At 63.4% G+C, this 56,916-nt stretch carries 50 protein-coding genes, 1 tRNA gene and 1 pseudogene (2 of these 52 only partly in view); 30 read left to right on the forward strand and 22 right to left on the reverse strand.

All coding sequences use genetic code 11. The features are described from left to right. Positions 1–999: the 5' portion of a signal recognition particle-docking protein FtsY gene (gene ftsY / locus BDD18_RS13345; RefSeq protein WP_142083675.1), read on the reverse strand. 291 nt of this gene lie to the left of the window's left edge; 999 of the gene's 1,290 nt are visible here — the first part of the coding sequence; it begins with the start codon at positions 997–999; the stop codon falls past the left edge of the window. A gap of 28 nt (positions 1,000–1,027) precedes the next feature. Between ftsY and BDD18_RS13350 the strand changes: the two genes are divergently transcribed. The 6 genes from BDD18_RS13350 (at position 1,028) to BDD18_RS13375 (ending at position 6,251) form a co-directional block, all read left to right on the forward strand. After that, the gene (locus BDD18_RS13350) at positions 1,028–2,503 is read left to right on the forward strand and encodes a M16 family metallopeptidase (protein ID WP_142083676.1); all 1,476 of its coding nucleotides are present in this window, start codon (positions 1,028–1,030) and stop codon (positions 2,501–2,503) included. A 20-nt stretch (positions 2,504–2,523) separates the two neighbouring features. Continuing rightward, positions 2,524–3,885: a M16 family metallopeptidase gene (locus tag BDD18_RS13355; protein ID WP_142083678.1), complete on the forward strand. Its 1,362-nt coding sequence runs from the start codon at positions 2,524–2,526 to the stop codon at positions 3,883–3,885. After that, positions 3,882–4,577 carry a 16S rRNA (guanine(966)-N(2))-methyltransferase RsmD gene (gene rsmD / locus BDD18_RS13360; protein ID WP_142083680.1) on the forward strand — a complete coding sequence of 232 codons (696 nt, stop codon included), beginning with the start codon at positions 3,882–3,884 and terminating at the stop codon, positions 4,575–4,577. The genes BDD18_RS13355 and rsmD overlap by 4 nt, the downstream gene beginning before the upstream one ends. Positions 4,578–4,736: 159 nt before the next feature. Beyond that, positions 4,737–5,237: a pantetheine-phosphate adenylyltransferase gene (coaD, locus tag BDD18_RS13365; RefSeq protein ID WP_044398053.1), complete on the forward strand. Its 501-nt coding sequence runs from the start codon at positions 4,737–4,739 to the stop codon at positions 5,235–5,237. Between the two features lie 311 nt (positions 5,238–5,548). Next, positions 5,549–5,788, forward strand: coding sequence for a hypothetical protein (locus BDD18_RS13370; protein WP_370541244.1), 240 nt, complete (start codon positions 5,549–5,551; stop codon positions 5,786–5,788). Between the two features lie 112 nt (positions 5,789–5,900). Next, positions 5,901–6,251 (forward strand): RNA recognition motif domain-containing protein, encoded by a 351-nt coding sequence (locus BDD18_RS13375; protein WP_142083682.1) that lies wholly within the window; start codon positions 5,901–5,903, stop codon positions 6,249–6,251. Between the two features lie 58 nt (positions 6,252–6,309). Here the strand turns inward: BDD18_RS13375 and BDD18_RS13380 are convergent, their stop codons facing one another. Together BDD18_RS13380 and BDD18_RS13385 are read right to left on the reverse strand one after the other, a co-directional pair. Next, on the reverse strand, positions 6,310–7,641 hold the full coding sequence (locus BDD18_RS13380; RefSeq protein WP_125958944.1) for an IS4 family transposase: 1,332 nt from the start codon (positions 7,639–7,641) through the stop codon (positions 6,310–6,312). Between the two features lie 252 nt (positions 7,642–7,893). Then, complete coding sequence (locus BDD18_RS13385; protein ID WP_142083683.1) at positions 7,894–8,871, reverse strand: LysR family transcriptional regulator; 978 nt, start codon at positions 8,869–8,871, stop codon at positions 7,894–7,896. Positions 8,872–9,016: 145 nt separating this feature from the next. Between BDD18_RS13385 and lysA the strand changes: the two genes are divergently transcribed. Continuing rightward, positions 9,017–10,261, forward strand: a complete 1,245-nt coding sequence (gene lysA / locus BDD18_RS13390; protein ID WP_142083691.1) for a diaminopimelate decarboxylase — start codon at positions 9,017–9,019, stop codon at positions 10,259–10,261. Between the two features lie 297 nt (positions 10,262–10,558). Here lysA and BDD18_RS13395 read toward each other — a convergent pair whose 3' ends face one another. From BDD18_RS13395 to BDD18_RS13410, 4 genes are all read right to left on the reverse strand, one after another. Beyond that, entirely contained in the window at positions 10,559–11,581 is a 1,023-nt protein-coding gene (locus BDD18_RS13395) for an NAD(P)H-dependent glycerol-3-phosphate dehydrogenase (protein ID WP_142083692.1), read from the reverse strand. A 78-nt stretch (positions 11,582–11,659) separates the two neighbouring features. Further along, the gene (secB, locus tag BDD18_RS13400) at positions 11,660–12,115 is read right to left on the reverse strand and encodes a protein-export chaperone SecB (protein WP_142083694.1); all 456 of its coding nucleotides are present in this window, start codon (positions 12,113–12,115) and stop codon (positions 11,660–11,662) included. A 133-nt stretch (positions 12,116–12,248) separates the two neighbouring features. Beyond that, complete coding sequence (gene grxC, locus BDD18_RS13405; protein WP_044399449.1) at positions 12,249–12,509, reverse strand: glutaredoxin 3; 261 nt, start codon at positions 12,507–12,509, stop codon at positions 12,249–12,251. A gap of 28 nt (positions 12,510–12,537) precedes the next feature. Then, a complete protein-coding gene (locus tag BDD18_RS13410; RefSeq protein ID WP_142083696.1) occupies positions 12,538–12,945 on the reverse strand; it encodes a rhodanese-like domain-containing protein in 408 nt (135 codons plus the stop codon). 72 nt (positions 12,946–13,017) lie between these two features. Between BDD18_RS13410 and gpmA the strand changes: the two genes are divergently transcribed. The 4 genes from gpmA to BDD18_RS13430 all read left to right on the forward strand — a co-directional run bounded on the left by gpmA (position 13,018) and on the right by BDD18_RS13430 (position 16,639). Beyond that, positions 13,018–13,761, forward strand: coding sequence for a 2,3-diphosphoglycerate-dependent phosphoglycerate mutase (gpmA, locus tag BDD18_RS13415; protein ID WP_142083697.1), 744 nt, complete (start codon positions 13,018–13,020; stop codon positions 13,759–13,761). Between the two features lie 116 nt (positions 13,762–13,877). Then, positions 13,878–15,314 (forward strand): S41 family peptidase, encoded by a 1,437-nt coding sequence (locus BDD18_RS13420; protein ID WP_044399445.1) that lies wholly within the window; start codon positions 13,878–13,880, stop codon positions 15,312–15,314. An 87-nt stretch (positions 15,315–15,401) separates the two neighbouring features. Then, the gene (locus BDD18_RS13425) at positions 15,402–16,151 is read left to right on the forward strand and encodes a HesA/MoeB/ThiF family protein (protein ID WP_066699550.1); all 750 of its coding nucleotides are present in this window, start codon (positions 15,402–15,404) and stop codon (positions 16,149–16,151) included. Positions 16,152–16,264: 113 nt separating this feature from the next. After that, the gene (locus BDD18_RS13430) at positions 16,265–16,639 is read left to right on the forward strand and encodes a response regulator (RefSeq protein ID WP_066699579.1); all 375 of its coding nucleotides are present in this window, start codon (positions 16,265–16,267) and stop codon (positions 16,637–16,639) included. Between the two features lie 150 nt (positions 16,640–16,789). On the opposite strand, the gene BDD18_RS13435 is transcribed toward BDD18_RS13430, so the two are convergent. After that, positions 16,790–17,422 (reverse strand): response regulator, encoded by a 633-nt coding sequence (locus BDD18_RS13435; RefSeq protein ID WP_044399437.1) that lies wholly within the window; start codon positions 17,420–17,422, stop codon positions 16,790–16,792. Between the two features lie 171 nt (positions 17,423–17,593). Here BDD18_RS13435 and BDD18_RS13440 point away from each other — a divergent pair, with 171 nt between their 5' ends. The 6 genes and pseudogenes from BDD18_RS13440 to BDD18_RS13465 all read left to right on the forward strand — a co-directional run bounded on the left by BDD18_RS13440 (position 17,594) and on the right by BDD18_RS13465 (position 22,701). After that, positions 17,594–18,910, forward strand: coding sequence for a CHASE3 domain-containing protein (locus tag BDD18_RS13440; RefSeq protein WP_420837320.1), 1,317 nt, complete (start codon positions 17,594–17,596; stop codon positions 18,908–18,910). Between the two features lie 409 nt (positions 18,911–19,319). Next, positions 19,320–19,484 (forward strand): DUF1328 domain-containing protein, encoded by a 165-nt coding sequence (locus BDD18_RS13445; protein ID WP_044399472.1) that lies wholly within the window; start codon positions 19,320–19,322, stop codon positions 19,482–19,484. Positions 19,485–19,550: 66 nt separating this feature from the next. Beyond that, positions 19,551–19,943 carry a DUF883 family protein gene (locus tag BDD18_RS13450; RefSeq protein WP_142083701.1) on the forward strand — a complete coding sequence of 131 codons (393 nt, stop codon included), beginning with the start codon at positions 19,551–19,553 and terminating at the stop codon, positions 19,941–19,943. Between the two features lie 139 nt (positions 19,944–20,082). After that, complete coding sequence (locus tag BDD18_RS13455; protein WP_044399434.1) at positions 20,083–20,400, forward strand: BON domain-containing protein; 318 nt, start codon at positions 20,083–20,085, stop codon at positions 20,398–20,400. Positions 20,401–20,547: 147 nt separating this feature from the next. After that, entirely contained in the window at positions 20,548–21,657 is a 1,110-nt protein-coding gene (locus BDD18_RS13460; RefSeq protein ID WP_142083703.1) for a zinc-binding metallopeptidase family protein, read from the forward strand. Positions 21,658–21,988: 331 nt separating this feature from the next. Then, positions 21,989–22,701, forward strand: a pseudogene (locus BDD18_RS13465) (IS5 family transposase). A 372-nt stretch (positions 22,702–23,073) separates the two neighbouring features. On the opposite strand, the gene BDD18_RS13470 reads toward BDD18_RS13465, so the two are convergent. Then, positions 23,074–25,023, reverse strand: a complete 1,950-nt coding sequence (locus BDD18_RS13470; protein ID WP_142083707.1) for a PhoX family protein — start codon at positions 25,021–25,023, stop codon at positions 23,074–23,076. Between the two features lie 204 nt (positions 25,024–25,227). Here BDD18_RS13470 and BDD18_RS13475 point away from each other — a divergent pair, with 204 nt between their 5' ends. Further along, positions 25,228–26,559, forward strand: a complete 1,332-nt coding sequence (locus tag BDD18_RS13475) for an IS1380 family transposase (RefSeq protein WP_103737289.1) — start codon at positions 25,228–25,230, stop codon at positions 26,557–26,559. 299 nt (positions 26,560–26,858) lie between these two features. Continuing rightward, the gene (locus BDD18_RS13480) at positions 26,859–28,190 is read left to right on the forward strand and encodes an IS1380 family transposase (RefSeq protein WP_103737289.1); all 1,332 of its coding nucleotides are present in this window, start codon (positions 26,859–26,861) and stop codon (positions 28,188–28,190) included. A gap of 535 nt (positions 28,191–28,725) precedes the next feature. Here the strand turns inward: BDD18_RS13480 and BDD18_RS13485 are convergent. From BDD18_RS13485 to BDD18_RS13500, 4 genes are all read right to left on the reverse strand, one after another. After that, positions 28,726–29,550 carry a BPSS1780 family membrane protein gene (locus tag BDD18_RS13485; RefSeq protein WP_142083709.1) on the reverse strand — a complete coding sequence of 275 codons (825 nt, stop codon included), beginning with the start codon at positions 29,548–29,550 and terminating at the stop codon, positions 28,726–28,728. Between the two features lie 184 nt (positions 29,551–29,734). Further along, positions 29,735–30,685, reverse strand: coding sequence for a homoserine kinase (locus tag BDD18_RS13490; protein ID WP_142083710.1), 951 nt, complete (start codon positions 30,683–30,685; stop codon positions 29,735–29,737). 110 nt (positions 30,686–30,795) lie between these two features. Beyond that, complete coding sequence (locus tag BDD18_RS13495; protein WP_066695242.1) at positions 30,796–31,155, reverse strand: hypothetical protein; 360 nt, start codon at positions 31,153–31,155, stop codon at positions 30,796–30,798. A gap of 104 nt (positions 31,156–31,259) precedes the next feature. Continuing rightward, positions 31,260–31,679, reverse strand: a complete 420-nt coding sequence (locus tag BDD18_RS13500) for a hypothetical protein (protein WP_066695244.1) — start codon at positions 31,677–31,679, stop codon at positions 31,260–31,262. Between the two features lie 142 nt (positions 31,680–31,821). Here BDD18_RS13500 and polA point away from each other — a divergent pair, with 142 nt between their 5' ends. After that, positions 31,822–34,620 carry a DNA polymerase I gene (polA, locus tag BDD18_RS13505; protein ID WP_142083712.1) on the forward strand — a complete coding sequence of 933 codons (2,799 nt, stop codon included), beginning with the start codon at positions 31,822–31,824 and terminating at the stop codon, positions 34,618–34,620. A 107-nt stretch (positions 34,621–34,727) separates the two neighbouring features. Then, a complete protein-coding gene (locus BDD18_RS13510; protein ID WP_170207407.1) occupies positions 34,728–35,882 on the forward strand; it encodes an OmpH/Skp family outer membrane protein in 1,155 nt (384 codons plus the stop codon). A 139-nt stretch (positions 35,883–36,021) separates the two neighbouring features. Here the strand turns inward: BDD18_RS13510 and BDD18_RS13520 are convergent, their stop codons facing one another. From BDD18_RS13520 to BDD18_RS13530, 3 genes are all read right to left on the reverse strand, one after another. Beyond that, on the reverse strand, positions 36,022–37,110 hold the full coding sequence (locus tag BDD18_RS13520; protein WP_142083715.1) for an IS5 family transposase: 1,089 nt from the start codon (positions 37,108–37,110) through the stop codon (positions 36,022–36,024). A gap of 109 nt (positions 37,111–37,219) precedes the next feature. Next, positions 37,220–38,299, reverse strand: a complete 1,080-nt coding sequence (locus BDD18_RS13525) for an IS630 family transposase (RefSeq protein WP_142081604.1) — start codon at positions 38,297–38,299, stop codon at positions 37,220–37,222. A gap of 53 nt (positions 38,300–38,352) precedes the next feature. Further along, a complete protein-coding gene (locus BDD18_RS13530; RefSeq protein WP_476723697.1) occupies positions 38,353–38,559 on the reverse strand; it encodes a transposase in 207 nt (68 codons plus the stop codon). A gap of 137 nt (positions 38,560–38,696) precedes the next feature. Between BDD18_RS13530 and BDD18_RS13535 the strand changes: the two genes are divergently transcribed. Beyond that, positions 38,697–39,785, forward strand: coding sequence for an IS5 family transposase (locus tag BDD18_RS13535; protein ID WP_125958923.1), 1,089 nt, complete (start codon positions 38,697–38,699; stop codon positions 39,783–39,785). 139 nt (positions 39,786–39,924) lie between these two features. Here the strand turns inward: BDD18_RS13535 and BDD18_RS13540 are convergent, their stop codons facing one another. Continuing rightward, complete coding sequence (locus BDD18_RS13540; RefSeq protein ID WP_142083717.1) at positions 39,925–40,365, reverse strand: hypothetical protein; 441 nt, start codon at positions 40,363–40,365, stop codon at positions 39,925–39,927. Between the two features lie 223 nt (positions 40,366–40,588). On the opposite strand from BDD18_RS13540, the gene yghU reads away from it, so the two are divergent. From yghU to arsA, 3 genes are all read left to right on the forward strand, one after another. Then, on the forward strand, positions 40,589–41,473 hold the full coding sequence (yghU, locus tag BDD18_RS13545; RefSeq protein WP_142083718.1) for a glutathione-dependent disulfide-bond oxidoreductase: 885 nt from the start codon (positions 40,589–40,591) through the stop codon (positions 41,471–41,473). Positions 41,474–42,051: 578 nt separating this feature from the next. Then, entirely contained in the window at positions 42,052–42,906 is an 855-nt protein-coding gene (locus tag BDD18_RS13550; protein WP_142083720.1) for a ZIP family metal transporter, read from the forward strand. 123 nt (positions 42,907–43,029) lie between these two features. Beyond that, positions 43,030–44,874 (forward strand): arsenical pump-driving ATPase, encoded by a 1,845-nt coding sequence (arsA, locus tag BDD18_RS13555; protein ID WP_244939089.1) that lies wholly within the window; start codon positions 43,030–43,032, stop codon positions 44,872–44,874. 184 nt (positions 44,875–45,058) lie between these two features. Here arsA and BDD18_RS13560 read toward each other — a convergent pair. From BDD18_RS13560 to BDD18_RS13580, 5 genes are all read right to left on the reverse strand, one after another. Further along, positions 45,059–45,135, reverse strand: a tRNA-Met gene (locus tag BDD18_RS13560). A 27-nt stretch (positions 45,136–45,162) separates the two neighbouring features. Continuing rightward, positions 45,163–45,942 carry an enoyl-CoA hydratase gene (locus BDD18_RS13565; protein WP_044399391.1) on the reverse strand — a complete coding sequence of 260 codons (780 nt, stop codon included), beginning with the start codon at positions 45,940–45,942 and terminating at the stop codon, positions 45,163–45,165. A 91-nt stretch (positions 45,943–46,033) separates the two neighbouring features. Further along, positions 46,034–47,845: a M61 family metallopeptidase gene (locus tag BDD18_RS13570; RefSeq protein ID WP_142083722.1), complete on the reverse strand. Its 1,812-nt coding sequence runs from the start codon at positions 47,843–47,845 to the stop codon at positions 46,034–46,036. Between the two features lie 72 nt (positions 47,846–47,917). Continuing rightward, complete coding sequence (locus BDD18_RS13575) at positions 47,918–48,646, reverse strand: DsbC family protein (protein ID WP_066788611.1); 729 nt, start codon at positions 48,644–48,646, stop codon at positions 47,918–47,920. Positions 48,647–48,731: 85 nt separating this feature from the next. Then, positions 48,732–49,865, reverse strand: a complete 1,134-nt coding sequence (locus BDD18_RS13580; protein ID WP_142083723.1) for an FAD-dependent monooxygenase — start codon at positions 49,863–49,865, stop codon at positions 48,732–48,734. A gap of 125 nt (positions 49,866–49,990) precedes the next feature. Between BDD18_RS13580 and BDD18_RS13585 the strand changes: the two genes are divergently transcribed. From BDD18_RS13585 to ubiE, 5 genes are all read left to right on the forward strand, one after another. Beyond that, on the forward strand, positions 49,991–50,872 hold the full coding sequence (locus tag BDD18_RS13585; protein WP_142083725.1) for an MOSC domain-containing protein: 882 nt from the start codon (positions 49,991–49,993) through the stop codon (positions 50,870–50,872). 418 nt (positions 50,873–51,290) lie between these two features. Further along, positions 51,291–55,238: a DUF3683 domain-containing protein gene (locus tag BDD18_RS13590; RefSeq protein WP_066692667.1), complete on the forward strand. Its 3,948-nt coding sequence runs from the start codon at positions 51,291–51,293 to the stop codon at positions 55,236–55,238. Beyond that, positions 55,238–55,690, forward strand: coding sequence for an HIT family protein (locus BDD18_RS13595; protein ID WP_044399372.1), 453 nt, complete (start codon positions 55,238–55,240; stop codon positions 55,688–55,690). The genes BDD18_RS13590 and BDD18_RS13595 overlap by 1 nt, the downstream gene beginning before the upstream one ends. A 58-nt stretch (positions 55,691–55,748) precedes the next feature. Then, entirely contained in the window at positions 55,749–56,162 is a 414-nt protein-coding gene (locus BDD18_RS13600) for a gamma-butyrobetaine hydroxylase family protein (protein WP_066692671.1), read from the forward strand. Positions 56,163–56,339: 177 nt separating this feature from the next. Beyond that, positions 56,340–56,916 carry the 5' portion of a bifunctional demethylmenaquinone methyltransferase/2-methoxy-6-polyprenyl-1,4-benzoquinol methylase UbiE gene (gene ubiE / locus BDD18_RS13605; RefSeq protein ID WP_044399366.1) on the forward strand. 155 nt of this gene lie beyond the right edge of the window, so only the first 577 of its 732 coding nucleotides appear in the window; the start codon lies at positions 56,340–56,342; its stop codon lies beyond the right edge, outside the window.

Raw genomic sequence — 56,916 nt, forward strand, 5'->3', positions numbered from 1 at the left:
TTTCAGCTCCTCCATCAGGTGCAGCTGGGTGGGCAGGCGCCCTGCGGTGTCTACCAGCACCACGTCCTTGCCACGGGCCCTGCCGGCGGTCACGGCGTCAAAGCTCACGGCAGCGGGGTCGCCGCCTTCCTGGCTCACGATTTCCACGGTGTTGCGGTCGGCCCACACGCCCAGCTGCTCGCGCGCTGCGGCGCGGAAGGTGTCGGCTGCGGCCAGCAGCACACTAGCCCCTTCATTGGCCAGGTGCTTGGTGAGTTTGCCAATCGACGTGGTTTTGCCCGCACCGTTGACACCAGCCACCATGATGACGGTGGGTGTGTGCTCGCCAATCACCAGGGCTTTTTCCAGCGGGCGCAGCAGTTCGGCCAGGGCATCAGCCAGCAGGCCCTTCACGGCGGCGGGGTCGGTGGTCTTGGTTTCCTTCACGCGGCGCTTGAGGTCTTCCAGCAGGTGCTGGGTGGCCTTCACGCCCGTGTCGGCCATCAACAGGGCTTCTTCCAGCTCTTCGTACAGCGCATCGTCGATTTGCGTGCCGGTGAACACGGTGGCGATGCTGGAGCCGGTCTTGCGCAAGCCCGCTTTCAGGCGGTCAAGCCAGCCTTTGCGCTCTGCCGCCACGGGGGCGGGGGCTGCAACAGGTTCTGGTGCTGGGAGGGGCGCTGGCGCAGCGATAGGCGCTGGCACCCCTGGGTGCGCTACCGGTGCCGCTACGGCAACAGGGGCGGGCGCTGGGGCCGCAGCAGGTGGGCCGACCGGGGCTGGCTGCGTGGGCGCGGCATCGACGGCGGGCGTGGGCGCAGGGGCACTGGCGGGTGGCTTGGCGGCGAAGGGGTTGCGCAGCCAGCCAAAGCCTGTGGCCGGGGCGGCGGCTGCAGGGGGCGCAGCGGCTTCAGCGGGGGCCGGTGTGGCAGGCGGGGGCGTCACGGGCGCGGGCGCTGGTGCCGGGGCATCAGCGACTGCGGGCGGGGGGGCGGGCTTTTTCTTGAAAAAACTGAACATTGGCGGGTTCTTAGAATCACTGCATTCTATGAAACGCGCTTTCACCCTACTTGGCCTGTGGGCCAGCATCAGCGCCGGGGCCGCCACCAATGTGGCTGCACCGGGTTCTTCACCCCTTGTGGCCCAGGCCACGGCCGCCGCGCCAGTGCGCGCGGCAGCGGCCGACAACCCGCGCACCAACGCGGCGGGCGCCCAGCTTTTCACCCTGGCCAATGGCATGCAGCTCATCGTGCAGCCGGACCACCGTGCCCCCACGGCCGTGCACATGGTGTGGCTGCGCGTGGGCTCGATGGACGAGGTGGACGGCACCTCGGGCGTGGCCCATGTACTGGAGCACATGATGTTCAAGGGTTCCAAAACCGTGGCGCCGGGCGATTTTTCACGCCGTGTGGCGGCCCTGGGCGGGCGTGAAAACGCCTTCACCAGCCGCGACTACACCGGTTATTACCAGCAGATTCCCGCCCAGAAGCTGGAAGACGTGATGCGGCTGGAGTCTGACCGCTTCGCCAACATGCACTGGCCTGACGAAGAGTTCAAGAAAGAGATCGAAGTCGTCAAGGAAGAGCGCCGCCTGCGCACCGAAGACCAGCCCCGTGCCCTGCTGGCCGAGCAGCTCTTTGCCACCACCTTCAACGCGTCGCCCTACCGCCGCCCCGTGGTGGGCTGGATGAGCGACCTGGACGCCATGACACCTGCCGACGTGCGCGCCTTCCACCGCCAGTGGTACACGCCCACCAATGCGGTGGTGGTGGTGGCCGGTGATGTGCAGGTAGACAAGGTGCGCGCCCTGGCGGAGAAATACTACGGCTCCTTGCCCGCACACGCGGTGCCCGAGCGCAAGCCCCGCACCGAGCCGGAGCAGCGCGGCCTGCGCCGCATCGCCGTGAAGGCACCTGCCGAACAGGCCTATGTGGCCCTGGCGTTTCGCGTGCCATCCCTCACCCGCGTGCAGGATTTGCAGGCCAGCGACCGCGACGCGCTGGCGCTGCTGGTGCTGTCGGCCGTGTTCAGCGGCTACGACGGCGCCCGGCTGGAGCGCGCGCTGACCCAGGGCGAGCAGCCCGTGGCCGACAGCGCAGGCAGCTCCGCCATGATCACCGGGCGGGGGCCCGCGCTGTTTTTGATGACCGGCGTGCCTGCGGGCGGCAAGACCGCCCAGCAGGTGGAAGACGCACTGCGCGCCGAGCTGGCCCGCGTGGCCCGCGAGGGCATCAGCGAGGCCGAGCTGGCCCGCGTCAAGACGCAGTGGATCGCTTCCACCGTGTACGAGCGCGATTCCGTGCAGAACCAGGCGCAGGAACTGGGCAGCAACTGGGTGCAGGGCTTTCCGCTGGATGCCGAAGAGCGCCTGCTGACCCTGCTGCGCACCATCACCGCCGAAGAAGTCCAGGCCGTGGCCGCCAAGTATTTTGGCGACGACCAGCTCACCATTGCCACGCTGCTGCCCCAGCCGCTGGAAGGTGCCCGCAAGCGCCCCGCGCCCGCTGCTGGCGCCCGCCATTGAACCGGACCAGGATTTGTCACATGATTGCTATTAAAAAAGTAGCTGCTAGCGCTTTATGCGCCTGCGCTGGAGTAATTTTTTATGCTCCATCTGCCTGGGCGCTGCTGCCCATCCAGCACTGGACGGAGCCCAACGGCGCCAAGGTCTGGCTGGTCGAAAGCCCCGTCATCCCCATGGTGGATGTGCAGGTGGACTTCGATGGCGGCAGCCGCCGCGACCCCGCAGCGCAGGCCGGCTTGGCGGCCAGCGTGGCGCTGATGGCGTCCAAGGGCGTCAAGGGCGGTAAAGAAGGGCAGGGCGCCGAGCACGCCCTGGACGAAAACGCCCTGGGCGAAGCCTGGGCCGACCTGGGCGCTGGCTTTGAAGCCGGGGCCGACAACGACGCGCTGCGCTATTCGCTGCGCTCATTGACCGACGCGCCCCTGCTGGACCGCGCCGCCCGCCTGGCCGCCCGCCAGATGGCCGAGCCCAGCTGGCCCGCCGACATCTGGGCGCGGGAGCGTGCCCGTTGGTCCGCCAGCCTGCGCGAAGCCGCCACCCGCCCATCTACCGTGGCGGGCGAGGCCTTCGCCGCCGCCGTGTACGGCAATCACCCCTACGGCCAGCGCACCACGCCCGAAACGCTGGCGCGCATTTCCGTGGACGACATGCAGCGCTTTCACGCCCAAACGGTGGCCGCTTGCCGCGCCCGCGTGAGCATCGTCGGCGCGGTGAACCGCACGCAGGCGCAAGAGCTGGTGGCCAAGCTGCTGGGCCGTCTGCCCGCTAGCAGCGGCAACTGCGCGCCCCTGCCTGCCGTGCCCGAGGTGGAACCCCTCAAAGCCGCATCCGAGCAGGCCATTCCCTTTGCCTCGGCCCAGGCCCATGTGCTCATCGGTCAGCCCGGCTTTCCTCGCCGCGACCCGGACTTTCTGGCACTGCTGGTGGGCAACCACATCCTGGGCGGTGGCGGTTTCGTTTCGCGCCTGACCGAAGAAGTGCGCGAAAAGCGCGGCCTGAGCTACAGCGTCTACAGCTACTTTGCGGGCGGCCTGCATGCGGGTGCCTTCACCATCGGCCTGCAAACCCGGCCCGACCAGGCCGCCCAGGCGGTGAAGGTGGCGCGCGATGTGGTGCAGCGCTTTGTGGCCGAAGGCCCCACCGAGGCCGAGCTGCGTGCCGCCAAAGACAACCTGATCGGCGGCTTCGCCCTGCGCATCGACAGCAACAAGAAGCTGCTGGGCAACGTGGCCAACATCGCCTGGAACGACCTGCCGCTCGATTACCTGGACCACTGGACGCAAAAGGTTGAAGCCCTCACTGTGGCCGATGTGCGCGCCGCCATGGCCCGCAAGCTGCAGCCCGAGCGCATGGTCACCGTGGTGGTGGGGGGCAAGCCATGAGCCGTTCCACCCTCAAAACCAGCGCCATCAACGCCGAAATCCGCAAGGCCCAGGCGGCTGCCGCCGCGCCCGCTGCCCCGGCGGGCAAAAAGGCCACGGGCAAAGACAAGCCCGCTGCCGCAGCACCCAAAGGCGCGGGCGAGATCCGCATCATCGGCGGTGCCTGGAAGCGCACCCGCCTGCCCGTGGCCCAGCGCCCGGGCCTGCGCCCCACACCCGACCGCGTGCGCGAAACCCTGTTCAACTGGCTGGGCCAGGACCTGAGCGGCTGGCGCTGCCTGGACGCCTTTGCCGGCACCGGCGCGCTGGGGTTTGAAGCCGCCTCGCGCGGCGCCGCCAGCGTGCAACTGGTGGAAAGCGATGCCGCCCTGGTTGCCCAGCTGCACACCTTGCAGCAGCGCCTGCAGGCCACCGCCATGCGCGTGCAGCGCGGCGATGGCGTGGCGGCCCTGAAGCAAGCCGCGCCCGCCAGCCTGAACCTGGTGCTGCTCGACCCGCCTTTTGACAGCGACTTCTTCACCCCCGCCCTGCAGGCTGCGGCCCAGGCAGTGGCAGCCGATGGCTTCATTTACCTGGAAGCTCCCCGCGCCTGGGCCGACGAAGAGCTGGCAGTCTGGGGCTTGGCGGTGCACCGCCACCTCAAGGCCGGTGCGGTGCATGCCCACCTGCTGCGCCGGGTGGGGTCGCTGTAATTGCTCTTGTTTTGATAGCTGCTTGCGCTTACCCATCAAGCGCTAGCGGCTGTTTTCTTTGCATTGCAGCGCCCATGTTGCAGTGCACTGCATAATGCGCCCCAGCGGCCGGGAATGCCCGGCCAACGCCCCATTTCGCCAGACAGGAGACAACCCGCCATGGCCAACAACGTTCTCGCCGTGTACCCCGGAACCTTCGACCCCATCACCCTGGGCCATGAAGACGTGGTGCGCAGAGCCACCCAATTGTTCGGCCAGGTCATCGTGGCCGTGGCCGCGGGCCACCACAAGAAAACCCTGTTCAGCCTGGAAGAGCGCATCGAGATGGTGCGCGAGGCTACGCGCCAATATCCGCAGGTGCAGGTTGAGAGCTTTTCGGGTTTGCTGCGTGACTTTGTGGTGGCGCGTGGTGGCAAGGCCATGGTGCGCGGCTTGCGTGCCGTGACCGACTTTGACTACGAGTTCCAGCTCGCCGGCATGAACCGCAGCCTGATGCCCGAGGTGGAAACCGTCTTCCTCACCCCCAGCGACAAGTACCAGTTCATCAGCAGCACCTTTGTGCGCGAAATCGCCGTATTGGGCGGCGAGGTGGACAAATTCGTCTCGCCCGCCGTGCAGCAGCGCCTGGCTGCCAAAGTCCAGGGAATGGCCGCAGGGTGAGTGTGCCCCGCGCATCACCGGCGGCCGCTGAGTCGGGTGGTGCACGCCGCGCCGCACGGGCGGGAGGACGGCGTTTTAAAACTTTAGAGAATATTGGCTGGACTTTTTATGTTTACAGCCATATACTCCACCCCATTGCAGTGACGTTGCGCGGGTTCCGCGCAGTTCTTGCAACGCCAGCCCGGTGGTTTCAGCCGCCCGCACTGGCCGCCTTTTGCGACATCCTTGTCGCCCAGTTGGACTGTAGAGCTGCAGCCAGCTGTGATCCCTTGATGCTCACGCAACCCGGCCCGGGCTTGCGTTTCCCCTGAATGCACCCAATTTCCAAGACAGCCATCTCCATGGGCCAGTACGTCGTTTCGCCCGCGACACACCCGACCGATTGCGGCCGCTTCCGCGCCTCGTTCTCCGTCCAGCGCTCCCAAAGCAACGGTGGTTATTGCCGCGTGTTTCGCTTTGACAAGACCTTTGCCTCCCCCGAAATCGCCCGGCTGTTTGCCGTCACCCAGGGTTGGTTGCAGGCGTGCATGTCCCGCCCACCCGTGTGCTGACCAGCCCCTTCGCTGCGTGCCTGCTGGGCCATCGCAGCGCAGCCCCCGATTTCCACCTCATTTCTCCCTTGCGTGCCCTTCGTTGCGCGCTTTTCTATAGAAAGACATTTCCATGAGCACCAAAATTTATGTGGGCAACCTGCCTTACTCTGTGACCGATTCCAGCCTGCAAAGCAACTTCGCCGAATTCGGCGGCGTTTCTTCTGCCAAGGTCATGACAGACCGCGAAACCGGCCGTTCCAAGGGCTTTGGCTTTGTGGAAATGGCTTCCGCAGAGGTCGCCCAGGCCGCCATTGATGCGCTGCACGGCATGTCCGTAGATGGCCGCACGATTGTGGTGAACCTGGCCCGCCCCCGTGAAGCCGGTGGCGGCGCTGGCGGTTACAACGCTGGCGGTTTCACTGCCAGCAAGCGTGCCGATGTGGGCTACGGCAATGGCGGCTACGGCGGCGGCCGGTACTGATCCCTGCGCGGGGTGTCCCGCGCTGCCTGCACACACCGGCCCTGGAGGCCAATGCCGCTCAGTTAAGTCTGAGCGGCATTTTTTTGACGGGATACTGGGTCTTGGTCATACGAACCTCACGCGGATACCGCCTGTGGGATCTGCGAGGCGGCAGCACGAAGCGGCGGATGTTCTTTCTCATGGCCGCAAGCTTGGCCGGGATGGCCCCAGGGGTGTGTGATCCTGAACTCCACAGCCACTCATCCACGATGTAGCGCAGCGCCGTGATGAAGCTGATGCGACAGGGCTGCACTTTGGCCTCGTCTGCGATGCGCGTGATCTCCAAGCGGATCAGGTTGTACATCAGCAAGGTTGCCCACAGCTCTTGCTTGACCCCATCGGGTTGCTGGCTGCGCAACGTCATCGCCTGGCCCAGCATGTCCGTCTTCATCTCTCCATAGGCCAGCTCAATCTCCCAGCGTTCGTGGTACAGCGCGAACACCTCCTCGGCCTTGTAGCGTGCCGGATCCATCAGGGACGTGAACAAGGTTCTGGGTTTGCCATCGAGTTCACGGGTGATGGCGCGCACCTCCCACGTGAGCGGCAAGCCGGGGTCTTTCTTGCGAGCTTGGGGCGAGACCTTCATGCGCAAGCTCACATCGCCAGGGCCATGCGTTTGCACCACCTCGCCCCTGAGTCCGGCACGCGCAGGGATCAGCCAGTGACGTCCCTGGCGGTGTTGCAGCGGCCACAGCAGACTTGCCGAGTAAAACCCTTTGTCCACAATCACCAGCGAGTCAGGCGGCAACTTCGGCCACAAGCGTTCAGCCAATGCGTACTCACTGGTGTCGTAGGCATCCAGGCTGGCATCTACCAATAAACGAGCTCTGGCATCGAGCAAGCAGGCCATGCGCACCAGGGGGAAGGGACTTTGGTGGTCTGCGTGGTTGCGCTGGCAACCAAAGTGCTGGCGGTTGTCTTGTGTGTCGGGGGTACGCCAGACCACGCCATCCAATGCGTACAGCGCCAAGCCTTGCCAGCGGTGGCGAGCGGCCTGCTGGTGCGCCCAATGGGCAGCAGTGTGGCGAAACAGCCATTGCAGGGGCTCACTGCCCAGCCGTTGGCGCGCCTGGCTCAGCGCGCTGGAGCTGATGGGTTCATTGTGCTGCCCAGGCAGTGCCAGCTCCAGTACCTCGGCCACGTTCACGATGGAGCGGTCTCTAAGCAAGGCCACACCCAATACCAGCCAAAGTGCCTGCTCCATGGGCAGTCGCCGCTTGCGCAGCGTGGCTACACCCGTCATCTGCAAGGCCTGTTCAATCCACTGCTGGGGTATGTTGCTTTGAACGACACCCCATTGTTCGGGGCTCGCAAACTCATGGGTATCGTTCAGGTACTCTTGCAGCAGCATTGGCTATCGCTTGACCTCTATGGCCAAAGCTCAATTGATCAAGCCTGCACTGTACAAACAACAAAGACCCCGAAGGGCCTTTGCTTAACTTACTGGCATTGGCCCTGGAGGCCGGTTTTTTTATGTCTGCGAACAGCGTGGATGGGGCATTGGGCCCTGTGCGTCCAGGAATAAGTTTGCTATCAAAATAGTAGCTGCTTGCGCTTTCTCAATAAGCGCTAGAAGCACTTTTTGTTAAAAATTTTCGGCGCGTCAATTCGCAGGCTGGCTCAGCAAGCGCTGCAGTGCGGCGGTCACTTCCTGGGCTTGGGCCTCTAGGGACTGCAGCAGCGGCTGCGCTTCGGGCAAGGCTGGGCGGTACAGCGGCAGCAAAGCGTTGATGCTGAACGGCACGGAAAACCCCAGCCTGCGCACCACCAGCCCCGACCCCGCCATGGCCAGCGCCGTGAGCGGGTTGACGATGGCCAGCCCCAGGCCTTGCTGCACCATGGCGCACACGGCCACGGCGCTGTGGGTTTGCAGGTGCAACTGGCGCGCCACGCCAGCCTCGGCAAAGCGCGCATCGATCTGGCGGCGGTAGGGGTCGTCGGCAGACAGGCTCACAAACGGCTGGTTTGCAAAGTCCTGCACCTGCAGCACGGCCTGGGCTGCCAGCGCGTGCCCGGCGGGCAGCACGGCCACCTCGTCCAGCGTCAGCAGCGGCACGGCCTGCACACCGGGGGGCGTGGCGGCCTGTTCGCTCAGGCCCAGGTCAAAGCGCTGGGCACTCATCCATTCTTCCAGCAGCGGTGATTCTTGTGGGGTGATGGATACGCGCAACTGGGGCTGCGCCTTCAGCATCCGCGCAATGGCACCGGGCAGCAGGGCGTGGGCGAGGGCGGGAAGGCACAGCACCGAAAGCTGCGCCTCGTGCGACTGGCCCAGGGCCACGGCCCGCTCCACCACGCGCTCCAGCCCTTGCCACGATCGCTGCACCTCGTCCCACAGCGCCAGCGCCCGGGCGTTGGGGCGCAGGCGGCCTTGCAGCCGTTCAAACAGCGGGTAACCCAGCAATTGCTCCAGCCGGGCCAGCTCGCGGCTCACGGTGGGTTGCGAGCTGTGCAGCAAGGCGGCCGCGCTGGTCACGCTGCCCGCCGTCATCACGGCGCGAAACACCTCGATGTGCCGGTGGGACACCAGGGCGGCTTGCGCATCTGGGTGGGCTGGCGCGGGTGGGTGGGCGGAGTTCATGCGAAAAGCATATCCGCAATGAATCGATGGTGGAAATTTTGGTATTGGACTGAATGGTGAGTGGCAGGCATGATCGCCGCCATTCATTGCGCATCGTGACTGGTGTGTGGTTCTTCAGATTTCAGCGCTTTTCGGAGTTTTCACCATGTCCAACCCCTTCACCCCCGCCCAGTTGTGGGCCCTGGCAGACCAGTTTGGCACCCCGCTGTGGGTGTATGACGCGGCCACGATTCGCCAGCGCATTGCGCAGGTGTCCAACTTCGACACGGTGCGCTTTGCGCAGAAGGCCTGCTCCAACATCCACATCCTCCAACTGATGCGCGAGCAGGGCGTGAAGGTGGATGCCGTCTCGCGCGGCGAAATTCTGCGTGCGCTGGCAGCGGGCTTCAAGGCTGGTGGCGAACCGTCTGAGATTGTGTTCACCGCCGACCTGTTCGACGCTGCCACGCTCGACTGCGTGGTGGAGCACGGTGTGCCTGTGAACGCCGGTTCCATTGACATGCTGCGCCAGTTGGGCCCCCGATCCAAGGGCCATGCGGTGTGGCTGCGCATCAACCCCGGCTTTGGCCATGGCCACAGCAACAAGACCAACACGGGTGGCGAGCACAGCAAACACGGCATCTGGCACACCGATTTGCCGCTGGCGCTGCAGACCATCCGCGAGCAGGGCCTGACGCTGGCGGGCCTGCACATGCACATTGGCTCGGGCGTGGACTATGGCCACCTGGCCGAGGTGTGCGGCGCTATGGTGGAGCTGGTACGCACGGCGCACGCGGCGGGGCATGACCTGCATGCCATCTCGGCTGGCGGCGGCCTGTCCATCCCGTACCGCGCGGGCGATCCCGTCATCGACACGCAGCATTACTTTGGACTGTGGAACACCGCACGCCAGCAGGCCGAGGCCATCGTGGGCCACACGCTGGGGCTGGAGATTGAGCCCGGCCGCTTCCTGGTGGCCGAATCGGGCGTGCTGCTGGGCGAGGTGCGTGCCACCAAGAATGCGGGCAGCAACCACTTTGTGCTGGTCGATACCGGCTTCAATGAGCTGATGCGCCCCTCGATGTACGGCAGCTTCCACGCCATGAGCGTGCTGCGCCGCAATGGCAGCCAGGGCGCGAGCCAGCCCACCGTGGTGGCAGGCCCGCTGTGCGAGTCGGGAGACGTGTTCACCCAGGGCGACGGTGGCGTGGTGCTGCCGCGCGACCTGCCTGCGGCGCAGGTGGGGGATCTGCTGGTGATCCACGACACGGGGGCTTATGGCGCTTCGATGTCCTCCAACTACAACACCCGCCCGCTGGTGGCCGAGGTGCTGGTGGATGGCGCGGAGCACCGCCTGATCCGCCGCCGCCAGACGGTGGAGGAGTTGCTGTCGCTGGAGCTGGGGCTGTAACGATCGCGGCGCGGTAGGCACCCGCCTACGCGAAGGCGCTGCCCCGGCGCACAAGGCGGCGCTCGGTGGGCGAATAAGGTGGAGGCACTGATTTCAGTGACCAATCTTTTTACAGGAGACCCACCATGCCTATCGTTCTTTGGTTGCTTGGCGTACCGCTTTCCCTCGTGCTCTTGCTCATGCTTTTTGGCGTGTTCTGAGCACAGTCCCCGAAGGGGCCCGCCCAATGCAAAAGCCGCATCGTCTGCTCGCGCAGGCCATGCGGCTTTTTTGTGTGTGCGAGGAGCAGGGTGGGGTTCAGCCGCGGTCTGCAAACTCGGTAGCGGGGTCGCGTCCCATCAGCGTGGCCACGGCTTCAGGCGGGCTCAGCCGGCCATCCAGCAAAGCCACCACCGCGCGGGTGATGGGCATGTCCACCCCCAGCGTTTGTGCACGTTGCGCCACGGTGCGCGCACAGTAGACCCCCTCGGCCACATGGCCCAGAGATTCCACCGCTTGCGCCAGCGTGTGACCCTGGGCCAGCAGCATGCCCACGCGCCGGTTGCGCGAAAGGTCGCCGGTGGCGGTCAACACCAGGTCGCCCAGGCCCGACAAACCCATGAACGTATCAGGCCGCGCGCCCAGGGCCAGGCCCAGGCGGGTCATCTCGGCCAAGCCGCGGGTGATCAGGGCCGCCCGGGCGTTCAGACCCAGCGCCAGCCCATCGCACAGGCCGGTGGCAATCGCCAGCACGTTCTTCACCGCGCCGCCCACTTCCACGCCCACGATGTCTTCGTTGGCGTACACGCGCACGCTGGGGCTGTGGAAGGCGGCGACCAGTGCTTCGCGCACGCTGGCATGTTCGCTTGCGGCGACGAGTGCCGTGGGCTGGTTGCGGGCTACTTCCTGTGCAAAGCTGGGGCCGCTGAGCACGCCTGAACGCAAGCTGGGCGCCACTTGCGCACACACCTCGTGCGCCAGCAAGCCTGCATCAGCGGCCTGTGCGCCGGTGGGCGATTCAAAGCCCTTGCACAGCCAGGCCACGGGCATGCTTTGGCCTTGCAGCGCCGTCAGCATGCCGCGCAGCGCAGCCATGGGGGTGGCCACGATGACCAGGTCGGCGCCGTGGCACGCAGACACCGGGTCGCCGCTGGCCACCTGCAAGGCGGGCGGCAAGGCCATGCCCGGCAGGTAGTGCGTGTTTTCGTGCTGCGTTTGCATGGCGCTGGCCTGCGCCGGGTTGCGAGCCCACAGCGTGACCTGGTGGCCCGCCGGGTGCTGTGCCGCGCTCATGGCCACGGCCGTGCCCCATGCGCCTGCGCCGAGTACTACGATTTTCATAGCTGCTTACGCTCTCGTATCAAGCAAAAGGGGCCCGAAGGCCCCTCATCCCTATGCAATTGCCAGGATGCGTGCAGCTTACTGGGCCAGGGCGGTGTCGGCCGCTGCGGCTTGTTGCTGCTGTTCGTACATGGCCTGGAAGTTGATTTCGGCCAAGTGCACGGGTGGGAAACCAGCGCGGTTGATCACGTCGGCCACGTTGCCACGCAGGTAGGGGTACACGATCTGAGGGCAAGCGATGCCCATGATGGCGCCCATCTGGTCTTCAGGGATGTTGCGAACTTCAAAAATCCCAGCTTGCTTGGCTTCGACCAGGAACACGGTCTTTTCCTTGATCTTGGTCTGCACGGTGGCGGTGACGCAGATTTCGTAGATGCCATCGGCCACAGGCGCGGCTTCCACGCCGAGCTGGATGTCCACGCTGGGCTGCTCTTGTTCGAGCAGGATGGCGGGGGAGTTCGGCTGCTCGAGCGACAGATCCTTCAGGTACACGCGCTGGATCTGGAAAACGGGGGGGTTGTCTTGGTCGGCCATGGTCAAAGTCTCTCTACTTACGATTTACGTTTGCTCAAACAAACTTGCTGCAAAACAAAACCCGCCGGGGAGCAGCTCCCGCAGCGGGCACATGGGCTGCATTATGCAGCGCTGGCAGGCCGGGCGGCCGGAATCAAGCGGCGCCCAGCAGTGGCATCAGGCCACCGCGCCCGTCCAGGGCCACCAGATCGTCATGACCACCCACATGGGTGGTGCCGATGAAAATCTGCGGCACCGTGCGGCGGCCGGTGATTTCCATCATGTGGGTGCGGGCCTCAGGGTCGAGGTCAACACGAATTTCCTCGATCTGCTCCACGCCCTTGGACTTGAGAATCTGCTTGGCGCGAACGCAGTAGGGGCAGACGGCGGTGGTGTACATCTTCACGGGTTGCATGCGGCTCTCCTGCTTTAGGGGGTGAAGGTCAGGCTTTTTCAATCGGCAGGCTGGCTTCGCGCCAGGCCTTCAGGCCACCGGCCAGGGCTTCAGCCTTGTCGTAGCCCAGCTTTTTGGCCACGGCCACGGCGCGGTTGGCGCGGGCGCCAGAAGCGCACACCAGCACCACGGGCACGGCCTTGTTCTTCACCAGGGTGGGCAGGCGTTCTTCGAGTTGGCTCAGGGGCACGTTCTTGGCGCCGCCCACGTGGCCAGCGGCGAACTCTTCGGCTTCGCATACGTCAATGACGACCGCCTTTTCACGGTTGATGAGCTGCACCGCCTGGTTGGGGGTGAGCGAGCCAGCACCTGCGCTGCGCAGCGACGGCCACAGCAGCATGCTGCCCGATGCGAGGGCCACGACGAGCAAATACCAGTTGTCGATGATGAATTTCACGAAGATTCCTTGGGTTGGCGAACAGAGCAATTTTAGAATGTTAGGTTTTGACCCGCTCTTTCTAGGGAAACCATGCACAAACTCGTTCTGATCCGCCACGGCGAATCCACCTGGAACCTTGAAAACCGCTTCACTGGATGGACCGATGTGGACCTGACGCCCACCGGTGTTTCCCAGGCCATGTCGGCCGGCAAGCTGCTCAAGGCCGAGGGCTACGAGTTCGACCTGGCCTTCACCAGCGTGCTCAAGCGCGCCATCCACACCCTGTGGTACGCCCTGGACGAGATGGATTGCACCTGGCTGCCCGTGGTCAAAGACTGGCGTCTGAACGAGCGCCACTACGGCGCGCTGCAGGGCCTGAACAAAGCCGACATGGCCAAGCAGTATGGCGACGAGCAGGTGCTGGTATGGCGCCGCAGCTACGACACCCCCCCGCCTGCGCTGGAAGCCACCGACCCCCGCAGCGAGCGCGGCGACCGCCGTTACGCCAATGTGGCGGCCGAGAACGTGCCCCTGACCGAATGCCTGAAAGACACCGTAGCCCGCGTGCTGCCTTTCTGGAACGAGTCCATGGCGCCCGCCATCCGCTCGGGCAAACGCGTGGTGGTGGCTGCGCACGGCAACTCCATCCGGGCGCTGGTCAAGTACCTGGACAACATCTCCGACAACGACATCGTGGGCCTGAACATTCCCAACGGGATTCCGCTGGTTTACGAGCTGGACGACAACCTCAAGCCCATCCGCCACTACTATCTGGGCGATGCCGAAGCGGCTGCCAAGGCCGCCGCCGCAGTGGCTTCGCAGGGAACAGCGTAAAGACGGTGTAAATCTGCTGGGAAAACCCACCAGATCCTGCGAAAGTGAGCGCCCGCGCGGAACTGCAGCGGGTGCGGCCCTTCCAAGGTGTATATTGAATCGGTTAAAGGTGTTGTATGGGCCAGAAACTCAAAATTGCGGGCTGGGTGTCGGTTGGTGTGGTGGCCGGTGCGCTCACCACGGTGTCTTTGCAAACCGTTGCGCGCGGGGCGATGACACCGCTGCCGCTGGAGGAAATCCAGCAGCTGTCAGCAGTGTTCGGTCTGGTCAAGACAGACTATGTGGAGCCGGTGGATGACAAAAAGCTCATCACCGATGCCATCTCTGGCATGGTGTCCAGCCTCGACCCGCATTCGCAGTATTTCGACAAGAAGTCTTTCAAGGAATTCCGTGAAGGCACCACGGGCCGGTTTGTGGGCGTGGGCATTGAAATCACCCAGGAAGACGGCCTGATCAAGATCGTCTCGCCCATCGAAGGTTCGCCCGCGTTTCGCGCCGGGCTCAAGACCAACGACCTGATCACCAAGATTGACGAGACCGCCGTCAAAGGCCTGTCGCTGAGCGACTCCGTCAAGCGCATGCGCGGTGAGCCCAACACCAAGGTCACCCTCACCATCTTCCGCAAGGACGAAAACCGCTCGTTCCCTGTCACCATCGTCCGCGAAGAAATCAAGACCCAGTCCGTCAAGGGCAAGGTCATGGAGCCCGGATATGCCTGGATTCGCCTATCGCAGTTCCAGGAGCGGACGGTGGAAGACTTCGTGCGCAAGGTGGAAGACGTCTACAAGCAGGAACCCAATCTCAAGGGCTTGGTGCTGGACCTGCGCAACGACCCCGGTGGCTTGCTGGATGCAGCCGTCGCGATTTCGGCAGCCTTCCTGCCCGAGAACGTGACCGTGGTCAGCACCAACGGCCAGCTGGCCGAAAGCAAGGCCACCTACAAGGCATCGCCCGAGTTTTACATGCGCCGCAACGGCAGCGACCCGCTGCGCCGGTTGCCTGCGGCCCTCAAGACCGTGCCCCTGGTGGTGCTGGTGAACGAAGGCTCCGCATCGGCCAGCGAAATCGTGGCCGGCGCCTTGCAAGACCACAAGCGCGCCACCATCATGGGCAGCCAGACCTTTGGTAAGGGCTCAGTGCAAACCGTACGGCCCTTGGGGCCCGACACAGGCATCAAGCTGACCACCGCCCGCTACTACACCCCCAGCGGCAAGTCTATCCAGGCCAAGGGTATCGTGCCCGACGTGATGATCGACGAGTCTGAAGAGGGCAACGTGTTTGCCGCGCTGCGTATGCGCGAGGCTGATCTGGACAAACACCTGGGCAGCGGCCAGGGCGAAGAGCAAAAAGACGAGGCCCGTGAAAAGGCCCGTGAAGAAGCCCGCAAGCGCCTGGAAGAAGAAGCCAAGAAGCCTGCGGCCGAGCGCAAGTTGCCTGAGTTTGGTACCGACAAGGATTTCCAGCTGACCCAGGCGCTCAACAAGCTCAAGGGTCGGGCGGTGCTGGTGAGCAAGACGCAAACCGAGCGCAAGGAAGAAAAGAAGGAAAACTGAGCGCAGGCTTGCCCTTCCCGGTTTTCATGTACAAAGGCCGGGCTCCATCAGGAGCCCGGCCTTTTTGATGTGGTGGATGAGAGAACGATGAACGATGAACAGTTGCTGCGCTATTCGCGCCACATCCTGCTCGATGAAGTAGGCATTGAAGGGCAAGAGCGGGTCTTGGCCTCGCATGCACTGGTGATTGGCGCCGGGGGGCTGGGGTCACCCGTGGCGCTGTACCTGGGCTCGGCGGGCGTCGGGCGGATCACGCTGGTGGATCACGATGTGGTGGACCTCACCAACCTGCAGCGGCAAGTGGCACACACCACCGACCGCGTGGGGCAGCCCAAGGTGGAATCTGCCGCGCAGGCAGTGCGTGCCATCAACCCCAGCGTAGAGGTCACCTGCTTGCAGCAGCGTGCAGACACCGCCTTGCTCGATGAGTGGGTGCCCCAGGCGACGGTGGTTCTGGATTGCAGCGACAACTACGCTACGCGCCACGCGGTCAATGCTGCCTGCATTCGCCACGGCAAACCCTTGGTGGCTGGTGCCGTCATCCGCTTCGATGGGCAGGTGATGGTGTTTGATCCGCGTGATCCTGCGTCGCCCTGCTATGCCTGCATGTTCACGCCCGAGGCCGAGTTTGAGGAAGTGCAGTGCTCCACCATGGGTGTCTTCGCCCCGCTGGTCGGTGTCATCGGCGCCATGCAGGCAGCCGAAGCCTTGAAGCTCATCTCTGGCGCCGCGCCAGCCATGACTGGGCGCCTGCTTATGCTCGATGGCCGCACCATGGAGTGGAATACGATGAAAGTGCCACGCGATCCCGCCTGCGTTGTCTGTGGCAAACAGTAGGAGAAGTCCTACGCAACCAGCGAGTGCTGGCTGGCAGAACGATAAAAACATCCGGCTTAAAGTACGTCTTCGGCCATGGCGTATGGGTTCTGGCCGGACTCTTGGATCAGGCTGTGAAACTCCGCACTTACATTGTTGAAGACAACGCAACCATCAGAGAAAACCTGATCGGGACTCTGGAAGAGTTGGCGTCGGTAGAGCCGGTGGGGTTCGCTGAAACAGAAGACGAAGGCAAGGTCTGGCTCAAGGAGCGCGCCGGTCAGTGGGACTTGGCCATCGTTGATCTTTTCCTGCGTCAAGGCAGTGGCCTGGGGGTGCTGGAGGCATGCCGCGAGCGCAGCCCCGGGCAGAAAATGGTCGTCCTCAGCAACTACGCCACCCCCGATATACGCATGCGTTGCGCGCAACTCGGGGTAGACGCCGTCTTTGACAAATCTAATGAAATCGATGCGCTTGTGGACTACTGCGTGGCGCACAGCCGGGGTTGATCACGCGCCCTGGCGCCTGTCTCTCGTTAGGTGAGCAAGCACCATTGCAGTGCTCCCATCGTCTCTCACTCACTCCATACAGATTGAAAATTTTGCAGGGTTGAACGCCTCCTGGCGGCGTTCGCACTGGCCAGGAGGGTAGAAGCCATATCAGTCGATCAGCTGGTTCTTGAGCGCGTAATACGTCAGGTCGCTGTTGGAAGACAGGCCCATTTTTTCCATGAGGCGGGTACGGTAGGTGCTCACGGTTTTCACGCTCAGTGAAAGGTCCTTGGCGATGTCGCCTGCGGTCTCGCCTTTGGCCAGCTTCAAGAACACCTGGAACTCGCGCTCGGACAACTGCTCGTGTGGAGGTGCATCGTCTTTGCGGTTGAGTTGCTGGGCGAGCAGCTCGGCCACGGTGGGGGTGAGGTAACGCTTGCCCAGCGCGATCACACGGATGGCTTCCACAATTTCGGAGGGCTCGCATTCCTTGTTGAGATAACCACTGGCCCCCTGGCGAATCAGATTGATGGCGTAATGCTCTTCGGGGTAGCCGCTCAAAATCAGAATGCCCATGTCGGGTGCTTTCGCACGCAGCATGGCCAAGGCATCCAGACCACTTTGGCCGGGCATCGAAAGGTCCATCAGCAGTACGTCGATTTCGTGATTGCGCACCAGGTCAATCGCTTCGCGGCCATTCGAGGCTTCGCCTTCTACGCGTAAATCGACATGCTCTGACAGAAACTGGCGCAAGCCGGAGCGAACAATAGCGTGGTCATCCACTATGCCGATTTTGATCATTGTGTTTTCCTTCGGGAGGGTGCGCATGCAGCCCTCAATGAGTTGTAGCTAAACCGCGTTCGGGTGTTGCTGATGCATTGCATTCAACACCGCAAGCGCCAAACTTTATCCTGATTCCAAACTATGAACCTACAAGCATCTTTGCGGCCGTGGTTACCAAAAGTTCGTCGCATGGCGCTGAGCCTGCCCATGGCTCTGCTGGCCGCCTTGGTTTTGGTGGGCATCAACGAAGTCGGGCACATGCGCTCGCAAGACGCAGTGCGCCAGATGAGCCAGTGGCAGGCCACCCGTGGCACGGTCACCAGCCTGCTGCAAAGCATGCTCGATGCTGAGACCGGCCAGCGCGGTTACCTGCTGACGGGCAACGACGTCTACCTGCAGCCCTACGACAAAGCCATGACCGCGCTGCAAAGCCACATGGACACCTTGCGCAACCAGTTTGTGGACTCCAAGGAGGACATGCTGATGGTGGCACTGCTGTCGCGCCAGATCTCGCGCAAGCTCGCAGAGATGGAGTTGAGCCTGCGATTGCGCAGACAGGGCAATGAAGACGCCTGGAAGTTCATCCTGCACACCGACATGGGGCGGGAGAACATGGATGAAATCCGCAAGCACGCCCATGCGCTCATCGAGCGCGCCACGGCCAAGATCCAGATCGGCCAGGCGCAAATCGTGCAGTCGCTCATGCTCTCGCGCATTGGCATTGCCGTGGTCACGGCGATTGGCCTGCTGGCGTTCTTCATGTACCTGCGCCAGGCCAACGCCCTGCAGGTGGTGAGCCAGCGCGAACAGGCCTTGCTTGAGCACGAGCGCGACCGCCTGGAAGGCCTGGTGCGCGAGCGCACGGCGTCCCTGTCGGAGCTGGCAAGCCACTTGCAGCAAGTGCGGGAAGACGAGCGCGGCCACCTGGCCCGCGAGCTGCACGACGAACTGGGTGCACTGCTCACCGCCGCCAAGCTGGACGTGGCGCGCTTGAAATCCAAGCTGGATGTGAATGCGCCGGATGTGACCGAACGCCTCAAGCACCTCACCGACACCCTCAACAGCGGCATCGCCCTCAAGCGGCGCATCATCGAGGACTTGCGACCTTCTTCCTTGTCGCACCTGGGGCTCACGGCTGCGCTCGAGATTCTCACCCGCGAGTTTGCACAGCATGCCGGTATCGAGGTCGAGACCAACCTAGAGACGGTCGATTTGCCCAGCGCCACGCAGCTCACGGTGTACCGCATGGTGCAAGAGGCACTGACCAACATCGGCAAGTACGCCAACGCGCACAAGGTGCTGGTGTCTGTGCACGCACATCCCAACCATGTGGCGGTGCAGGTGCATGACGACGGTGCGGGTTTTGACCCGGCCAGCGTGCAGGTGTCTTCGCACGGCCTGGCGGGCATGCGGCACCGGGTAGAGGCAGCAGGGGGGCGCCTGAGCGTGCACTCCAGCCCCGGCAAGGGCACCTTGCTGTCGGCGGTCTTGCCCCTGCTGCGCTAGCACCCTCCAGGCCGTGGCAGCGACGGGCCACGGCGCAGAGGTGGCTATCGCTTTCCAGCGGCTTTTGCTCCGTCGCTGCGGTCGGCCGGGGGCTTCTTGTCTGAATTGCCCACCCTGCTGTGCGTTGCGCCGGGTGCCGGCAGTCCCCGCATGAGCAGGGGCAGGCGCTGTCCTACAGCGCGGGTGTGCAGGAGCCGACACGCCTGCGCGCCTGCCACCGTCACCGCCGGTTGCCGTGCTTACTTACAGTGAAGTCCAGCGAGTCGTTTCATAGCTCTCTGCGTATTTCAGGCACCTGGCAACCCGCTCTGTTCCTTGTGCGCAGTGAACTGTAAAACGACCTTTCTGGCACCGATCCAAGGTGTCGCCCACTGCTGGCAATGCGCCGGCGCATTTTTGGGAGATGGTCATGTTGCACTACGCAGTCGTTTTTCTGGTGATCGCTCTGGTCGCCGCAGTCTTCGGCTTTGGTGGCATTGCTGCCGGTGCCGTCGGCATCGCCAAGATCTTGTTCTTCGTCTTTGTGGTCATGGCCGTCGTCACCTTCGTGGTCGGCCTGCTCAAAAGGGGTTGACGCCTTAGCCACCCGAGTGGTCTGAGCCTCTCGCCCTTGGTACCCATCTCAATACAGGAGTGACCCATGAGTAAAGAAAACATCAAAGACATCGCCCCCACAAAGCTTCGCAACCTGTCTGATGACGTGCTGCAAAGTGCGGAAGAGGCTGTGAAAGCAACGCACGACAAGGCCGACCAATTGTTTGATGCCGCCGAAGGTGGCGTGCGCCAGCTGCGTGCAGAGGCCAGCCCCGTCATTCAAGACCTGGCCGCACGGGCCCAGGACATCGCCACGCGCAGCATTGACTGCTGCGCCCAGGCCAGCGACCGCGCACGCCGCCAGTTGCACGAGGTGTCTGAAGCCACTACTCGCTACGTGGCCCAGCAGCCTGCCAAGTCGATGGCCATTGCGGTGGCCTCGGGCGCAGCCATCGGTGCCCTGGCACTGTGGCTCTCGCGCCGCCCGTCAGCTCGCTGACACAGGTTTCCCCAGGATTCGGCGGTTTAGCGATCGTTCGGATTCGCCTCAGTCCCGTGGTTGCGGAGGGTGCCATGGAGCCCGGGATTGATTTTTTTGCCAGCACCCGCGTTCGACTCACTTTAAAGAAGGAAATACCATGAAATACGCACGTGCTCTTGCTTTTGCCGCGATGGCTGGCGCCACCATCCTGACAGCCACTGGCTGCTCGGTGGCCCGCGAACAGCAAACCGTCGGCGCCTATATGGACGACGCCGGTATCACCACCGCCGTGAAGGCGAAAATGGCTGAAGACAAGACAGTCTCTGCCACCGCCATCAGCGTGGAAACCTTGAACGGCACGGTTCAGTTGTCGGGCTTTGCCAAGTCGCAAGCTGAAAAGAACCAGGCTGAAAACATTGCACGCAACACCAAGCATGTGCGTGAAGTGCGTAACAGCATTGTGGTGCGCCCCTGATGTCTTGACGAGCGGGGTGTGACGGGTGGACAGCCCACCATCACGCCCCAGCTCTCGCAAACCCAAACCTCCGCCTGCCCAGCAGCCGGAGGTTTTGTTTTTGGGGTCCACCCCCGCCTGCGCTCCGCAAGGGGTAAGCTCTGTCTCATGCGCGTCTTCAATTGCGACCACTGCGGTCATCTGGTTTTTTTTGACAGCGTGCAATGCCTGCATTGCGGCAATACGCTGGCTTTTGCGCCTGACCAGCTCACCATGGCCACGCTGGCGCCTGCGCCGCAGGACGGGGCTGGGCTGTGGCGCCGCATGGGCGAGCGCGGTGGCAGTGCTCCCACAGGCAAGCTCTATCGCATGTGCTCCAACCGCGCGGCCTACGGGGCCTGCAACTTTGCAGTGCCTGCGAATGACTATTCGCCGCTGTGCGTGTCCTGCCGCCAGACCAGGGTGTTGCCGGATTTGTCCGAGCCCGCCAACCTGGGGCGCTGGCAACAGGTGGAGTCTGCCAAGCGGCAGTTGTTCTACACCCTGGCCCGGTTGGGGCTGGAGCCCGTGCCGGGCAGAGCCGGTCCGGTGTTTGAGTTCCTTGCTGACTGGCCGGGTGGCCCACAGGTGCTGACGGGCCACCAGGGCGGCACCATCACCCTGAATGTGGCCGAGGCCGACGACGACGAGCGCGCCCGCCGCCGCATCGCGCTGGGCGAGCCCTACCGCACTCTCATCGGCCATCTGCGGCATGAGTCAGGCCATTTCTATTGGGACCAGCTGGTGCAAGGCGGTGCCCGCCTGGAGGAGTTCCGCCGCGTGTTTGGTGACGAGCGTGCCGACTATGCCGCTGCGCTGCAGGCGCATTACGCCAAGGGGGGGGATGTGGGGCCGTGGGCTGAGCGGCATGTCAGTGCCTATGCCTCTGCCCACCCCTGGGAAGACTGGGCCGAAACCTGGGCCCATTACCTGCACATGGTGGATTTGCTGGAGACGGCCGCCAGCTACCAGCTGGGCGTGACGGTGCCCACGCCGCCATCCGGCCCCCAGCCCGCCATGCGCCACACCGTGTCAGACCCCTTTGGCAGCCCCGCCCCCAGTTTTGATGACATGGTGGGCCAGTGGGTGCCTGTCACCTTGCTGCTCAATAGCCTGAACCGCAGCCTGGGCCAGAGCGATGCCTACCCCTTTGCCCTGTCTGCCGGGGCCATGGTCAAACTGCGGTTTGTGCACGACTTGGTGCAAGCAGTGCGGCAGCCGCCTGCACAGGCTGCCTGAAGACTGTTTGCTATTAAAAACATAGCTGCTTGCGCTTTCTGAATAAGCGCTAGAGGCCTTTTTTATTCAAACCCCTGCGCCCACACCCAGTGGTTGTCCACGCGGGCCGCTTGCAGCTTGCAGCTTGCCTTCATGCGCTACGCGCAGCGGGGTCGTAGTGGAGGCGTTCACCATCCATGCCCACCAGCCCCCTCAAATCGGTCAGTACTTGGCTGTTGAAAGTGTGATCCGGCTAGGGGCTGTTGAGAATCAAGCACAACGGCTCGGAGGGCTGTGATGCAATAGGCGCATGAGCATTCGATGGGTACTGACAGACGAGCAATGGGTCAAGATGGAGCCTCAATGCCTTGGCAAGCCAAGTGATCCTGGACGCAGCGGCACAGACAACCGCCGCTTCGTTGAGGCAGTGCTGTGGATTGCCCGCACAGGCAGCCCCTGGCGAGACCTGCCGCCAGAGTTCGGCAAGTGGAACACGGTGTTCAAACGCTTTAGAGACTGGGTTAAGGCCGATGTGTTCCAACGTCTGTTCGATGCAGTGAGCGAGCAGCCGGACATGGAATATGCGATGGTGGATGCCACGATTGTGAAAGTGCATCGGCACGGCCAGGGGGCAAAAGGGGGACTTCGGGCCAGGCCATAGGCCACTCGAGGGGCGGCATGACCACGAAGATACTGGCGCTGACGGATGCATTGGGCAATCTGGTGAAGTTCGTCTTGATGCCAGGGCAGCGCCACGACACCAAAGGGGTCAGAGAGCTGATTGCCGATGTGCGCTTTGATGCCTTGCTTGCCGACAAGGCCTTCGATGTGAATTGGCTGATCCAGGAGTTGGGTAAGCGCGGGGCGCAGGTGGTGATCTCACAGATGCCCCGCAGGAGAGCGCCACTGGAGATTGACCTGGAGGTCTACAAATGGCGCCACTTGATCGAGAACTTCTTTTGCAAGCTCAAGGAGTTCAAACGTATCGCAATGCGCAGCGACAAGACGGATAGCAGCTTCGCAGCGATGATCTATCTCGCAGCTGGGGTTATCAACTCCCGTTGATTCTCAACGTGCCCTAGCGGTGATCTGCCGCTTGCCAACGCCAGTGTGGTGTGGGCTGGATATCAGTGCACCAACCAATCGCACGGACGAGAGGCTGCGGCCACGGCAGGCCATCGACCCAAGTAGCGCCATGTCCGGCGTGGCTTTGATGAAAGGTTTTGTGCTGATGGGGCTGCCCCAAGTGTGCTCGGGGCGAGGGGTAGCAAGAAGGTACGCGCGGCATACGAGCCAAAGCGGAAGGCGGTGCGGCTGTGGGTGCTGGGTATGGTGATGCCATGTACGCCAGTAAAAAAGCCAGCAGGGCTATGCAGACCGGCTGGCTTTTTGTTGCGCCTTTTGGCGTGCCCCTTGGGTCGGGGCAAGTCCTGAGCTTCAGACCATTTTCATCTGGCTGGGGGTGCCGGTGATGTAGCCTACGGCCGCACCCGACTTGTTCTTGTAGTTGGCGCGGATCATCGGGTCCAGCGTGTCTTTGACGACGTTATGGATGCTGCCCCAGTCACCCGCGTGCTGGAAGTTACTCATGATGTAGGTCCAGCCATTGATTTCGTCCACGGCGTGCAGGCCGGTGGACTCGCTGCCCGAGGGGATCGACATCACGCGCGACAGCTGCTTGGTGTCCACGTTGTAGGCCCACAGGAAGTTGTTGACGTGCTGGCTGCTGTCTTCGCCGATGAACAGGGTGCGCATCTTTTCGGAGAACTTGAGGTTGTCCGGGTTGGCGATGTTGTTGGGGTTGGCGGTGTTGCCCAGGGCGTCGGCGGTGATGTCCTCACCGGCCAGCAGCACCTTGGTGTCCACGGGCATCCATTCGCTGTTGATGGTGCCGCCGGCGGTGTCCTTCTGGCCACCCTTGAGGTTCAGCGCCATCACGGCGCCGGCCACCAGTTGCTTGGGCACCGAGATGCCGTTGCCCGGCACGTTGGCGGCATTGCCTGCCACCATGGACGACTGGACGTTCTGCAGCGCAGAGTAGGCAATCTTGTCCTTGGCGTTGACCGTGGTGCCTTCCATCTTGGTGAAGCCCAGGCTGGCGCCGAGGTAGGCGGCGTAGCGGTGGGTTTCCAGGAAGGCAGCGGCCTTTTCCATGCCAGGGTTCAGCTTGATCCACTCGGTCTTGCCGTTGGCCACGATCTTGGTGTAGCTGGCATCGGCCGGGTCGGTGGTCTTCACGGTCATGATGTCCGTGGGCTTGAGCGTGTTGGCCAGGTTCTCGATCTCGGCGCTGGTGGCCGAGCCCATCTTGATCCAGGTGAGGGGCGCGGCCGTGCCCACCTTGGGGTCGATGGAGAAGCCGCTGCCCACCTTGGCCACGTACAGAGTGCCGGACGACAGGTCTTTTTCCTTGTCGGCCACGAACACGAAGTAGCCGCTGTTGGTGGCGTCGTCGCCCATCAGCGCCGTGCGGTTGTCAGGCATTACCTGCACCAGTTCATGCGAGATGCGGCCCATGCAGAAGTGCTTCTTGATGCTGGCGGTGCCGTCAGGGTTCACCGTCACCTCGGGCATGTGTCCGTAGTGGTAGGGGTTGGCCTTGGTTTCGTCGCCAAGCAGGTTCTTGCTGTAAGCCTTGAACATGGCGTTGCTGGCGATGCTGAACGCATCGGGTTCGTATTCTTCGCTCGACAGGTGGGTGCCCCAGGGCGACAGGCTCGCGCCGCAGGTGATCCACAGGCCGTGCACCTTGGAGGTGTCCACGTTGTGGTACTTCACCAGGCTCAGCTTGCCGGTGGTCTGGTCCTGGTCCAGCGTCAGCACGGCAATGGGCGAGGGCAGCTTGCCGTACATGTCGGTCTTGCCGTCTTGTGCCCAGGTGGTGTATTCAAACTGCACCACGGCAAACACGGCCTTGCCCTTGAGGCCGGTCACGGTGGGGTTGGCCACGGTCAGCAGCGAGGTGCCGTCGGGCGAGTCCGAGAAGTACTGGCGTTCCTTGCCAGCCACCGTGGCGTCGATGATGGGCTTGTTGTTGATGTCGTAGTAGCCACCCGACAGGATGGTGCCGCCCTTGCCGTCGGACACCATGTCGCCCGTCACGAAGAACGGCTGGTAAGCCAGCTGGTACGAGCGTACCGAGTCGTCGCTGAGCTTGATGTTGAGCGTGGAGCCCACGGTGGTGGTGGCCATGGCAGCGGCGTTGGCCAGGGTGGGGGCTGCCATCGAAGTAAAGCTGGCGGAAACGAAGCTGGCAGTGGTGCCGTCGTCACCACCGCCGCAGGCTGTCAAAAAGGAGGTGGCAGCCGTTGCGCCCAGAGGGAGCATGGGAACCCCTGCCAGAAATTGCAGTGCTTTGCGGCGGGTGGTCAGCGAGGATTGGGACATGTCTTGATATTTCCAGTGGGGTATTGCGTTGCTGCAGACCACGCCACATCGGACCCAGTGGGCCAGGCACTGCGGTCGGTGGTCATGATCACCAGCCCGCGATGCTAGCCCGGATATTTCACCGTAGTAGAGCCACAAACGAGGACGGCATTGCCCTTGTGTGCCCGAAAATCCAGGTGTCGAATCTTGATCAACGAGCGGGCAATGCCGAAGCCAAACTGTACCGAAGAAATTGACGTTGGGAGCATGGACTTTGGCCGGTTGGGCCGGCGCGTGGTGCAGGGGTGTTTTGACGGCGGCAGCATGACCAGCGATGGTGGCGTGATGCTGCTTGGCCAGGTCGATCGCAAGCTGGGCTTGATGGATGCGGCGGCGCGCTGCATCGCCGATCCGCGCAATCCGCTACTGATCACGCACGACGTGCGCGACATGTTGCGCCAGCGGGTGTACGGCCTGGCGCTGGGCTGGGAAGACCTCAACGACCACGGTGCTCTGCGCTGTGACGTGGCTGTGCAGACGGCTGTTGGCGTGGACCACGAGATTGCCAGCGCGCCTACGCTTTGCCGACTGGAGAAATGGGCCGACCGTGCCACGGCGTGGCGGCTGCACGAGGTGTTGGTCAATCAGTTCATCGCCAGCTTCGAGAGCGCGCCCGAAGAGTTGGTGCTGGACTTTGATGCCACCGACAACCCGTTGCACGGCCAGCAGGAGGCACGCTTCTTCCATGGTTACTACGACAGCTACTGCTACCTGCCCCTGTACGTGTTCTGCGGCCAGCAACTGCTGTGCGCCTACTTGCGGCCCAGCAACATCGATGCGGCGCAGCACGCTGGGGCTATCCTCAAGCTGCTGGTGCGCCGACTGCGCCAGAGTTGGCCGCAGGTGCGCATCGTGTTTCGGGCCGACTCCGGGTTCTGCCGCCAACGCATCCTGAACTGGTGCGAGCGCGCCGGCGTGCACTACATCGTGGGTCTGGCGCGCAATGCACGGCTGCAGGCGCGCGTGGCGTTTGCCGAACTCTCAATGAAAGACGAATACGAGCGCAGCGGGGCCAAACAGCGCATGGTCGATGAATTCGACTACGCCGCACAGAGCTGGCCGCACGAGCGGCGCGTGATCACGCGGCTTGAATGGGGCGCGCAAGGCTGCAACCCGCGCTTCATCGTGACAAACCTTGCCGGTGATCCCCAGGCGCTGTACGACGGCGTGTACTGCCAGCGCGGCGAGGCGGAGAACCGGATCAAGGAAGCGCAGGTAGGGCTGTTCGCCACGCGCACGAGCTGCCATGTGCTGCGCTCCAACCAACTGCGCATGCTGCTGGCCGCGCTGGGCTACGTGCTGGTAGAGAGGCTGCGCGCGTTGGCGTTGCAGGGCACAGAGCTGGCCACGGCGCAGATCGACACGCTGCGCATGAAGCTGCTCAAGGTGGCGGCAGTGGTGACGCGCAACACGCGGCGCATCCGCCTGTACCTGGCCTCCAACTGGCCCAGTGCGCAGACCTTCGCGCACGCCATGAGCCAGCTGCGCTCACCCTGAACACACCAGCAGCGCCTGGCCGGCGCGATGAAACAAAAACGGCCCGCAACCCAAGCCGGGGTGGGGGTCAGTGCGACCGCATTGCGCATGCCAACCATCACACCCATGGCTGCGGCCAACATCGTGGCCTTGCTCGCTCAAATCCGCGCCGCGATGCCCCGCTGCGCAGGCCGTTGCCTACATGCGTGAAATATCCGGGCTAACCCGGATATTTCACCGTAGTAGAGCCACAAACGAGGACGGCATTGCCCTTGTGTGCCCGAAAATCCAGGTGTCGAATCTTGATCAACGAGCGGGCAATGCCGAAGCCAAACTGTACCGAAGAAATTGACGTTGGGAGCATGGACTTTGGCCGGTTGGGCCGGCGCGTGGTGCAGGGGTGTTTTGACGGCGGCAGCATGACCAGCGATGGTGGCGTGATGCTGCTTGGCCAGGTCGATCGCAAGCTGGGCTTGATGGATGCGGCGGCGCGCTGCATCGCCGATCCGCGCAATCCGCTACTGATCACGCACGACGTGCGCGACATGTTGCGCCAGCGGGTGTACGGCCTGGCGCTGGGCTGGGAAGACCTCAACGACCACGGTGCTCTGCGCTGTGACGTGGCTGTGCAGACGGCTGTTGGCGTGGACCACGAGATTGCCAGCGCGCCTACGCTTTGCCGACTGGAGAAATGGGCCGACCGTGCCACGGCGTGGCGGCTGCACGAGGTGTTGGTCAATCAGTTCATCGCCAGCTTCGAGAGCGCGCCCGAAGAGTTGGTGCTGGACTTTGATGCCACCGACAACCCGTTGCACGGCCAGCAGGAGGCACGCTTCTTCCATGGTTACTACGACAGCTACTGCTACCTGCCCCTGTACGTGTTCTGCGGCCAGCAACTGCTGTGCGCCTACTTGCGGCCCAGCAACATCGATGCGGCGCAGCACGCTGGGGCTATCCTCAAGCTGCTGGTGCGCCGACTGCGCCAGAGTTGGCCGCAGGTGCGCATCGTGTTTCGGGCCGACTCCGGGTTCTGCCGCCAACGCATCCTGAACTGGTGCGAGCGCGCCGGCGTGCACTACATCGTGGGTCTGGCGCGCAATGCACGGCTGCAGGCGCGCGTGGCGTTTGCCGAACTCTCAATGAAAGACGAATACGAGCGCAGCGGGGCCAAACAGCGCATGGTCGATGAATTCGACTACGCCGCACAGAGCTGGCCGCACGAGCGGCGCGTGATCACGCGGCTTGAATGGGGCGCGCAAGGCTGCAACCCGCGCTTCATCGTGACAAACCTTGCCGGTGATCCCCAGGCGCTGTACGACGGCGTGTACTGCCAGCGCGGCGAGGCGGAGAACCGGATCAAGGAAGCGCAGGTAGGGCTGTTCGCCACGCGCACGAGCTGCCATGTGCTGCGCTCCAACCAACTGCGCATGCTGCTGGCCGCGCTGGGCTACGTGCTGGTAGAGAGGCTGCGCGCGTTGGCGTTGCAGGGCACAGAGCTGGCCACGGCGCAGATCGACACGCTGCGCATGAAGCTGCTCAAGGTGGCGGCAGTGGTGACGCGCAACACGCGGCGCATCCGCCTGTACCTGGCCTCCAACTGGCCCAGTGCGCAGACCTTCGCGCACGCCATGAGCCAGCTGCGCTCACCCTGAACACACCAGCAGCGCCTGGCCGGCGCGATGAAACAAAAACGGCCCGCAACCCAAGCCGGGGTGGGGGTCAGTGCGACCGCATTGCGCATGCCAACCATCACACCCATGGCTGCGGCCAACATCGTGGCCTTGCTCGCTCAAATCCGCGCCGCGATGCCCCGCTGCGCAGGCCGTTGCCTACATGCGTGAAATATCCGGGCTAGAAATTTGTTGTGACAGTTCGTTGATGCTTTTGTGACGTTTGCGTGAAAGGTATGGGCCGTTCATGGCAGCGCGTATGCACACGCGGTACCCTGGCAAGCCGCCTTGAGGGGGATAACAAATTTCGCCTGATACCAAGGTCGGTGCCTTTCGCCCCTCAAACTACCGCAGATGCACTGGCTGCTGGTGCTGGAGTGCTCCGTAAGAACTGTGGGCAACGTGAGCTGGCGAAACGGGGCACGCCGGTGATATTTCTGTGCAGCTAGGCCTGCGCAGCCAGCCTGCCGCCTGCACTTGCCGAAGGCTGCGATGTCGGTGCCAGCGCAGTTCGTTTTCAGTTCAGCCCAGCAGTTGGTGGCGTGGGCGGGGTGGTGTCAGGGTGCAGCAGGCTCTCGGGGGGCTCAAAGCAATCCCGGAAGATGAATACCGCGCAGCTCAGGATCATCGTGGCCATCATCATGGCAGCGCCCATCAGCAGGCTGCCGACGCCTTCACCCCCCAGGCCCAGCAGCAGCGAGACGATGCTGATCACCAGCGCCCCCAGCACCCCAATGCCCAGCCAGGTGAACAAGAACACCAGGCAAGCCCCCACGTTGCGCACGCAGGCCATCAGGCTGAAGAACAGGGCCTTCACCGGCGGCACGCCGTGCCAGTGCACCAGGCCCGGCGCATGCCAGAACAGCAGCGACAGCGGCAGCGACAGCACGGTGGCCGTCCACATGGCTTTCTGGAAGCTGGGGTCGGACGCCATTTGCGCCGTCACGGGCGTGCCGTCCATGTAAACCTGGGCGAAGCGCCCGCCGTCCACCAGGGCAGAAATGGCCATGATGCCCAGAAAGCCCGCGGCATACAGCGCACCCAGCAGCAACATGTGGCGCAGGTGCTGGCGGCCTTTGCGGAATGTGATCAGCAGCAGGGCCGGGGTGGGCGTGTGGCCCTGGATCGACTCCCCCGTGGCCACCATCATCGCCAGCGTGACGGAGGGCAGCAGCACCAGCGAGGCGATGTTGCCCAGCACAGGCACGCTGGCCAGGAGCGACATGGCCACAAAAGAGAGGAAGAACAGCGCTGCCAGGGCCAGCGGCTGGCGCCGGAAGGCCTGGATGCCCAGCTTGACCCAGGTGAATCCGGTCTGGGCGGGAACGATGTGGAGTTTCATGGAATGGGTGGTGGTGGGTTCTGGCGGGCCAGGGCGGCTCAGCGCACGCCAGGGCGTGAATTTACCCCAGGGGCGTGCGCCAGGTCAGGGCGAAGGGCTATGGGCGGTGCGCCACGCACCCACCCCGCGGCAGCCCGGCAAACTCCTGGCTTGCAAAGTTGCCTGCACCGGCAGGTGCTGCGCCTCAGGCGTGCAGGGGGTTGGCAATGCGGCCCTGCAGCACCCGCTCGAAATGCGTGGGGTCGTGCGGCTTGAGCATCGACGCCTCGCGCGGCAGGTAAAAGTCCCACAGGCGCGATACCCAAAAGCGCAGGGCGCCAGCGCGCAGCATGGCGGGCAGCAACTCGCGCTCGGCCGCCGTGAGCGCGCGCACCGACTGGTAGGCCGTGAGCATCGCCGCAGCGCGCTCTGCATGGTGTGCGCCCGTGGGCAGGTCAATGCACCAGTCGTTCAGGCACACGGCCAGGTCAAACAGCCAGGTGTCCACCCCCGCAAAGTAAAAGTCGAAGAAGCCGGTGAGGGTGTCTTCGGCAAACATCACGTTGTCGCGGAACAGGTCGGCATGCACCGGGCCACGGGGCAGGGCGGCATAGGTGGACGAGGCCGCCACATGGTTTTGATAAGCCAGTTCCGACTGCAGCAGCGCAGCCTGGGCGGCGTCCAGGTGCGGTAGCACCACGGGCACGGTTTCGTTCCACCAGGGCAGGCCGCGCAGATTGGGCTGGTGGCGGTCAAAGTCGCGCCCCACCAGGTGCATGCGGGCCAGCATGGCGCCCACGGCCGCGCAGTGCACGGGCTCGGGGGCCAACTGGCTCTTGCCGCGCAGCTTGCTCACCACCGCCGCGGGCTTGCCCGCCACGGTGTGCAGGATTTCGCCGTATTTGTCGGCCCGGGGCTCGGGCACGGGGATGCCGCCGTGCGCCAGGTGCTTCATCAGGTGCAGGTAAAACGGCAGTTGCTCGGCCGTCAGGCGCTCGAACAGCGTGAGCACGAATTCACCCTGCGTGCTGGTGAGGAAGTAGTTGGTGTTTTCAATCCCGCCCTCAATGCCGCGCAGTTCGACCAGCTCGCCAATTTGCAGGCGGCGCAGCACTTCGCGTGCATCTTTTTTGGAGACTTCGGTAAAAACGGCCATCGTTCAGCTCAGCGGGGGAAAAGCAGGGGCGGGGGAAAAGAGGCAAGCCAAAGCCAGGGGGTAGGCTCCGGCGCCTGCAATGCAGCACGGGCACAGGCGCCCGCGCAGGCTCAGAACTTCATCACGTTCCAGACACGGGGCGCGGTGTTGGTTTCAGCACCGCTGTTGCTGCCGCTGCGGCTGCGTGCGCCGTCGGGCGACTTCACTTCGTAGGCGGGCATGTCGCTGCCCTTGGGCTGCACGTTGATGCTTTGCGTTTGGCCGCCCACGCGCAGCTCGTCCACGCGGCTGCCGCCGTCTTCCACCCGAATGCGTTCAGCGCGCTGGTTGCCACGGCCGCCAAGTTGCTCTGGATTTGATAGCTGCTCGCGCTTTTCCACATTGCCCTGGGTGGCATTTTGGTTGGTATTTTGGGCCAGCAGGGGGCTGGACGCCAAGCCCAGCAAGAGAAAAAGTTGAAGTGCGCGCATGGCGCCGATTGTAGGCGGGGCAGGCTGCGCGCCTGGGGGCAGCGGGCAGAGCCAGTGTTTGCCTGCCGCTGCTGTGTGGCGCGCCGGGGGCAACCGTCAGGCCATCAGGGGTGCTTGGGGCACACGCCCGCTTCGCACGGCACCGTGCGCTGCGCGATGAAGGCGCCAAACTTCTTGCCCAGCTGCCCCATCTGCACGCACACATCGCCGCGCGCGTCAAAGGCATAGCCCTGCTGGCCCGACGCGTTGAGCAGTTCCACCTTGGCCAGTGCCAGTTTGGCGAACTGGTCGGGGTGGTGCCACTGCTCGGCGCAAATGTTGTGGAAGACGAAGGTCGAGTACACCAGCTCGCTCACGGCGGGCTTGTCCATCTGCAGCCGCAGCACGCCGTTGTCCAGTTGCGCAGATTTGATTGCGTTGCCGCGCAGCGACTTGTTCAGTGGCGCGGGCAGGTGGTTCAGATCCGTCTCAGCCACCGCCAGGGTGCACGCAGCGCTGAGCAGCAATGCCAGCATTTTTTTCATGGTTGACCTTTGTCCGTTGAACTGCCGCAGCAGCGGGTGGCGAAGTGCCAGCGCCGTGGGGCGCGTTATTTTGCCGGCTTTCGGGCCCCGCGCCGCTGCCAAGCGCCTGCGGTGGCTGGCGGTTCGTGTGCACAATCCGTGCATGACTGACAAAAAGACCTTGGTGCTGGTGGATGGCTCCAGCTACCTCTACCGCGCCTTCCACGCCATGCCCGACCTGCGGGCCGTGCCGGGCGACCCTACCAGCCCTGCCACCGGTGCCATTCGCGGCATGATCAACATGATGCAGGCCCTGCGCAAAGAGGTGGTGGCCGACTACGCCGTGTGCGTGTTCGACGCCTCGGGCCCCACCTTCCGCGACGCGCTGTACACCGAATACAAGGCCACGCGCTCGCCCATGCCCGACGACCTGCGCAGCCAGATCGAGCCCATCCACCAGGTAGTGGACTTGCTGGGCTGGAAGGTGGTGGCTGTGCCCGGCGTGGAAGCCGACGACGTGATCGCCACCCTGGCCCACACGGCCGCCGCACAGGGCATGGAGGTCATCGTGTCCAGCGGCGACAAAGACCTGAGCCAACTGGTCAACGAGCACATCACCATCATCGACACCATGAGCGGCAAGCGCCGCGACGTGGCGGGCGTGACGGCCGAGTTTGGCGTGCCCCCTGCACTGATGGTGGACTACCAGGCCCTGGTGGGCGACACCGTGGACAACGTGCCCGGCGTGACCAAGGTCGGCCCCAAAACCGCCGCCAAGTGGCTGGAAGAATACGGCTCGCTCGACAACCTGATTGCCAACGCCGATGCCATCAAGGGCGTGGCGGGCAACAACCTGCGCGAGGCCATTGCAAGCGGCCAACTGGCCTTGAGCCGCCAGCTCGTCACCATGAAGACCGACTGTGCGCTGGCCGACTACATTCCCGGCCTGCCCGCGTTTGACGACATCACACTGGATGCGCCCGACAACGAGGGCCTGCTGCCGTTTTACGAAAAGTACGGCTTCAAGGGCCTGGCCGCCGCCATCAAGGGCGCTGCAGCCCCGGCCACAGCAGCCCCCACCGTCGCCATGCCCGGCCAAAGCGGCGACCTGTTCGCGGACCACTCCGCCAGCACCGTGGCCGAAGAAGCCCAGCACCGCACGGTGGTGTACGACACCATCCTCAACTGGGCCGACTTTGACCAGTGGCTAGAGCGCCTGCACAAAGCCCCGCTCACGGCCATCGACACCGAGACCGATTCGCTGGACGAGATGCGCGCGCAAATCGTCGGCATCAGCTTCAGCGTGCAGCCCGGCGAAGCCGCCTACATCCCCCTGCGCCACGAAGGCCCCGATGCGCCCGCGCAGTTGCCGCTGGATGAAGTGCTCGCCCGCCTCAAGCCCTGGCTGGAAGACCCCAAGCACCCCAAGCTGGGCCAGCACATCAAGTACGACCGCCATGTGTTCGCCAACCACGGCATTGAGGTGCAGGGCTACGCGCACGACACCATGCTGCAAAGCTACGTGCTCGAAGTGCACAAACCCCACAACCTGACCAGCCTGGCCGAGCGCCACACTGGCCGCAAAGGCATCAGCTACGAAGACCTGTGCGGCAAAGGCGCGCACCAGATCCCGTTTGCGCAGGTGCCCGTGGACAAAGCTGCCGCCTACTCGTGCGAAGACTCTGACCAGACGCTGGACGTGCACAACGCCCTGTGGCCCCTGCTGCAGGCGGACGACAAATTGCGCTTCATCTACGAGCTGGAGATTGCGAGCAGTGAGGCCCTGTACCGCATCGAACGCAACGGCGTGCTGATTGACGCACCCACGCTGGCCGCCCAAAGCCACGAACTGGGCCAGCGCATCCTGCAGCTCGAAACCGAGGCGTATGAGATTGCCGGCCAGCCCTTCAACCTGAGCAGCCCCAAGCAGCTGGGCGAAATCTTCTTCGACAAGCTGGGCATGCCCGTGGTGAAGAAGACCGCCACCGGTGCCCGCAGCACCGACGAAGAAGTGCTGGAAAAACTGGCCGAGGACTACCCCCTGCCCGCCAAGCTGCTGGAGCACCGCAGCCTCGTCAAGCTCAAAGGCACCTACACCGACAAGCTCGCCCAACTGGCCCTCCCACGCACCGGCCGCGTGCACACCCACTACGCGCAGGCCGTGGCCGTGACCGGGCGGCTGTCCAGCAACGACCCCAACCTGCAGAACATCCCCATCCGCACCCCCGAAGGCCGCCGCGTGCGCGAGGCCTTTGTGGCCCCCGCAGGCCGCGTGATCGCCAGCGCCGACTACTCCCAAATCGAGCTGCGCATCATGGCCCACCTGAGCGGCGACCACTCGCTGCTGCACGCCTTCCACGCCGGGCTGGACGTGCACCGCGCCACCGCTGCCGAAGTGTTTGGGGTGGAGGTCGATCAGGTCACCAGCGAGCAACGCCGCTACGCCAAGGTCATCAACTTTGGCCTCATCTACGGCATGAGCAGCTTCGGCCTGGCCAAAAACTTAGGCATCGAAACCAAGGCCGCAGCCGCCTACATCGACAAATACTTCCAGCGCTACCCCGGCGTGAAGCAGTACATGGACGACACCAAGGCCGCCGCCAAATCCATGGGCTATGTCGAAACCGTGTTTGGCCGCCGCCTGTACCTGCCCGAAATCAACTCCCCCAACGGCCCCCGCCGCGCCGGGGCCGAACGCGCCGCCATCAACGCGCCCATGCAGGGCACAGCGGCCGACCTCATCAAGCTGGCCATGGTGGCGGTGCAGAAGGAGCTGGACGCCCACAAGCCGGACATCAAGATGATCATGCAGGTGCACGACGAACTGGTGTTCGAGCTGCCCGAGAGCGAGGTGGACTGGCTCAAAACCCACATCCCGCGCCTGATGGCGGAGGTGGCTGCGCTGAAGGTGCCGTTATTGGCTGAGGTGGGGGTGGGGGCTAATTGGGATAAGGCGCATTGAGCGACCGTGGCCGACGGACTGGAACTGTCTGTCGCGCTCCATAGCATGGGAGGGAACGTATGCCGAATCAGCTCTACAAAATTCCGCGTGTGACAGACGTTCAAATCGTGCACGCGTTGACCAAACTTGGCAAAGAGTTTGGCGATTTCGATGTCTCCGCCAATGCGATGCAGCATGGGCTGGGATCTGTGAGGTTTCCCGGTGAACCAGCGCTGCCTGCCTGGCAGCAGGTCATTGCACTAAATAGTGAACTCATTGACCATTTCACTGCAGGTATTGTCGGCATATCTGTAACTTACTACAGGGGCGGAAGTACTGGAGACCCAGTTCAAAAGTCCCCCGTGCTTGACGACCTTTTTATTGACCTTAATGGCGTCGATCCAGGACGCCTGAAGGCGGCGGCTGCGGTTCTTGCAGCTTTTCGCCCGGTATCTGTACCGAAATCAGCCAAAGCCAGTGAAGCAGTTTTGGCGCAACAGGCCATTCAAGAGTCGACGTTTGCCCGACTTCAAAAGCAACTCGAAGAGCTTTTTGCGCAGACGATCCAAGTTCGCCAGCAGCTTGATGATTCTGTGCGGCAGAAAACTGAAGAGTTGGAGGCGGCGTTTTTAGCCAAGCAGCATGCTGCTGATGAGGAGATCAACAGACGGCAAGCCGACTTGCAAGAAAGGCATGACGAGCTTCAGCGTCGCGCTCAGGAGTTGGATGACAGCGACAACACCTTTGCGCGTCGAAAGATTCGTGATGGCATGCTCAATGATGTAACCGAGCGAGTCAAAAATTTTGACGTGTCCAACGCTACGCGGAATGCTCGTAGGCCTGTGGAATGGGGTATGCGAAGCTTGATCTTTCTTTTTATTCTGTTGATGGCATGGACGGGGTTCGAGCTGTTCACGAGTCGTGCGGCGCAGACGTCAATCGAAGCAGCCGTTACACACATCCGAGAAGCCGCGTCACCGGCAGCGTCTCCCGCATCCTCTGTGTCTGCAAATCTGGGGCTTGCTACATCAATGCTGCACGACGCGTCGACTGAACGTATTGCACTTTGGATTCGCTTCTCCTTGTTAACGATCGGTCTCGTTGGAGCAATCCTTTACTACATCCGCTGGCAGAGCCGTTGGGCGGAGCAATTCGCGGCTACCGAAAACTCCCTCAAGCAATTTCACTTAGACGTGAACCGTACGAATTGGGTAGTGGAAACGTGCCTAGAGTGGCGAAAAGAGTCTGACTCTGCTATCCCACTTTCTCTAGCAGGCCGTTGAAAAAGTGGGCATCGAACGCATCAGGGACGCTGTTTTCGAAGAAACGAGTGGCCCAGACGCGTCTGCGCAGCGATTGCACCGGCCAATCTGGCCTGTTTGCAGGCCATCTCGCCCATTTCGGGCGCACGTATCCCCGGGCTCACGCATGATGCGCGTCCCACCAGCCACCCAGACTGCCCATGCGCACCAGGTTGTAGGTGGCAAAGCACAGCAGCGCCTGGCCCGCGAGCTTGGCCTGACCGATCAGCTTGGTCTTGGCCAGACCACCCACGGTCTTGATCCAGCCAAAGGCCTCCTCGATGCGCTTGCGCACCTTCAGGCTGGTCTTGTAGCTCTCGTGCCGCGTGACTCTGGCGTCGACCGCCGAGTGCTTGTCCTTGGCCGCCACGTGTGGCGTGACCAAAAGCCGGCGGCAGCCCTTGATGAAGGCCTTGCTGTCGTAGCCCTTGTCGGCCCCGACCGTGGCCCGCTTGTTCCTGTTGCCCCGGCGCCCCAGCATGGCCAGCGCCGCTTCGCGCTCGGCGGTGCCACTGGCGTGGGTGATCTCAACATCCACGATCAGCCCGTTGCGGTTTTCCATGAGGATGTGCCCCATGTGGCACAGGCGGGACTTGTCACCCGCGCTCTTCTTGAACAACCGTGCATCAGCGTCCGTGGTGCTTTGGTGGGTGTCGTTGCAGCGCTCCTGTCCTTTGAAGTCCACCTCGGGATTGCGTCCGGGCGGCGTGTCGCTGTCATCGTCTTTGCGCTTGAAGCTCTTGTGCGAGGCCCAGGCTTCGATGAGCGTGCCGTCCACGCTGAAGTGCTCGTCGCTGGCAAGCCGCCCCCACTGGGCGCTGAGCTTGACGCGCTCGAAGAAGGCACGGGCGAGGTCTTCGTTGAACAAGCGTTCGCGGTTGGCGCTGAAGGTGGAGTGGTCCCAGACCTTGTCTTCGATGTTCAGGCCCACGAACCAGCGGTACAGCAGGTTGTAGCTGACCGCCTCGACCAGTTGGCGCTCGCTGCGGATGGAGAACAGGATCTGCAGCAGCAAGGCCTTGAGCAGCATCTCCGGCGGCACCGAGGGGCGGCCCCGGCGGGCGTACACCGCGTCGAACTCGCGGTTCATCGTCGCCAGCAGCGCATCGACTGCGGCGCGCAGTTTGCGCAGCGGGTGTGTCGCCGGTACCCGCTCTTCAAGGCTGATGTAGCTGAACATCGCCCCCTGGAAGTCTTGGTTGCCTCTCATCGTCCTCGTCTGGGTTGTTCGCCGATGGCTTCAGATCGTACTGGCCGAGGCCAGCGTCGGCGGGGGATTTTTTCAACGGCCTGCTAGTGTGGTGTCTCAAAAGTAAGCATCAAATAATGGTACTCGCTGCCCGCGCCACAGATGCCAAGATGGTGTCCGCACTTTTATGCCACACGAACGGCTTGGGATCCTCGTTGTGACGATCAATGTATTCCCGTATGGATTGCTCCAGCTGAGCAACGCTGGTGTGGGCGCTGCGCTTGATCCACTGCTCGCTGATCTGGCTAAAGAAACGCTCGACCAGATTGAGCCAGGACGCTGAGGTGGGCGTGAAGTGAACGTGGTAGCGAGGATGGGCTGCTAGCCAGGCCCGCACTGCCTGCGTCTTGTGCGTGCCGTAGTTGTCCATGATCAGGTGAATGTCTTGTTCGCCAGGCACCGCTGCATCGATGGCTTTGAGGAACTGCAGGAATTCCACACTGCGGTGACGGCGCTTGAGCTGTCCTATGACTTTGCCAGTGGCCACATCCAGCGCTGCAAACAGCGACGTTGTGCCATGGCGCTTGTAATCGTGCGTGCGCATGCTGGGTTTGCCAAACGTCAGTGGTAACCCTGGTTGGGTGCGATCCAGAGCCTGGATCTGGCTCTTCTCGTCCACGCACAGCACCAAGGCGCGATCGGGTGGTGCCATATACAGCCCCACCACATCCCGTACCTTGTCCACGAAATGGGGATCCGTCGATAGCTTGAAGGTTTCTTGCAGGTGCGGCTTCAGCCCAAAGGCATGCCAGATGCGCTGCACCGTCGCGGGCGATACGCCAGCGTGCCGACTCATCTGGCGCACGCTCCAGTGCGTGGCGTTGTCAGGCTTGCTCTGGCGAACCTTGTCCACAATGAGCTGAACCTGCTCGTCGCCCACACTGCGCGGGCGGCCAGCGCGCGGGGCATCGGTCAAACCCGCCAGACGATACGCCCGGTAGCGCCGCCGCCACTTGGAGACAGTTTGCACCGTCGTGCCCAAGCGTTGGGCAATCATGGTGCCCGACTCCCCATCTGCGCAGCCCAGCACGATTCGCATGCGCAGCTTCTCGTCCTCGGGCGCTTTGCGTACGCGCAGTCGCGCATGCAGCTCTGCCCGCTCGGCATCGGTGATCTGCAGCTTCGTGGCGGGGCGTCCAGGGTGGGCCATCAGCGTAGTCTCCTATAAGGAAGCTGATTCGACCAACACCGGTCAAAATAGTTCTATCTATTTTTGAGACACCACACTAGGCCAATGGGCGGGCGGCCGTTGCCTGCCTTGGGGTAGTGCGGCTCTATCACCTGACACAGAGCGGCCCATGGCACTATTGTCTGCATGGTCCGCAAGAACTCTTCGCGTCGGGTGGGTTTGCGCGAATGCTCGAATCCGTTGTCTTGATCTGCGGCCATTGCCAGGGTCTGCTGCTTCATCTGCGGATAACGTTTGACCCCCCTCAACGGTGGACCTTAATCAGCGTTGCCTTAACAGGCCGTTGAAAAATCCTTCGCCGCCGCCCGTGTGGGCCGCTACGATCTGAAGCCATCCAAGAACGACCCAGACAAGAAAGATGAGAGGCAACCAAGACTTCCAGGGGGCGATGTTCAGCTACATCAGCCTTGAAGAGCGCGTGCCAGCGGCACACCCGCTGCGCAAGTTGCGCGCCGTGGTCGATGCGCTGCTGGCGACGATGCACAGCGAGTTCGAAGCGGTGTATGCCCGCCGCGGGCGCCCCTCGGTGCCGCCCGAGATGCTGCTCAAGGCCTTGCTGCTGCAGATCCTGTTCTCCATCCGCAGCGAGCGCCAACTGGTCGAGGCGGTCAACTACAACCTGCTGTACCGCTGGTTCGTGGGCCTGAACATCGAAGACAAGGTCTGGGACCACTCCACCTTCAGCGCCAACCGCGAACGCTTGTTCAACGAAGACCTCGCCCGTGCCTTCTTCGAGCGCGTCAAGCTCAGCGCCCAGTGGGGGCGGCTTGCCAGCGACGAGCACTTCAGCGTGGACGGCACGCTCATCGAAGCCTGGGCCTCGCACAAGAGCTTCAAGCGCAAAGACGATGACAGCGACACGCCGCCCGGACGCAATCCCGAGGTGGACTTCAAAGGACAGGAGCGCTGCAACGACACCCACCAAAGCACCACGGACGCTGATGCACGGTTGTTCAAGAAGAGCGCGGGTGACAAGTCCCGCCTGTGCCACATGGGGCACATCCTCATGGAAAACCGCAACGGGCTGATCGTGGATGTTGAGATCACCCACGCCAGTGGCACCGCCGAGCGCGAAGCGGCGCTGGCCATGCTGGGGCGCCGGGGCAACAGGAACAAGCGGGCCACGGTCGGGGCCGACAAGGGCTACGACAGCAAGGCCTTCATCAAGGGCTGCCGCCGGCTTTTGGTCACGCCACACGTGGCGGCCAAGGACAAGCACTCGGCGGTCGACGCCAGAGTCACGCGGCACGAGAGCTACAAGACCAGCCTGAAGGTGCGCAAGCGCATCGAGGAGGCCTTTGGCTGGATCAAGACCGTGGGTGGTCTGGCCAAGACCAAGCTGATCGGTCAGGCCAAGCTCGCGGGCCAGGCGCTGCTGTGCTTTGCCACCTACAACCTGGTGCGCATGGGCAGTCTGGGTGGCTGGTGGGACGCGCATCATGCGTGAGCCATGGGATACGTGCGCCCGAAACGGGCAAAACGGCCTGCAAACAGGCCGAAATGGCCCTCGAATTTGATTCGTGGGCGCGTCTGGGCGACTTGCTTCTTCGAAATCCACGACCTTGATGCGTTCGAAGAGCACTTTTTCAACGGCCTGTTAACCCTCGTGCTGTTTGCTTCTGATCTTCTCGAATTTCATCAAGGCGTTTTTTGTAATCAATGCTGTGTGTGAATTGGTACTTGGGCGTATAGAGTCCAAACGACTCCAGTAAAACGGTATCTTCCGCGCCCAAAATTTGCTGTTGAACTACCCGTAGTTGGGCGCGTACCGCATCCAGATCTGTATGCGCTGAGGCCACCTGTGCTTTTATGTTGGCAAGCTGTGTTTCTTCAGCCTGAATTTGCTTTTTTACTGCCAGCAGATCCAGTATCCCGATCTCCCGGGCCTTTGTCTCGAGATCGTCGAACTTGGCTTGAAGCGCATTTAGCTCGGCGTGACCTTGCTGCCGTTGCGCTTCCAATTCGACTTCCAGCCGCGCCGCCACAGCCTTGTATTCAGGACCTTTGAAGTAGTCGCCTAAAGCCATATTGCTCCCTCCTGCTTTTGCTCAAGTGTATGGGGGTAAAACGCCAGTCGTACCAGGTGCCGACGTTAACCATGGCCATGGATGATCTTTGCCTTCGTCTCCTCAGTAGGTCTGCTCCCAAGGCCATTCGTGAGGGCCCAGCAGACCCTAAATCGCGTCGTTAAACTCACTCGGCAATCGCTAGCAACTTCGCTAGATCCCCACTTTTCTCTCGGAGTCCCGCATGGCTACCCCCACCCCCTACACCCCACCCTCCATCTGGCAATGGAACAAAGAAAACGGCGGCCAGTTCGCCAGCATCAATCGGCCCATTGCAGGGGCTACGCACGACAAAGAGCTGCCCGTGGGCAAGCACCCGCTGCAGCTCTATTCGATGGGCACGCCCAATGGCGTGAAGGTCACGATCATGCTGGAAGAGCTGCTGGCGCTGGGCCACAGCGGGGCGGAGTACGACGCGTGGCTGATCCGCATTGGCGATGGCGACCAGTTTGGCAGCGGGTTTGTGGGCATCAATCCCAACTCCAAAATTCCGGCGCTGCAAGACCGCACGGACCCTGCCAACCCTGTGCGGGTGTTTGAGTCCGGAGCCATCCTGATGTATCTGGCCGAGAAGTTTGGTGCCTTTTTGCCCAAAGATGGCGCGGCTCGGGCCGAGTGCCTGTCGTGGTTGTTCTGGCAGATGGGCAGTGCGCCGTTTGTGGGTGGCGGGTTTGGGCATTTTTATGCCTACGCGCCGGTCAAGATCGAGTACGCGATTGACCGTTATGCCATGGAAACCAAGCGCCAGCTGGATGTGCTGAACCAGCGCCTGGCCGTGACGGAATACGTAGCGGGCAATGAGTACACCGTGGCCGACATGGCGATCTGGCCCTGGTATGGCCTGATGGTGAAGGGCGAGGCCTACGACGCAGGCGAGTTTTTGCAGGTGCATGAGTACTCCCATGTGCTGCGCTGGGCTGAGCAGATTGCACAGCGCCCAGCAGTGCGCCGTGGCCGCATGGTGAACCGGGTGCGCGGTGACCTGGCCAGCCAGTTGCATGAGCGGCATGATGCGAGCGACTTTGAGACGAAGACGCAGGACAAGCTGACGGCCAAACAGGCGGCTTGAGGCGGCGTGAGGCGGGCGGCCCGCCTGGGCTTGGCGGGGCTGCCGAATTGGCTTTGTGCATGAAAACGGCTGCTGGCGCTTGATAATCAAGCGCCAGCAGCTATCTTTTTTTTTGATAGTGATGGAATGGGTGGCGATGGCACCGCTGCGATGTGTGGTGTGCCGCAACCGCCATCACGCAACTGCCTTGGGCCGCACTGCGCGGGCTTTGACAGGGAAAAGGGAGGCACACTGGCTGCTGAAAAAAAGTGTTGAAAAAGTTCTGCAGGGCCTATTGACACGATTGCTAAGATGAAATCAGCCCTCGCCAGCGGCTTTGCTGCAGCCAAGGTTTTCGAATTTGTGGTGCCCTCAAACGCCGCGCACTTTTCACGCCAACCACCGCTCCTGCCGCTGCAACGGCGCAGCGGAATGCGGCTTGCAGTGCGCGCAGGCCTGGTTCAAAACAGATGACGCAGTTCACGCTTCACCAGTGGTTTGCCAAGGGCTGCCCTGGCGTGGTCAGCGAAGTGGGCTGGGGGTGTGCAGATGTTTAATAAAAAATGCCTCTAGGGCAATACTGATAAGCGCTAATAGCTATGACATTGATAGCAATCTTGATCGCCACGCTGGCTGCGGGCATAGGCAGCGTGTGGGCTGCAGCACTGTTGATGCGTATGGGCCTGGGTGGGCGCCACGATGGCGTGGGCCCGCAGCACCTGCTCAGCCTGGCCGCAGGGGCCTTGCTGGCCACAGCCTTCATGCACTTGCTGCCCGAGGCGTTTGAGAGCCAGGCGGGCGCGCACGACCTGTTCGCCACCTTGCTGGTGGGGGTGGTGTTTTTCTTTCTGCTGGACAAGGCCGAGCTGTGGCACCACGGGCATGAGCACAGCCATGCAGAGCCCGCCGCGCACGACCCCCACCATGGGCACCACCACGGTCATCACCATGGGCACGATCATGGGCACGATCATGGCCACGCGCACCATCACCACAGCCCGCGTGCGGGCGGCTGGGCGCTGCTCACGGGCGACAGCGTGCATTGTTTTGGCGATGGCATTCTGATCGCATCGGCCTTCATGGCCGACATGCGCCTGGGGGTGATTGCCGCCGTATCGGTGATGGCGCACGAGGTGCCGCACCACATGGGCGACCTGGTGGTGCTGCGTCAGAGCAGCGCCAACCGGCGCATGGCGCTGCTGAAGGTGTCGCTGGCCGGAGCCGTGACCGCGCTGGGCGGGGCGGTGGGCTACTTCCTGGTGGGGCAGTTGCAGGACTTCTTGCCGTACTTCCTGGCCGTGGCGTCCAGCAGCTTTGTGTACGTGGCACTGGCCGATTTGATCCCTCAGCTGCAAAAACGGCTCACGGCGCGCGAAACCATCGCGCAGATCGCATGGCTGATCGCCGGGATGGTCGTGGTGATGATGGTGAGCGGGGTGGCGCACAGCCATTGAGCGGCGGCAGGCCCGGGCCGCGCAGCGCCGCGGCTTTGACGCAGGCCAATGTGCATTTGCAGCGCTGGGCCACGGCGGCCTTGGCAGCGCGACAAAGCCACGCTGTTGTGCCATGCTGGCGGCATGAACGCCGCAGCCGCTTCCACTTCTTCCCCTTCCTCACCCGCGCGCCTGGGCTTGCTGGCCCAGCCCACCCGCTTTCTGTTCTTCACCGGCAAGGGTGGTGTGGGTAAAACCTCCTTGTCGACCGCTACTGCCATCGCTTTGGCAGATGCTGGGCGGCGCGTGCTGCTGGTGAGCACTGACGCAGCCTCGAACCTCGATGAGATGCTGGGTGTGCCGCTGTCCAACCAGCCGGTGCCCGTGCCCGGTGTGCCGGGGCTGAGCATGCTCAACATCGACCCCGACAACGCCGCCGAGGCCTACCGCCAGCGCGTGCTGGCGCAACTGGAGGCCACGGCCACCGAAGACGAGCGCGCCACGGTGCGCGAGCAGCTCTCGGGCGCCTGCACCACCGAAATCGCCGCGTTCGATGAATTTGCCGCCCTGCTGGCCAGCGAGGGGGCGGATGCCGACCACACCTTCGACCATGTGGTGTTTGACACCGCGCCCACCGGCCACACGCTGCGCCTGCTGAGCTTGCCCAAGGCCTGGACGGGATTTTTGGCGGGCAACGACCGGGGCGCCTCCTGCCTGGGGCCGCACTCGGGGCTGAAGATGCAGGAGGCCCGCTTCAACGCGGCCCTGGCGGCACTGAGCAACCCTGCGCTGACCACCGTGGTGCTCGTCACCCGCCCCGATCCCCGCCCCATGCAAGAGGCCGCCCGCACCGCCGTAGAACTGCGTGCCCTGGGGCTTGCCAACCAGCGCCTGGCCATCAACGGCGTGTTCCGCGCCAGCCAGCCGGGGCAAGACCCGGTGGCCGACGCCATCGAGCGCCTGGGCCGCGAGGCCATGGGCCAGATGCCTGATGCCCTGGCGCAACTGCCGCGCGACGAAGTGCCCCTGCGTGCCTTCGATACCGTGGGCCTGCCAGCCCTGCGCGCCTTGCTGGGTGGGGATGTCGTACCCCCCGCTACGCCAGCGGCTGCGGCTGGCGCCGCTTTGCAGGCCGAACCGCTGGCCGCCATGGCCGACGCACTGGCTGCCAAGGGCCACGGGCTCATTATGGTGATGGGCAAGGGTGGCGTGGGCAAAACCACCATTGCCGCTGCCCTGGCCGTGGGCCTGGTTCAGCGGGGCCACAGCGTGCACCTCACCACCACCGACCCGGCGGCCCACGTGCAAAGCCAGCTCGACGGCAGCCTGCCCGGGCTGAAAGTGGGGCGCATCGACCCCCGGGCCGAAACGCAGGCCTACATCGACAAGATCATGGCCACGCGCGGCAAGGCTCTGGATGACGCAGGCCGCGCGCTGCTGCTGGAAGATTTGCAGTCGCCCTGCACCGAAGAGGTGGCCGTGTTCCATGCCTTCAGCCGCGTGGTGAACGAAGCCCGCACGGCCTTTGTGGTGCTGGACACCGCCCCCACCGGCCACAGCCTGTTGCTGATGGACGCCACCGGGGCCTACCACCGGCAGATGACTCAGCAATACCAGGGCAGCGCCGGGGGCGCGATGGCCAAGCACATCATCACCCCGCTGATGCGCCTGCAAGACGCCGACATGACCCATGTGGTCATCGTGACGCTGCCCGAGGTGACACCCGTGAGCCAGGCCGCAGCCCTGCAGGAAGACCTGCGCCGCGCCCACATCGAGCCCTGGGCATGGGTCATCAACAAAAGCGTGGCCGCCACGGGTACGTCTGACCCGCTGCTGCAAGCACGCCTGGTGGGCGAGCGGAAGCAGTGCGAGCGCATAGCCCAGGGCTTGGCCCAACGCACCTTCGTACTGCCCTGGCTGACCGAGCCACCCGTGGGGGTGGAAGCTCTGGGTGGGCTGGTCACTGCGGATGGTTTGCTATCTCATTGATAGCTGCTGGCGCTTTCCACGTCTGGCTTGGAGGCCGAAAACGCTTGAAACAGTAGGCAGCCCTCTGAGCCTGCGAAGGGGTTCAGCCGCACATTGCTACGCAGTGCATGCGTCGGGGGCCGCCGCAGCAAAGCGGGCCAGAAACAAAAAACCCTGCGTGGCGTACCATGCAGGGTTTTTGATTTGGTGGTGGTACCGGGACTTGAACCTGGGACATCAGCATTATGAATGCTGCGCTCTAACCAACTGAGCTATACCACCGAAGCCTCAAATTATAGACCAAAAAAATCACTGGTGCACAAAATTGGCTTTGCGTTTGCCCAGGAAGGCGTCCATGCCTTCTTTTTGGTCTTGCGTGGCAAACAGTGCGTGGAACAGGCGGCGCTCAAACATCACGCCATCGGCCAGCGTGCCTTCAAAGGCGCGGTTCACCGATTCCTTGGCAGCCATCACGGCGATCTGCGAGAAGTCGGCAATGATCAGCGCGGCGCCCAGGGCTTCGTCCATCAGCTTGTCGAACGGCACCACGCGGCTCACCAGCCCAGAGCGCTCGGCTTCGGTGGCGTCCATCATGCGGCCTGTCAGAGCCATGTCCATGGCCTTGGATTTGCCCACCGCGCGTGGCAGGCGCTGCGTGCCGCCCGCGCCGGGGATCACGCCCAGCTTGATTTCAGGCTGGCCAAACTTGGCGTTGTCGGCGGCGATGATGAAGTCGCACATCATGGCCAGTTCGCAGCCGCCACCCAGCGCAAAGCCGCTCACAGCAGCAATCACGGGCTTGCGGATGCTGCGAATGGCTTCCCAGTTGCGGGTGATGTAGTCGCCCTTGTAGGCATCGGCAAAACTGTACTTGGCCATGGCGCCAATGTCGGCCCCTGCGGCAAAGGCCTTTTCGCTGCCGGTGATGATCATGCAGCCGATCTTTTCGTCGGCATCAAACGCCTTCAGGGCTTCGCCCAGCTCGTTCATGAGCTGGTCGTTCAGTGCGTTGAGTTGCTTGGGGCGGTTGAGCGTGATGATGCCAACCTTCTCGCCTTCGGTGCGCACTTCAATGGTTTCGTAGGCCATGTTGTCTCCTGGTTTGGGGTTTTGAAATGGGGGGCTGGTTCAGTCCAGCAGGGCAGCCGCTGACTATATCCAAGCAGCTTGCACCTTGCTGTCACGCAGCGCCGGCTAGCCAGCGGCTGGCGGCGGCAGTGTCTGTGGCGGTCAGGGTCACGGTATCCGGCTGGGGCTGGCGGCGGGCTTTGCCTTGGGCGGCGCCGCCCGGTGGCACCGCAGCGGGCAGGGTCAGGGGCAGCTCCAGCAAACGGCCGTCGCGCGCCACCACGGCCACCAGTTGGGTTTGGGGGCCGGCGTAAAACGCCACGTCATCGAGCTTGCTGATGCGCCAGGCCTGGGTTTTCACCCGCAGGCCAAGCCATTCGTCACCCGCAGCAAAACCAGCCTGTTCAGCCGCGCTGCCGCGCAGCACGGTCTTGATCTGCACACTGTGGTTTTCGGCCACCCGAATGCCCAGGCGCTGCGCAAGCTGGGCAGTGTCGGGCTTGAGGGTCACGCCGTGTGCGGCCAGCAAGGCGGCCAGCGGCAGCTCGTCGGTGCTGTGCACCCACTGCGCAATTTCGGCGGCGTAGCTGCGCCCGGTCAGCTCCTCCAGCACGGTCAGCAAATCTGCTTCGCTCATGGGGCCTGCCTTGCAGCGGCTCCACAGGCCACGCATCACGTCGTCCAGCGTGGCCTTGCCGTGCTGGCGCAGGTGCAGGTCCAGGCACAGCGCCACCAGCGAGCCTTTGGTGTAGTAGCTCACCGTGGCGTTGGGGGTGTTTTCGTCCTGGCGGTAGTACTTCACCCAGGCATCAAAGCTGGCTTGTGCCACCGTTTGCACCTGGCGGCCAGGCGTTTGCAGCACCTGGTTGATAGTCTTGGTGATGAACTTGAGGTAGGTGGCGTCGTCAATCAGGCCCGCACGGCGCAGCAGCAGGTCGTCGTAATAGCTGGTAAAGCCCTCGAAGAACCACAGCAGCTGCGTGTAGTTTTCCTGGTCGTAGTCGTAGCCGGCAAACTCGGCGGGGCGCAGCCGCTTCACGTTCCAGGTGTGGAAATATTCGTGGCTGATGAGGCCGAGCAGGGTGGTGTAGCCCTCACTCTGGCGCGCTTCGCCTTGGCGGGGAAGGTCGCGGCGACCACAGATCAATGCGGTGGAGTTGCGGTGTTCCAGCCCGCCGTAGCCGTCGTTCACGGCGTTAAGCATGAACAGGTAACTGGTGAATGGGGCCTTGCCTTGGCCGTGCCAGAAGCGAATGGCGGTTTCGCAAATCTTCTGGGTGTCGGCCAGCAGTCGCTGGCCGTCAAACGATGGCGCGGCCCCGGCCACCACAAAGCGGTGGGGCACACCGCATGCGGTGAACTTGCCCACCCAGAAGTCGCCCATTTCCACGGGGCAGTCCACCAGTTCGTCGTAGTCGGCTGCGGCGTACAGGCCAAAGCCTTTCTTATCGACCTTCAGCGCAGCCAGCCCGGTGGCCAGGGACCAGGTGGGCGCTGCCGGGGCGGACACCTCCAGGGTGTGAGGCTGCTGCTCTTGCCCGTGCACGCGCAGGCACAGGCTGGTGCCGTTGAAAAAGCCGCGCGATGCATCGAGCCACGCCGTACGCACCGAGTTGTCGTAGGCACAGACCTCGTACGTCAAGACCAGGGGTGCCTTGCCATGGCAATCGGCCACCCAGGTGTGCTTGTCGGTCTGCTGCAGGCTGACTTCGCGCTTGCCCTGGCGGGCGCGCAGGTTCTGCAGGTTTTTTGCAAATTCACGCACTAGGTAGCTGCCGGGAATCCACACGGGCAGCGACACCGTTTGCTGTGCCTGGGGCTGGGCAATGGTCAGGGTCACCTGAAACAAATGCGCCTGCAGGTGGGCAGCAATCACCTCGTAGTGGACGCCCGCGCGGGCGGCGGCTGCTGTGGGCTTGGGCATGAAAGCTCCTTGGTCGGGGCAGGGGCTGAAATGGCGTGCTAGCGGCCATGCGTCAGCGCCCAGCCCTCAGGTTCAGTTGGCGCTGGGGGCTTCGCCAGCCACTTCGGCCAGGCGTTTTTCCACTTCTTGGGCGCTGATGGCGCCGGGCACGCGCGAACCATTGGCAAAAATCAGCGTCGGGGTGCCGGTGATCTTGTGCTTGCGGCCAAAGGCCAGGTTGCGCTGGATGGCGGCGGTGTCGCAGCTGGCGGCGGCGGGCACCTTCTCGCGCACCATCATGTCTTGCCAGGCGGCCACGCGGTCTTTGGCGCACCAGACGTTGCGGGACTTTTCGGCCGAGTCGGGGCTCAGGATCGGGTACAGGAACAGGTACACCGTGATGTTGTCCACGTTCTGCAGGTCGCGTTCGAAGCGCTTGCAATAGCCGCAGTTGGGGTCTTCAAACACGGCCACCTTGCGTTTGCCGTCGCCGCGCACGATGGTGAAGGCATCCTTCAGGGGCAGCTCCGAGAAGTCCACGGCCGTGAGCTTGTTGATGCGGTCTTCGGTCAGGTTGCGCCGGGCCTTGGTGTCAATGAGTTCGCCCTGGATGACGTAGTTGCCCTTGGCGTCGGTGTAGAACACGTCAGTGCCAATGCGCACCTCGTACAGGCCCTGCATGGCGGTGGGCCGCACTTCGTCGATCTTGCCCATTTGCGGGATGCGTTCGCCCAGCGTTTTGCGGATGGTGGATTCTTGAGCCTGGGCCGACAGGCCGAAGGCCAAAGTGGCCGCAGCCAGCAGGGTAGGGATGAGTTTCATAGCGAATCGAGTCAAAAGTTGGCTGGCTGCCGCCCTGTGCGTTGTGCGATGGTGCGGCGTCGGTTTCTGTCGGAGTGCGCAGGCGTCAATGGGTTCCCATGGCCTGGCGGACGATCCAGTTTTTGAGAAGGCTGTTGCGTTCAAAGCCGCGCATCCCCCAGTTGCGCAGGGTTTGCAGCGGGTTCTCGGTGCGCGAAAACAGCTGCTGCAGCCCGTCGGTGGCCAGGCTCATGGGCAGCATGGCGGCCTTGCGCTCGCGTTCGTAGCTGCGCAGCAGGCGCATGTCGGCCACGCTGCGCCAGTAGTCGCGGCCATGCAGCACACGGGCCAGGGTCTGGGCATCGGCCAGCCCCAGGTTCAGGCCCTGGCCTGCCAGGGGGTGGATGTTGTGGGCCGCGTCGCCCGCCAGCACCCAGCTGTGCGGGGTTTTGCCAGGGCTGGGCAGCGGGCCGCACCAGCGGGACGCCTGCGCCTGCTGCAGCGGCCACGAAGAGCGGGCGGAGGTGAGTTCGAGCCGCCCCAGCGCACCCTGGCTGGCGGTTTCGAGCTGCTCGGCAAACGCTTCGGGCTCCAGCGCCAGCAGCGGGGCGACTTGCTCGCGGTCTACCGACCAGACCACGGCCACCGACCGACCCTCTGGGCCATCCAGCGGCAAGAAGGCGAGGATGCCATCGGGCAAAAACCACTGCCGGGCCACCTGGCCGTGCGGGTGTTCGCACTCCAGCCGGGTGGCGATGGCGTGCTGTGTGTAGGGGGTGACTTCGAAATCCACGCCGAACTCTGCCCGGGTGCTGCTGGCGCGCCCTTCGCACACCACCGTCAGGGCAGCGTTCACGGCGGCTTGCACCACTTCCACCTGGGGCTGGTAGCGCACGGCTTCGGCCAGACGTTGCTCCAGGGCGGGCACGTCCACAATCCAGGCCAGCGCCTCGGCGCCCTGGGCGGCTGCGTCGAAGTGCACTGCGCCATCCTTGTCGCCAAACACGTCCATGCGGGCTACGGCCGTGGCGTGCTGTGCGTCGGGCCAGCTGCGCAACGATTCAAGCAGGGTGCGGGATGCGGTGTTCAGTGCGTACGCGCGCACATCGGGTGCTGCGGCAGCCTGCGGTGTGGGGTTGGCCACCAGTGCCACACGCAAGCGCTCGCGTGCCAGCAACAGGGCCAGGGTGCGGCCGACGATGCCGGCCCCACGGATACAAATGTCAAAGGTGTGCGCCATGCGGGCATTGTAGGAGCGCACTGACGACCACAGGCGCGGTGCAGAATCTCCGACTTTGCCGTGTGCCGCAGGCAACCAGCCTGACCAGGTGGCGTGAACGAATCAATGAAAGGGAGTGTGGGGCCGTGTCTTTAGAAACCGAATTCGATGTGACGGGAACCATTGCGCGGCTGTTTATCTACCCCGTGAAATCGTGCGCCGGTATCGAGGTGCAGGAGGCTGTGCTGACCGAAACAGGCCTGGATCTGGACCGCGCCTGGATGGTGGTGGATGCGCAGGGGCATTTTCTGACCCAGCGCACCTTGCCGCGCATGGCCTTGATCCGCCCGCAACTCAAATCCTCTGAAATGGTGCTGCGGGCACCGGGCATGCTGGCATTGCATGTCGCTCTGGACCTGGTGGAAGGCCCGGCCACCGTCACCGTGTGGGATGACACCGTGCCCGCGTGGGACATGGGCGCCTTGGCGGCCCAGTGGTTCAGCGATTTTCTGGGGCAGCCGTGCCGCCTGGTGCGTTTTGACCCGGCACACCTGCGCCTGTCCAGCAAAAAGTGGACGGGTGACCTGGATGCGCACACCCAGTTTGCCGACGGGTTTGCGGTGCTGGTGACGAGCGAGGCCTCCATCGACGACCTGAATGAGCGACTTGTTGTCAAAGGGCACGAGGCGGTGGGCGTGGAACGTTTTCGGCCCAATGTGGTGCTGGGCGGTGTGGACGCCCATGACGAGGACCGCATCGACGGTGTGCACATTGCCGTGGGGCAGGGTGACGAAGCCGACACCGCCGAGCTGCGCCACGTCAAGCCCTGTGCCCGCTGCCCGATTCCCAACATCGACCCGGCCACCGCGCAAAGCAGCCCTGCCGTGAGCGATACGCTGAGCACCTACCGCAGCGACAAGCGCCTGGACGGGGCCATTACCTTCGGCATGAATGCCGTGGTGGCCCGTGGGGCAGGCCAGGTGCTGCGGGTGGGCCAGCGTTTTGGCGCCCATTACTGTTTTGACTGAGGGCATGCTGTGCCGCACCCGCTGAGCGAGGGGTGGGCAGGGCGCGGCGGTCAAAGGCCTCTGTGCCCCCTTTCTGCGCCCGGGAAGCCGCTGGCATAAAATCACGCCCCCGAGGCTCACGGGCGCGTGGCGCCCACCCCAGGTTTAGAGCGTGTTATGCATTTTTACGTACCCACGTTGGACCCTGAGGTTAGTGATCGCAAGGCACGGACTGCTGGCAAGGCTCAAGCCTTGGCAAGGTCTGCAACGCCGCGAGCGCTAACCTCAGGGCCCAACCCTCCGGGAAAGCCGGAGACAGGCCCGGCCACTTTGTTGCACGCCGCTGACGGTACACGTACCGCTGCGCGTCTTGCGCCTCGTTGCCGGGCCTTTCTCCGGTTTTCGTGGGCACGTAAAAGTACATAACACGCTCTAACCCATGAATGTTCCGATCGCGTTGGCTGCCTTGCAGACGCAGGCCGCCGAGCCTGCCCGTCTGCGTGAAATTCCGTACAACTACACCTCGTTCTCTGACCGGGAGATCGTGATCCGTTTGCTGGGTTCCTCCGCCTGGGACCTGTTGGACCAGCTGCGCAAAGAGCGTCGCACCGGCCGGTCGGCCCGCATGCTGTATGAAGTGCTGGGCGACATCTGGGTGGTGCAGCGCAACCCCTATTTGCAGGACGACCTGCTGGACAACCCCGACCGCCGCAAGCTGCTGGTCGATGCGCTGAACCACCGCTTGGGCGAAATCGAAAAACGCCGCACCCCCGCTGATGATGCCGAGCGCGACCGCCTGGTGGGCGAACTGGTGGTGGCCGCGCGCCGCGCCGTGGTGGAGTTCAACGCCACGTTCGAGCAGGCCAGCAAGCTGCGCCGCCAGATTCAAAAGACGCTGGGCCGCCTGACCGCCAAGGACAACATCAAGTTCGACGGCCTCTCACGCGTGAGCCACGTGACCGACGCGACCGACTGGCGCGTGGAATACCCCTTTGTCGTGCTCACGCCGGACACTGAGGCCGAGATGGCTGCGCTGGTCAAGGGCTGCATCGAGCTGGACCTGACCATCATCCCGCGTGGGGGTGGCACGGGCTACACGGGTGGCGCGATTCCGCTGACCTGGAAGAGCGTGGTTATCAACACCGAAAAGCTCGAAGCCATGACCGAGGTGGAGATGCGCCGCCTGCCGGGTCTGGACCGGGAGGTGGGCACCATCTGGACCGAAGCCGGTGTGGTCACGCAGCGCGTGGCCGATGCGGCCGAGCGCGCAGGCTTTGTGTTTGCGGTGGACCCGACCAGCGCCGAGGCATCGTGCATTGGCGGCAACATCGCCATGAACGCAGGCGGCAAGAAGGCCGTGCTGTGGGGCACGGCGCTGGACAACCTGGCCAGCTGGCGCATGGTCACGCCCGACGCCCAGTGGCTGGAAGTGACGCGTCTGGACCACAACATGGGCAAGATCCATGACGTGGAGACGGCCACCTTCGAGCTGCAGTATTTCGAGGCCGACGGCAAGACGCCCGTGCGCACCGAGCGCCTGAGCATCCCAGGCCGCACCTTCCGCAAGGAAGGTCTGGGCAAGGACGTGACGGACAAGTTCCTGGCCGGTCTGCCCGGCATTCAGAAGGAAGGCTGCGACGGCCTGATCACCAGCGCCCGCTGGGTGGTGCACCGCATGCCCGAGCACACCCGCACCGTGTGCCTGGAGTTCTTTGGCAACGCCAAGGATGCTGTGCCCAGCATCGTGGACATCAAGGACTACATGTTTTCCCTGCAAAAGCGCAGTGGCGAAGGAGGGAATGAACAGGGCCCCTCCCCCGTTCTTCTGGCGGGCCTCGAGCACCTGGATGACCGCTATCTGAAGGCCGTGGGCTACGCCACCAAGAGCAAGAAAGGCAACGGCGGCCTGCCCAAGATGGTGCTGATTGGCGACATTGCGGGCGACGACGCCGACGAAGTGGCCCGCGTGACCAGCGAAGTGGTGCGCCTGGCCAACACCCGCAGCGGCGAGGGCTTTATTGCCATCAGCGCCGATGCGCGCAAGAAGTTCTGGGCCGACCGCAAGAAGACGGCCGCCATCAGCCGCCATACCAACGCCTTCAAGATCAATGAAGACGTGGTGATCCCGCTGCCGCGCATGGCCGAGTACACCGACGGCATCGAGCGCATCAACATCGAGCTGAGCCTGCGCAACAAGCTCAAGCTGTGCGACACCCTGACTGAGTTTTTTGAGCGTGGCAATCTTCCGCTGGGCAAACAGGATGCGGCCGATGACGTGCCCGCTGCCGAGCTGCTGGAAGAGCGCGTGGCCCAAGCCATTGCCCTGGTGGCGGAAGTGCGTGCCCTGTGGCAAGGCTGGCTCGACAACGTCGAAACCCTGTTCCCGCAGTTGCAGGACCACACCCTGCGCGCCAGCTGGAAGACACAGCTGCGCACGCCGCTGCAAGGCATCTTCACGGGTGCGGCATTCAAGCCCATCCTGGACGAGGCCGTGGCTATCCACAAGCGCGTGCTCAAGGGCCGCGTGTGGGTGGCGCTGCACATGCACGCGGGCGACGGGAATGTGCACACCAACATTCCCGTCAACAGCGACGACTACGAGATGCTGCAGACCGCGCACGAGGCGGTGGCCCGCATCATGGTGCTGGCCCGCAGCCTGGACGGCGTGATCTCGGGCGAACACGGCATCGGCATCACCAAGCTGGAGTTCTTGACCGACGCGGAGCTGCAGCCCTTTGCCGACTACAAGCGCAAGGTGGACCCGGAAGGCCGCTTCAACAAGGGCAAGCTGCTACGAAATCAGGAGCTGCCCGCGCTTGCTGGACAAGCGCCAGAGGCCAAAAACGCTTCAAACGCTGCACTCATGCATGCCGATTTGACCAATGCCTACACGCCCAGCTTCGGGCTGATGGGGCACGAGTCGCTCATCATGCAGCAAAGCGACATTGGCGCCATTGCCGATTCGGTGAAGGACTGCCTGCGTTGCGGCAAGTGCAAGCCCGTGTGTTCCACCCATGTGCCACGCGCCAGTCTGCTGTACAGCCCTCGCAACAAGATTCTGGCTACTTCGCTGCTGGTCGAAGCCTTCCTGTACGAAGAGCAGACGCGCCGCGGTGTGTCCATCAAGCACTGGCAAGAGTTTGAAGACGTGGCAGACCACTGCACGGTGTGCCACAAGTGCTACACGCCTTGCCCGGTCAAGATCGACTTTGGCGATGTGACCATGAACATGCGCAACCTGTTGCGCAAGATGGGCAAGAAGAGCTTCCGCCCCGGCAACAAGATGGCCATGGCCATGCTGAACGCCACCAACCCCGACACCATCAAGCTGCTGCGTTCGGGCATGGTCAACGTGGGCTTCAAGGCCCAGCGCATGGCGGTGGATTTGCTGCGCAAGGTGGGCCGCAAGCAGACGGCCAAGCCTCCAGCCACGGTGGGCACCGCTCCGATCAAGGAGCAGGTGATCCACTTCATCAACAAGAAGCTGCCCGGCGGCCTGCCCAAGAAGACGGCACGCGCGCTGCTCGATATCGAGGACAAGGACTACGTCCCGATCATCCGCGACCCGCAGACCACCACGGCCGAGACCGAGGCGGTGTTCTACTTCCCCGGCTGCGGGTCCGAACGCCTGTTCAGTCAGGTGGGCCTGGCCACGCAGGCCATGCTGTGGCACGCGGGCGTGCAGACCGTGCTGCCTCCGGGCTACCTGTGCTGCGGCTACCCGCAGCGCGGCAGCGGCCAGTTCGACAAGGCCGAGAAGATGATCACGGACAACCGGGTGCTCTTCCACCGCGTGGCGAACACGCTGAACTACCTGGACATCAAGACGGTGGTGGTGAGCTGCGGCACCTGCTACGACCAGCTGCAGGGCTACCAGTTCGACAAGATCTTCCCCGGTTGCCGCATCATCGACATCCACGAGTACCTGCTGGAAAAGGGCATCACCCTGCAAGGCAAGGGCGCCTACCTGTACCACGAGCCCTGCCACAACCCGATGAAGCAGCAGGACTCGATGAAGACGGTGAAGGCGCTGGTGGGCGAGCAGGTGCTCAAGAGCGACCGCTGCTGCGGCGAATCCGGCACCCTGGGCGTGACCCGGCCCGATGTGTCCACCCAGGTGCGCTTCCGCAAGGAAGAAGAAATCCGCAAGGGCGAAGCCCTGCTGCGTGCCAGCGGTGCCGTGGGCGAGAAGGAAAACGTCAAGATCCTGACCAGCTGCCCCAGCTGCCTGCAGGGCCTGAACCGCTACCAGGACGACTTGCAAAACGGCCTGCTCGAAGCCGATTACATCGTGATCGAAATGGCCCGCGAGATCCTGGGCGAGAACTGGATGCCCGAATACGTGCACCGTGCCAACCAGGGCGGTATCGAGCGGGTGCTCGTCTGATGGCTGCGGACCGCGCCCCTGCCTGCCCTTTGTGCGCCGAAGACGGTGGTGCGCTGGTGTGGCGCGGCGCGCGGTTGCGCGTGATCCGTGCCAACGAGGCGGGCTTTCCGGCCTTCTACCGGGTGGTGTGGAATGCGCACGTTGCCGAATTTTCTGACCTCTCGGCCGAGGATCGGGTGCACTGCATGGACGCAGTGACCGTGGTGGAGCAGGCCTTGCGCCAGCACCTGGCCCCCACCAAGGTCAATATTGCAGCCCTGGGTAACATGGTGCCGCACCTGCACTGGCATGTGATTGCCCGGTTTGACTGGGACAGCCACTTCCCCGCGCCCGTGTGGGCAGCCGCCCAGCGGCTCAGCCCTGCGGCACAGGAAGGCGCTGTGCGCGACCGGCTGCCAGCGCTGGAGGCTGATCTGCGCACCCATTTACAGGCGGCATTGGTCGCTGGCTGAATGCGCCACGCACAGTCGGAGTAGGGCAGTCGTTTTAAATTTTTGAACAGGTGAACGCATGGCAGGTTTGAAATCGGGCGCACCCGCGCCCACCGCACTGACGGTGCACGAGGCTTCCCGCGTGCTGGAGGTGGCTTTTTCGGACGGCGCTTCTTTCCGCATTCCGTTCGAGCTGATGCGCGTGTACTCGCCGTCTGCCGAAGTGCAGGGCCACGGCCCGGGGCAGGAAGTGCTGCAAACCGGCAAGCGCGACGTCACGCTGGTCAACCTGGAGCCCGTGGGCAACTACGCGGTCAAGCCGACTTTTTCGGATGGGCACGACAGCGGCATCTTCAGCTGGGATTACCTCTACGAGCTGGGTCAGCAGCAGGATGCGTTGTGGAAGCAATACGCCGAGCGCCTGGCCGCAGCGGGGGTGGACCGTGACGCACCGATGGCCGCCAAGGGTGGGCATGCCTGCGGCAGCCATTGATGGCTGGGCCGCGTGCTGGATGACGATGTGCACAATCGGTTGCTATTGAAAAGATAGCTGCCTGCGCTTGTATATCAAGCGCTAGAACCCATTTTTATATCAATTTTGCGACGGATGCCCCAGATGAGCACGGGGTTGTCGCTGTACGGCAGGTGCGCAGGCGCCTAGCATGACCCTATGAGCACCACCCATTTTGGATTCCAGTCGGTAGACGAAAAAGAAAAAGCACAGCGCGTACGCGGCGTGTTTGACTCGGTCGCGTCCAAGTACGACGTGATGAACGACCTGATGTCCGGCGGCCTGCACCGCGCCTGGAAGGCCTACACCGTGATGGTGGCCAACCTGCGCGAAGGCAGCCAGGTGCTGGACATTGCAGGCGGCACGGGCGACCTTTCTCTGGCATTTGCCAAAAAGGTGGGCACCACCGGGCGCGTGGTGCACACCGATATCAACGAAGCCATGCTGCGCACGGGGCGCAACCGGCTCATTGATGCTGGCGTGATCTTGCCCACCCTGGTGTGCGACGCCGAACAGTTGCCTTTTCCCGACGCGCATTTCGATGTGGTGAGCGTGGCGTTTGGTTTGCGCAACATGACGCACAAGGACCGCGCGCTGACCGAAATGTGCCGTGTGCTCAAACCCGGCGGCAAACTGCTGGTGCTGGAATTCTCCAAAGTGGCCAAGCCGCTGGAGAAGGTTTACGACTGGTATTCCTTCAAAATCCTGCCCCAGCTGGGCAAGATGGTGGCGGGCG

Source organism: Acidovorax temperans (assembly GCF_006716905.1).
GTDB lineage: Bacteria > Pseudomonadota > Gammaproteobacteria > Burkholderiales > Burkholderiaceae_C > Acidovorax > Acidovorax temperans.

Bases quoted from the DNA above. Each gene is read 5' to 3' on its own strand.
- BDD18_RS13385 (WP_142083683.1), bottom strand. From the start codon at position 8,871: ATGAACTCCGCCCACCCACCCGCGCCAGCCCACCCAGATGCGCAAGCC.
- gpmA (WP_142083697.1), top strand. From the start codon at position 13,018: ATGCACAAACTCGTTCTGATCCGCCACGGCGAATCCACCTGGAACCTT.
- coaD (WP_044398053.1), top strand. From the start codon at position 4,737: ATGGCCAACAACGTTCTCGCCGTGTACCCCGGAACCTTCGACCCCATC.
- BDD18_RS13580 (WP_142083723.1), bottom strand. From the start codon at position 49,865: ATGGCGCACACCTTTGACATTTGTATCCGTGGGGCCGGCATCGTCGGC.
- BDD18_RS13495 (WP_066695242.1), bottom strand. From the start codon at position 31,155: ATGCGCGCACTTCAACTTTTTCTCTTGCTGGGCTTGGCGTCCAGCCCC.
- polA (WP_142083712.1), top strand. From the start codon at position 31,822: ATGACTGACAAAAAGACCTTGGTGCTGGTGGATGGCTCCAGCTACCTC.
- BDD18_RS13475 (WP_103737289.1), top strand. From the start codon at position 25,228: ATGCCGAAGCCAAACTGTACCGAAGAAATTGACGTTGGGAGCATGGAC.
- BDD18_RS13525 (WP_142081604.1), bottom strand. From the start codon at position 38,299: ATGGCCCACCCTGGACGCCCCGCCACGAAGCTGCAGATCACCGATGCC.
- BDD18_RS13370 (WP_370541244.1), top strand. From the start codon at position 5,549: ATGCACCCAATTTCCAAGACAGCCATCTCCATGGGCCAGTACGTCGTT.
- secB (WP_142083694.1), bottom strand. From the start codon at position 12,115: ATGGCCGACCAAGACAACCCCCCCGTTTTCCAGATCCAGCGCGTGTAC.
- BDD18_RS13350 (WP_142083676.1), top strand. From the start codon at position 1,028: ATGAAACGCGCTTTCACCCTACTTGGCCTGTGGGCCAGCATCAGCGCC.
- BDD18_RS13455 (WP_044399434.1), top strand. From the start codon at position 20,083: ATGAAATACGCACGTGCTCTTGCTTTTGCCGCGATGGCTGGCGCCACC.
- BDD18_RS13435 (WP_044399437.1), bottom strand. From the start codon at position 17,422: ATGATCAAAATCGGCATAGTGGATGACCACGCTATTGTTCGCTCCGGC.
- grxC (WP_044399449.1), bottom strand. From the start codon at position 12,509: ATGCAACCCGTGAAGATGTACACCACCGCCGTCTGCCCCTACTGCGTT.
- BDD18_RS13540 (WP_142083717.1), bottom strand. From the start codon at position 40,365: ATGGCTTTAGGCGACTACTTCAAAGGTCCTGAATACAAGGCTGTGGCG.
- BDD18_RS13485 (WP_142083709.1), bottom strand. From the start codon at position 29,550: ATGAAACTCCACATCGTTCCCGCCCAGACCGGATTCACCTGGGTCAAG.
- yghU (WP_142083718.1), top strand. From the start codon at position 40,589: ATGGCTACCCCCACCCCCTACACCCCACCCTCCATCTGGCAATGGAAC.
- BDD18_RS13590 (WP_066692667.1), top strand. From the start codon at position 51,291: ATGAATGTTCCGATCGCGTTGGCTGCCTTGCAGACGCAGGCCGCCGAG.
- BDD18_RS13535 (WP_125958923.1), top strand. From the start codon at position 38,697: ATGAGAGGCAACCAAGACTTCCAGGGGGCGATGTTCAGCTACATCAGC.
- rsmD (WP_142083680.1), top strand. From the start codon at position 3,882: ATGAGCCGTTCCACCCTCAAAACCAGCGCCATCAACGCCGAAATCCGC.
- BDD18_RS13500 (WP_066695244.1), bottom strand. From the start codon at position 31,679: ATGAAAAAAATGCTGGCATTGCTGCTCAGCGCTGCGTGCACCCTGGCG.
- lysA (WP_142083691.1), top strand. From the start codon at position 9,017: ATGTCCAACCCCTTCACCCCCGCCCAGTTGTGGGCCCTGGCAGACCAG.
- BDD18_RS13530 (WP_476723697.1), bottom strand. From the start codon at position 38,559: ATGAAGCAGCAGACCCTGGCAATGGCCGCAGATCAAGACAACGGATTC.
- BDD18_RS13595 (WP_044399372.1), top strand. From the start codon at position 55,238: ATGGCTGCGGACCGCGCCCCTGCCTGCCCTTTGTGCGCCGAAGACGGT.
- BDD18_RS13425 (WP_066699550.1), top strand. From the start codon at position 15,402: ATGAACGATGAACAGTTGCTGCGCTATTCGCGCCACATCCTGCTCGAT.
- BDD18_RS13375 (WP_142083682.1), top strand. From the start codon at position 5,901: ATGAGCACCAAAATTTATGTGGGCAACCTGCCTTACTCTGTGACCGAT.
- BDD18_RS13490 (WP_142083710.1), bottom strand. From the start codon at position 30,685: ATGGCCGTTTTTACCGAAGTCTCCAAAAAAGATGCACGCGAAGTGCTG.
- BDD18_RS13355 (WP_142083678.1), top strand. From the start codon at position 2,524: ATGATTGCTATTAAAAAAGTAGCTGCTAGCGCTTTATGCGCCTGCGCT.
- BDD18_RS13440 (WP_420837320.1), top strand. From the start codon at position 17,594: ATGGCGCTGAGCCTGCCCATGGCTCTGCTGGCCGCCTTGGTTTTGGTG.
- BDD18_RS13450 (WP_142083701.1), top strand. From the start codon at position 19,551: ATGAGTAAAGAAAACATCAAAGACATCGCCCCCACAAAGCTTCGCAAC.
- BDD18_RS13520 (WP_142083715.1), bottom strand. From the start codon at position 37,110: ATGAGAGGCAACCAAGACTTCCAGGGGGCGATGTTCAGCTACATCAGC.
- BDD18_RS13600 (WP_066692671.1), top strand. From the start codon at position 55,749: ATGGCAGGTTTGAAATCGGGCGCACCCGCGCCCACCGCACTGACGGTG.
- BDD18_RS13380 (WP_125958944.1), bottom strand. From the start codon at position 7,641: ATGCTGCTGCAAGAGTACCTGAACGATACCCATGAGTTTGCGAGCCCC.
- BDD18_RS13460 (WP_142083703.1), top strand. From the start codon at position 20,548: ATGCGCGTCTTCAATTGCGACCACTGCGGTCATCTGGTTTTTTTTGAC.
- BDD18_RS13395 (WP_142083692.1), bottom strand. From the start codon at position 11,581: ATGAAAATCGTAGTACTCGGCGCAGGCGCATGGGGCACGGCCGTGGCC.
- arsA (WP_244939089.1), top strand. From the start codon at position 43,030: ATGAACGCCGCAGCCGCTTCCACTTCTTCCCCTTCCTCACCCGCGCGC.
- BDD18_RS13565 (WP_044399391.1), bottom strand. From the start codon at position 45,942: ATGGCCTACGAAACCATTGAAGTGCGCACCGAAGGCGAGAAGGTTGGC.
- BDD18_RS13470 (WP_142083707.1), bottom strand. From the start codon at position 25,023: ATGTCCCAATCCTCGCTGACCACCCGCCGCAAAGCACTGCAATTTCTG.
- BDD18_RS13570 (WP_142083722.1), bottom strand. From the start codon at position 47,845: ATGCCCAAGCCCACAGCAGCCGCCGCCCGCGCGGGCGTCCACTACGAG.
- BDD18_RS13420 (WP_044399445.1), top strand. From the start codon at position 13,878: ATGGGCCAGAAACTCAAAATTGCGGGCTGGGTGTCGGTTGGTGTGGTG.
- BDD18_RS13550 (WP_142083720.1), top strand. From the start codon at position 42,052: ATGACATTGATAGCAATCTTGATCGCCACGCTGGCTGCGGGCATAGGC.
- BDD18_RS13445 (WP_044399472.1), top strand. From the start codon at position 19,320: ATGTTGCACTACGCAGTCGTTTTTCTGGTGATCGCTCTGGTCGCCGCA.
- BDD18_RS13575 (WP_066788611.1), bottom strand. From the start codon at position 48,646: ATGAAACTCATCCCTACCCTGCTGGCTGCGGCCACTTTGGCCTTCGGC.
- BDD18_RS13480 (WP_103737289.1), top strand. From the start codon at position 26,859: ATGCCGAAGCCAAACTGTACCGAAGAAATTGACGTTGGGAGCATGGAC.